This window comes from Streptococcus sp. ELY_137 (assembly GCF_058314515.1).
On the sequence record NZ_JBZFUL010000001.1, the window covers coordinates 403,403 to 448,699 of the forward strand.

A 45,297-nucleotide genomic window follows, 5' to 3' on the forward strand; every position below is an offset into this window, starting at 1 on the left:
GGTATTTAGCCCTAATAGCAGCAGCTAAAGGAGAATTGGTCTATTTGGATCAGGCAACCGAACTTTATCGCCAACATGATAGTAATGTCCTAGGGGCGCGGACATGGTCAAAGCGCTTAAAGAATTGGCTGCGGCCCCATAATCTAATTGCTAAATATTGGTGGCTGATTGATGCCAGCCAGCGGCAGGCCGAACTTTTGTTGAATTTAGACTTGGCCTTGACTGAACATCAACTGATTGAAGCCTATGTTTATTTGCTCGATCAGCCTTGGCGTCAAAGACGACGTACCCTTAAACAGTATGGTTTTGCTAAAAATAGGCCTTTTCATACATTGGTCTTTAAAACCTTAGTGACAACGAAAATTGGTTATCGCCATTATCAGAAATATGGCTATCAAGCATAGGAGAATATCATGGATTTACTTAGTAAGAAGAATCGTATCCTACTAAAAGAACTCATAAAAACAGACTTTAAGCTGCGTTATCAAGGCAGTGTCATCGGCTACCTCTGGTCAATTTTAAAGCCTTTGTTGCTCTTTATGATCATGTATCTGGTCTTCATCCGCTTCCTGCGTTTAGGGGGGGACGTGCCTCATTTCCCTGTAGCACTTTTGCTGGCTAATGTGGTCTGGTCTTTCTTTACGGAAGCAACTAGCATGGGGATGGTTTCTATCGTGACGCGTGGTGATCTGTTGCGTAAGCTGAATTTTTCAAAATCAATTATTGTCTTATCAGCAGTCTGCGGAGCATTGATTAATTTTGGCATTAACCTGATTGTTGTGCTGATTTTTGCCTTGGTCAATGGTGTTCATATTGGTTGGGATGCTGTCTTTTCCATCCCGCTCTTCCTTGAGCTCTTTATTATGGCTTGGGGGGTAGCTCTGCTTTTGGCGACGCTCTACGTTAAGTTCCGTGATATTGGCCAAATTTGGGAGGTTGTTCTCCAAGCAGGCTTGTATGCGACGCCGATTATTTATCCTCTGACCTTTATTACCAACCAAGGAGTTAAAGGAGTTTTTGCGGGTAAGGTTATCATGCTCAATCCTTTAGCGCAGATGATTCAGGACCTGCGTTATCTCCTGATTGATAAAGCCAATTTGACTATTTGGAATTTAATCAATCACTGGTGGTATTATGCTATTCCTTATGTCTTGCCATTTATCATTTTTGCTATTGGTTTGACAGTTTTTAATCGTAGTTCTAAGAGATTTGCGGAGATTCTATAATGACAGCAGAAAATAATATTGCAGTAAAGGTTGACCATGTCAGCAAATATTTTAAATTACCTGTTGAAGCTTCTAACAGTCTGCGGACGACGATGGTCAATCGTTTTAAAGGAGTTAAGGGTTACAAGGAGCAGCATGTGCTGCGTGACATCAATTTTGAAGTGGAGAAAGGTGATTTCTTTGGAATTGTCGGTCGAAATGGCTCGGGCAAGTCTACGCTTCTAAAAATTATTTCGCAGATTTATGTACCGGAAAAAGGCTCTGTAACTATTGATGGAAAGTTAGTTTCTTTTATCGAATTAGGTGTTGGCTTTAATCCCGAATTGACAGGCCGGGAGAATGTCTATATGAACGGGGCAATGCTAGGCTTTTCGACGGAAGAAGTTGATGCCATGTATGATGATATTGTGGATTTTGCCGAACTCAAAGAGTTCATGAATCAAAAACTCAAGAATTATTCAAGCGGGATGCAGGTTCGTCTGGCTTTCTCAGTTGCTATTAAAGCGCAAGGGGATATCCTTATTCTTGATGAAGTCTTGGCAGTTGGTGATGAAGCCTTCCAGCGCAAGTGTAATGATTATTTTATGGAGCGCAAGGAAAGCGGGAAGACTACAATTCTTGTTACCCATGATATGGCAGCTGTTAAGAAATATTGCAATAAGGCAGTCCTGATTGATGATGGCTTGATTAAGGCGTACGGTGAACCCTTTAATGTTGCTAATCAGTATAGCTTTGACAATACTGATAAAGTTGTTGATGATAATGGAGAAACGATTGAGGTGCAAGCTGACGAGGACCAAATTACGCATGTCGAAAACTTAGCTGTTAAACTGTTGTCTGCTAATCCCATGACTCCAAAAGATAAGATCAAGTTTGAAATTTCTTATGAAGTACTTAACGATATTCCGACCTACATTGCTCTATCTTTAACAGATATTGACCGTAATATTTGGGTTTATAATGATAACTCGATGGATTATAAGACCTCAGGCGCTGGCTCTAAATCGGTTATTTATGAATGTGATATTGAACATCTAAATGATATTAAATTAAAATTAGAGGTAACTGTTCGTGATGACAACGATCAAATGTTAGCCTTTTCCGATGCGAATCAGACACCTGTTATTGTTGTCCATCGTGATGACATTGAATCTGAGGATTTGTCGGCTTTGGATTCAGCTAGCGGTCTTTACCAACGCAATGGACAGTGGCAATTTGGATAAAGATAAGGAAGACTATATGAAGGTTTCCATTATTTGCACTAATTTTAATAAGGGAGATTGGATAGGGGAAGCTTTGGATAGTTTTTTGGCGCAACAGACGACATTTTCGTTTGAAATTATTGTTGTTGATGATGCCTCAAATGACCATTCTCCAAACATTCTGTGCCAGTACGCCAAGCGCTATCCTGATAAAGTTAAACCTTTTTTCAATAAAACTAATAAAGGTATTGCGAGAACATGGATTGATATTTGCAAGGAAGCTAAAGGACAATATATTGCTAGATGTGATGGTGATGATTACTGGATTGATCCACTTAAGCTTCAAAAACAGGTTGACTTTTTAGAGTCATCGCCAGAGTATCGCTGGTCTAATACTGATTTTGATATGGTTGATGCTCAGGGAGCGGTGATTCATAAGAGTGTTCTTAAAAATGGAATTATTCCTTTTATAGATTCATATGAAAAGATGCTTGCCTTAAAGGGTATGACGATGGCTTCTACCTGGTTGATAGAAACGGATCTCATGTTGGAAGTCAATGATTTGATTGATCCTCAGGCTGCTGATGATACCTTCAATATTCAGTTAGAACTTTTTCAGAGAACTCCTTTAGGCTTTCTAGAAGATTCAACAACAGTTTATCGAATGGATATAGAATCAGATTCTCGAACACAAGATAGGAATAAGATTGGTAGACGCTTTGATAAATTGTTAGAAACACAGTTGGAGTACCTTGCTAAATACCCTGAGATAGATTACCGCAAAGTATTAGAATTTTTATTGCCTCAGCATAATACTTTTGAGAAAGCTTTGGCTCAAAAAGGGGAAAATAGTTGGGATAATCAATATATTACCGTTTATTTAGATCGTGGGTTTGAAGAACCTTTTTCTGAAACTGACAGTTTACAATTTCCATTAGAATACTCCGGACATCTAAGGCTTGACTTGGATGCCGATGTCCAAAAGCTCCGTATTGACCTATCAGAAATTCCTAGTTATTATCAAAGTGTTTCATTAACTGATACTAAATTTGATACTAAGCTATTACCTATATGGACCAACGCTAAGGTGATAAGAGGAGCCTATTATTTTGAAGAATCCGACCCTCAAATTATTTATGACATTTCCAATAGGGATAGCAGAGAGTTTTTGCTGACTTATGAATGGTTTAATGTTAATCATCCAGAGCAACCTGATTTTGTTGCTCGTAAGCTAGTAGAAGAACTAGAATCAGCGCAATCTGAAATAGCCAATTTACAGTCCTACCGTTATCAATATCAGCAAGTGGTTTCTGAGAATGAGCGTGTTCAGAAAGAATTAACAGAAGTGACTAATCGCTATAATACAGTCGTCCATTCTCGCCGTTGGACTATTCCAACTAAAATCATCAATTTCTTTAGGAGAAAATAAAACATGAAGCGTTTGCTTTTATATGTGCATTTTAATAAATATAATCGTTTGAGTTCGCATGTGCATTATCAGTTGCGACAGTTGCGTTCTCTCTACAGTAAGGTTATTTTTATCTCTAACAGCTCTTTTAATGAGGCAGACGAAGCTAGATTGCGTCAGGAAGGTTTAATTGATGATTTTATTCAGAGGCAAAATAGTGGCTTTGATTTTGCTGCTTGGCGTGATGGTATGGCAGCTGTTGGTTGGGATAAGCTGGCTGATTACGACTCAGTTACAACGATGAACGATACCTGTTTTGGTCCTTTGTGGGATTTACAGCCCATTTATGATCGGTTTGAAACTGATGAACAGGTAGATTTCTGGGGACTAACCAATCATCGAAAGACTAAAAGCTTTCCTGAGCATATCCAGAGCTACTTTATTAGTTTCAGTCAAAAGGTAGTTACTTCATCAGCTTTTCTGGATTTCTGGCAAGGAATTCAAGATTTTACAGATGTCCAAGAAGTTATCGGCCACTATGAAACACGGGTGACAACTGCGCTAACCGATGTAGGATTCAAGTATTCTGCTGTTTTCAATACGATTGAGACCCCTACAGAAGGCATGCTGCATCCTGATTTCAGCTACTATAATCCGACGGCTATTCTTAATGCTAGGGTTCCATTTATTAAGGTTAAAACGATTGATGCTAACCAGCATATCGGCCCTTATCTCCTCAACCAGATTAGGGAGCTTTCCAATTATCCTATCGATCTGATTGTTAGTCACATGACCAATATCAGTCAGCCCGATCTGCCTTATTTATTAGCCTATAAGTATCTTGAGCAGACCGATATGAATACTCAGCTGTTTTCTCAAGGCAAGGTGGCTGTTCATCTGCATGTGTTTTATGTGGATCTTTTACAAGAATTTTTGGATACCTTTCAGGCCTTCCACTTTACCTACGATCTCTTTATCACGACGGATAAGGAAGAGAAGCAGGCTGAAATTCGGACAATATTGGAGCAGAATCGAGTTCCAGCTCAAATCTTTGTGACCGGCAATATTGGCCGTGATGTTCTACCAATGTTAAAATTGAAAAAACAACTCAAGGAATATGACTATATTGGTCATTTTCACACCAAGAAATCCAAAGAAGCAGACTACTGGGCTGGTCAATCGTGGCGGCAAGAATTAATTGAGATGTTGGTTAAGCCAGCAGATAAAATTCTGACTCAAATGGCTAGTAATGAGCGTTTAGGCTTGGTGATTGCGGACATGCCAACCTTCTTTAGGTTCAATAAAATTGTCGTGGCCTGGAATGAACACTTAATCGCTCCTGAGATGGAGGAGCTTTGGACAAAGATGGGGCTGCATAAGGCTATTGATTTCAAAATGATGGATACTTTTGTCATGAGCTATGGTACATATGCCTGGTTTAGATACGATGCGCTTAAGCCTCTCTTTGATTTGGGGTTAACGGATGAAGATATCCCGGCAGAACCCCTGCCACAAAATTCGATCCTTCATGCTATTGAGCGTTTATTGATTTACATTGCTTGGGATGGCCACTATGATTACCGTATCTCACAAAATCCGATTACTATGACGCCTTTTATTGAGAACAAGATGCTCAATACACGTGCCAACAGTAGTCCAAATACTTATGTTGATTTTACCTATATGGGAGGAATTAAGGGAGCTTTGAAGTATATTATCATCGGACCGGCTCGAGCGGTGAAGTATATTGTGAAGCGGCTTTTAAAAAAGTAAACTATGAGAAAAATTATTAAAGATATAGATTGGTACAAAATTTTACACATCGTGCTTATTTGCCTTTTTGTCTTTTGTATCAGTTTCTTCTTAGTCAATCAGCAGCTGTTGCAGGGGCATCGTGCTGATAGGCTGCTGAAGGCTTTTAGGGCATCCAGTACTCTCAATGATGCTCTGTACGGGATCTCTATACTTGGCTTAGCTGTCTATGTCAGTCGAGGGTTGAAATGGCGGTTTTGGTTGCAGTATGGCTTTGGCTACTTAGGTTATCTCTTTATCTCTTATTTTTTGTTGGTAACGAGAAATCTGAATAATGGTAAATTTAAGTGGGAACGATTCGGTCACAATGATTTCTTTCAGTCTAAAACTCTGTTGACTGTTTTAGGTATCTTAGTTTTAGCAGGAGCCATTCGGTTCTTATCGAATAAATTGCGTGAGAACCATAAGAAGAATCAATCTAAGCATTCAAAATTAGAAGATAGTCTGCTTAGTCTAGACAAACCCTTGAAACATTATAAGAGTTATCAGCTGCCTGTATTTGCTTTTCTGGGGATGGCTATTGTCAATGATCATTTAGCTATCGCTGCTATGAAACCGTCTCTTTTAAATCTCATTAAGAAAGCAGATCTTTCTGACTATGCTTGGGCTATGGGAACAAGTTTGGCTATCTGCTTAGTATTGTATTCGACCTTGTGCTTTGTAGTTGCTAGGGGGATCGCCGATGCTATGAAAAAAAGGGCGTCTATCTCATTAGCAGTAGCAACAAGTTTTTTGCTAGCGATTATCTTTAACTATATTTTTCAGGCGACTATCAAGGCAGATGGACCGATACTAGGCCGGTATATTTTCCCAGGAGCTAGTGTCTACCAAATTTTGGTTTTAGCTCTGGTCAATGTTGTCTTTTATATGGTGGTTAACCGCTACCTGATTGCGACAACAACCTTGATTGCTGTGGGTTCCTTGCTATCTGTTGCTAATAGTATTAAATTCAGTATGCGTAATGAACCAGTTTTATTCAGTGATTTAAGCTGGCTCAAAGATGTTGGACTCTTGCTCTCCTATGTCAATGCGACAGCAATTTTAATTGCTGTTCTAGCTATTGTGGCCTTAGCGGGCCTGACCTATTTTTTATGGAAACTCCTGTCATTTAAAGATATTATCCATTCGGACTGGCGTCTAAGGGTGGCAGTTTCAATCCCTATCTTAGTACTCTTTACCACAGTGGTTACGATTTTTGGCCAACAGGATAATGGGAAGATTGCAGACGATATTCCCGTTCTATCTCGCCTTAACAATACAGAAAATATTGAGTGGATGGGACAGTCTGTGGTAGCAAGGGAGCGCTCCTTAATGTTTGTTTGGACTAAGCAGCTGACTTCCTCTAAGATGGAAAGACCCTCAGGTTACAGCAAAGATACTATGGAGAAACTTGCTCAAGAATATACTCAAAAAGCTGATGTTATCAACAAAGGCCGAAAAGGTAGTATTTCGGATCAGACAGTCATCTTTGTTTTGAGCGAGAGTTTTGCGGATCCTAGTCGTTTATCAGATGTTAGCCTTAATCGTGATCCTATCCCGTATATTAAGTCAGTTAAAAAGAATTATACAAGTGGTCTAATGAAGGCAGATTCTTACGGTGGTGGTACAGCCAATATGGAGTTTCAATCATTGACCGGATTGCCGATGTATAATTTATCATCATCTATTTCGACGCTTTATACTGAAGTTGCTCCTGAAATGAAGCGAATGCCTTCAATTAGTGATTCCTTTGAGTCAAAAAATAAGATTGCCATCCATTTGGGTGATGCTAACATGTATTCACGCAAATCAATTTATCGACGTCTTGGATTTGATGAATTTATCGCAGCTGATGGTGGGACAAAAAAAGCTAAACATTTGGGAACTCTAGGAGTTTATCCAAGTGATGCTAATACCTATCAGACTGTTACAGATAATATCAATCCTTCGCAAAATCAATTCTTTTCGGTCATTACTTATCAAAACCATGCACCTTGGAATTATACAGATAAAACACCATACGGTGGTTCTGGTAAAGGATTTGATCCGGCTGAGAATAGTTATACCAATAATTATGCAAAAGAGTTAAAACAAACTGATGATGCAACGAAAAAGTTTTTAAGTGACTTGTCCAAATTAGATAAAAAAGTAACCGTTGTTTTTTATGGGGATCATTTGCCAGGTTTCTACCCAGATAGCACTTTTAAGGACAAACCAGAGACTCAATATCAGACGGATTACTTTATCTGGAGTAATTATCCAACTCATAAGCAGAACCATCCTTATGTCAACTCTAGTGACTTTCCAGCAGAGTTATTATTAACTACATCAACTAAGGTGTCTCCTTATCAGGCCTTGTTAACAGAAGTGATGGATAATGCTAGTATTGATAAAAAACATACAACCAAGAAGCAGAAGAAAATAGCACATGATCTGAAATTGATCGAATACGACTTGATTTCTGGTAAGGGCTATATAGCTTCAAATGATAAGTTCTTTAAAGTAAAGGGAGAGAAGTAGCGTGAAAAAATTTTATTTGCCAGTATACTATAGTCTTACGAGTTTACTCTTCACTCTGCAGTCCATTGTTTATATTAATAATGCGGGAGATCAGCTAAGTTTTGCCCGTTTGTCTGAGCGTTATGGTTTCTTTGAGTTTGCTTTTCATCGCTACCAAGTGTGGTCTAGCCGTCTCTTAATTGAGTCTGTCACCATGTTTATGTCATCACATTATCTGATTTTTGATATTACGATGCTGGTCGCTGTGGCGGTATTCTTCCATTGCTTTAATGGTATTTTCTTAAGTGATGATAAATATTGGGGACTTCGTTTTATTATTCCAGCACTGTTTTTATTGGTATTTCCAAGTATCTTTTTTACCAGTGCAGGCTTAATTGCGACAGTGACTAACTACCTTTTCCCAATGATTGCCTTTGTGGTGGCATGGTATTGCCTTGAGCAAAAGGAGCTAAAATGGTTGCTTATATCACTGCCCTTTATGATATTTGCCTGTATGCAAGAGCAGTTTACGATTTTTGCACTGATTATTTTTGCTTTCTTATTGTTTAAAAATTGGTTTATTAATAAACAGGTGAGTGTTTATTATCTATCAGCGATAGTAATTGCCTTTGCAGGGACAATTTCCGCTTTAGTAGCACCAGGTTCTGCTCGTCGTACAATGATTGAGTCTAAAACTTGGTATCCTGGTTTTGATAAGTTATCTTTAGTTGTTAAGGTAGCTAAGGGTTATATGGAGACTAATCGTGTTTTATTTGTTACCTCAGAGTTAACGATTATTTATTTACTGCTTATAGCTGCTCTCGTTTTGGCTTTGCTTAAGCGGCGGTATGTTTCATCAGTTATGTCAGGCGCAGTTCTTTATACAATTTTAACGAATAGGCTGGGAAGCACGAGTCTGCTAACGGCTGTACAAAAGGTCAATGATTTCCAAAATCAGCAACCCGTCACTGAATTTAGCTTTAAAGCAAATCTTTATCCACTAACTTTATATACAATTTTGTTAGCGGTGGTAGCTATTTCAGTGTTCTTGATATTTGAAGATCTCTGGCAGGCTGGAACAGCCGTAGTAGTTTTGGCAGTTGGCTACGCTGCTCGGATGACAGTGTCGTTATCACCGACAATTTATGCTTCGGAACTACGGACATATACACCATTAATTTTTGCTGGGCTTATTATTATTATGATGATATGCTGTGAATTTATTGATACAATCAGTTTAAAGGGAACTAAAAAGCTGTAGTCTTCCTTAATAAATTGATGTAGTAGAAGTAAAACATCATATAAAGGGGTGTTTTCGAGAGTCATTTTCGATCGCCTTTTTATTTAGGAGAGAATTATATGAAATTTCTATCTACATTCGGACAGAGAGCCATTCTCTTGTGGTCTGTGCTTGTCTTTACTTTCTTTAGTCTGTCGAGTTTACTGTTTAGGACAATAATGCCAATGGATGGGTCTGAAATGCCTCAAATTTGGCATACCAATATAATCTTTTTTATACTATTAAGTATGCTTTTGGGATTGTTTCTAGTCTTCATATATTTATCTCAATATCTAAAGGCTTCCCATTTATTCCTAGTAGGAAGCGCTCTATATATTGTATTTGGTGCTTATTTAATACTTCATCAAAATGATATGATTAGGCATGATGCTTTACAGGTCCTTGAAAGTGCCAAAGCTATGAACAAAGGGGATTTTTCACAATTAACCGCTGTAACAGGGTATCTGCACAGATTTCCTCACCAATTAGGTTTAGTATCATTCGAGCGCTTAATTCTCCTACTTTTTGGACATAATAATGTTAAAATCTTTTTCATTATCAATTTAGTCATGGCTATTGCTGACAACTTTTTGTTATGGCAGATAGCAGAAAATCTTTTCCATAATTCCAAGGTAACAAAGCTCACTATTATTTTGTCCTTCATTTTTTTGCCCCATCTTTTCTTTATCCTATTTGTTTACGGTTTGACCTATGGCCTTTTCTTTGCCATGTTAGGATTATATTATTTTCATCTTTATCTCCAAAGGAGAACTTGGTTAAGTTTAGGGCTAACGGCAGTATTCTTGAGTCTATCAAATCTGATTCGAAGTAACAACAGTATTCTGATTTTAACAGTTTTGATTGTTATTACTTTGGATATCTTAAGCAATCATTTAAGAAAAAGCATGATATTGGCTCTTGCTTTAATTTTATCAGTGATAATGGCTAATAAGCTTATTGGGTGGCATTATGACACATCAAAAATTGAAGGAGAACCTAAAATTGCTTGGATAGCGATGGGGCTGGATGATAAGTCTGATATCTATCATCGTATCCCAGGATGGTATAATGCTTATCTTGAAGATGTTTATGTAAAATACAAAGGGGATCCTGATGAAATTAAGAAGGATAGTCAAAGGTTGATAGCAAAGCGTTTAAAAATTATGAAAAATGATCCTCACTATGGCTTTATATTTTTCAAGAATAAGTTCGTATCAACTTGGACAGATGGTCTATTTGAATCTATTTGGTCTGGGCCAGTTACTAGGATGCCAGTAGAGAACCAAAAAATTTCAGGGCGCTTGATGGCTAGTATTTACAAAGGTGATCTTGCTTTTCGTTTAATTTATTATTTTTCTGGTTTACTACTAGCTGTAATCTATTTATCAGTTTTACCATCTTTATACAATCAGTGGCAAATAATGAAGAGGGGAGATAATGGTTTATTTTTACTGCTTCCTCTCATTTACCTGTCAGGTGGTTTTGTTTTTCACTTGTTATGGGAAACTAAGAGTCAATACGTCTATCCTTATGTTTATTTGTTGCTTCCTCTATCAGCGTATGGTCTCTATTTATTGTATAGCAAGGTAGAGATTGTTTTCAAAAGGTGTTTTTTTTCAAAAAGGTAAGGCTATCTTTGCTAATAAGATTATTGGTATGTTATACTAAACAAGAGTTAATATAATTGGTACGTAAGGAAATAAGATGGTACAAAAATTATCTGTTGTTGTACCTTGTTACAACGAAGAAGAAACGATTTTACCCTTCTTGGCAGAAAGCCAAAAGATTGAGGAAGTTCTAGCGGCGGAGCTAGAATTTGAATATATCTTTGTTAATGATGGTTCTAAAGATGATACGCTGCAGGTTCTAAGAGAAGTGGCGGCTAGTTATGCTAATGTTCATTATGTCTCATTTTCCCGTAATTTTGGAAAAGAGGCTGGTCTTTTAGCTGGTCTTGAAGAAGCGAGTGGTGATCTTATTACTGTCATGGATGCTGATTTACAAGACCCACCTGAGTTACTTGTTGAGATGTATGATAAGATAAAAGAAGGGTATGATGTTGTTGGCACGAGACGGGCAGATCGTAAGGGAGAGCCTGTCATCCGGTCCTTCTTTGCTAAAACCTTTTATCGTATTATCAATAGAATTTCGGATACGGAAATGGTTGACGGTGCCCGTGATTTTCGTTTAATGACGCGTCAGGTTGTCGATAGTATTTTAGAACTCCAAGAAGTCAATCGCTTCTCTAAAGGTCTCTTTTCATGGGTTGGCTATAATGTTGCTTATATTAGTTATGAAAATCGGGAACGTGTAGCAGGTGAAACATCCTGGAATTTTTGGAGTCTCTTAAAATATTCTATGGATGGCTTCATTAACTTTTCTGAGGCACCACTTAATTTTGCAACTTGGACAGGTATTCTGTCCTTCATTGTTTCTGTATTAGCGATTATTTTTATTGTTATTAGAAAGCTGGTTTGGGGTGATCCAGTTTCAGGTTGGGCAAGCACGGTATCTATTATTCTCTTGATTGGTGGTATTCAGTTGATGACAATTGGTATTTTAGGTAAATATATTGCCAAGATATTTGTTGAAACTAAGCGTCGGCCTGTTTACATTATTAAAGAGCGTGATCAGCATTCTTAACGATTATTTTATTGCTTTGCGGTGAAGGCTAGAAAGAGAATTTGAAAATGACTATGAAACCTAGGTTATGTATTGTTATTCCTTGTTACAATGAGGAAAAAGTCCTCCCTATTACAGAGCCGATTTTTATTAAAAAGTTACTTGAGTTAATTGGCAAAGGGAAAATCTCAGAAGATAGTAGAGTTTTATTTGTAAATGATGGCAGTAAAGATAGGACTTGGGCATTAATTGAGAATTATGCTAATGAGTCTGAGTATGTTATTGGGATTTCTCAGAGTAGAAATCGTGGGCATCAAAATGCTGTTTACGCAGGACTTATGGAGTCGAAGAATCAATTTGACGTCACTATTTCTATTGATTGTGATGGGCAAGATGATATTAATGCTATGGATAAGATGGTGGATGAATATTTAGAGGGTTCTGAAATAGTCTACGGCGTGCGAGACAATCGTGATACCGATACTTTTTTTAAAAAAGCAACTGCTCAAGGCTTTTATAAAATCTTAAATTTGATGGGAGTCGAGTCGGTATATAATCATGCTGATTACCGCTTGGTTTCTAGTAGAGTTTTAAAAGAATTTGGAAACTTTAAAGAGGTAAATCTTTTCTTAAGAGGGATGTTTCCCCTTGTTGGTTTTAAAAGTACAAGCGTTTTCTATAAACGACACGAACGTCTTGCAGGAGAGTCTAAATATCCTTTGAGTAAAATGATAAACCTAGCGATTGATGGCATTACTAGTTTGAGTGTGAAACCTATTCGTTTGATTGCTGCTCTGGGTCTAATTGTAGCAGGCTTTAGCTTTTTAGCAATTGTTTGGATCTTGATCCAGTACTTTTTGGGGCATACTGTCAGTGGTTGGGCAAGTAATTTGGCCCTAGTAATGATGGTTTCTGGTATACAGTTAGTTAGTTTAGGTGTTATTGGTGAGTATATTGGGAAAATATACTTAGAAGTAAAGGAAAGGCCTAAGTATATTATCTCAGACAGAGTAGGCGATGGCTCTAGTGAAGAAAATAGTAGCTCTAAGTAATTAGTGTTTGGGTTTATTAAAATATGTAATTAGAGTTTCTTTAGTTGAGACTCTTTTTTTGGTTCCTTGTCAGCAGTGGTAGGGATATGATAATTATTTGTAGGAATTTTTTAGTTTTTTTACAATTCAAGATAATTTTCTGACATTCTGAGATTTTTTAAGTTTTTTCAAAGGGGAAGGAGAGTATACTATACTCGTACTGCGCAGTGCTAATACAGTATTTCTAAGCTATATCATGATTAATTAACTTTGCTGGTTTACCTTTTATCAGGTTGATTTATACTTTTTTCCATTCTTTTGTTATTGGTTTACGAATAACTGATATAGAGGAGCTTTTCTTCTCTGGGTCATGGGTCAAAGGTTTTTTTAAGTCCATACATAGTCAAAATGGGTTTCTAAGGAAATTAGATTGGTTTTATGTGTCAAAAAAGCATAATACTCCCCGTGGCAACAATTAGCTTGATTAGGTTGTAAGCTATTTTATTGGCTGAAAACTTAATTTTATGAGGAGATGGTGTATGAATTATTAACCATAGGACAGTAGAGAAATTAGTTTAGAAATTTTATTTTAGTATGTAAAAGGAGATATTATGACAAGTTATCAGAAGAAACAGCGTAAGCATCAATTAAAGAAAACTGCTTATTTCAATCGCCTTAGCCCTAGCAGGTTTAACAACTGTAGCAGTTGGGGCTGTAGCTATGTCAACTGGTGCACAGGCTCAAGCTGATGAAACTAAAGAAACTATTTCACAGGTAGCGGCAACAAGGGAGGTTAATACTACTGATGCAGGGGAAACAGTTGAAGCTGTAGAAGCAGCACCAACTTCTGATCCCACAGGAGATAGTGGGCAATCAGAGGTGGTTACTTCAGAAACCTCTATTGAAAATACCCAGCCTGTCGCTAGTCAATCAGATATTAACTCGCAAGAAGCCGTGAATACCCCTACTTCTGGTGGTGTTGCCTCTTCATTACAAACACAAAATGGTAGTACTTCTCAGAATTCAGCAACAGCCAGTTCAACAGACTATGTCGTGAACGAGGCAGTGGCTGATACAAAAAATTCTGATGCTGTTAAACGGGCAACAGTTGGTAAGGTAGTCGAGCGTATAACTATTGGTACTTCTGTTGCTAGAGGGGACGATTATCCGAGTTATTTAAAAAATGCAGTACCAGATAGTATTATTGATCCATGGAGATTATATAATAGAGAGTGCACTTCCTTTACAGCTTATCGTCTTAGTTCTGTTAATGGTTTCACTTTGCCTGGAGCCTATGGCAATGGTGGTCAATGGGGATCGCGTGCACGAAGAGAAGGCTATGTTGTTGATATGAACCCAGCCTTAGGATCAGTAGCTTGGTTAGACGATGGCTCGTTTGGACATGTTGCATGGGTATCAAATGTTATTGGGAATAGCGTAGAAGTAGAAGAATATAATTATGGTTATAATTATAACTACAATAAGAGGACTGTTCCAAAGACCGCTTTTTCTGGGTACATTCATTTTAAAGATTTATCAGGGACTAATTCCGATATTAAACGTTATAATGTGGCAGAACTTGCTGCTCAAACTGATAAAACAATTTCAGATGGAGATTACCACATTGTTCTGGCTTCTAATCCAGAATTTGGAATAGATGTTTCGGGAGCTGGATCTTCAAATGGAACTAATGTCCAACTTTATAGGAATACTACTTTTGATAATCAGGTGTTTACGGTTTCTTATTTGGGTGGTGGTTATTATAAACTAATCCATAAGACTACAGGGAAAGCTTTGGACGTAGCTGGTGGATCTACTAAGAATGGAACCAATGTTCAAATGTGGGATTACAATGGATCTAGCGCACAACAATGGATTTTGAAACAAAGTGATGGTAATAATACATATGAAATTGTTTCCCGTAATGGAGGACTGGCTTTAGACGTATCTAACGGTATCTTTGCTGACCAAAATAATGTGCAAGTGTTCGAACCAAATCAAACTAAGTCGCAAAAATTTTTATTTATAGCAACTGATAAGGATGCTAAGCGAACAATTGCAGATGGTGATTATCATATTGTTTCGGCTTTAAATGAAGGTATGGGATTAGATGTGGTAGGTGCATCATCTGATAACCATGCTAATGTTCAGATTTACCCAAATACAGGGGATAAAAATCAAGTCTTTACAGTAAAATATTTAAATAACGGTTACTATTCTATTATCGCTAGAAAAACAGGTAAAAGTTTAGATGTAGATGGTAATGGAACATTTAATGGCACTAATATTAATATTTTTGAAGCTAATGATAGTGAGGCTCAACAGTGGATTATCAAATCTAGTAACATCAGTGGTTTCTTTGAAATTGTTTCTAAGCATAAAAATAAAGTTCTAGATGTCTCAGGTGGGTCTTCCAATGCGGGAACTAATGTTCAGCTCTACTTCCGTAATGGCAGTAAATCACAAGCTTGGAAGTTTGTACCTGTAAAAAAGATTAGTATAAACAATGTGAAGCAATAGATCGTACTGTGAAAGAATGCTTGATCTGCTTCGCAGAAAATCCGGCATCTCCTTAGGGAGTTGTCGGATTTTTAGCTATTGTGACTTTCGGGGTCTATTTTGGGTTCTTCGGTGCGAAACAAATAAAACCGCCTACTATGTCGGTGTGTGTCAATCGTTTTTAGGAATGCTTGTTCTCAACCTAGCAAATTTGGGATGAACGTACGCTTAGGTTTTCTGCTTGGGTTTGTGGGAAAGTAAACCAGTCACAGTAGTAATTCACTGGTGCTGAAGTACTTAATGAAAGGTGCAGAGGGCAGACTTCTTGGGGGCGCCAACAAGTCTTACTCCCAACCACTGCGCCAAGAGCTTATTCCCAAACAGGAATGGGAAGACTGGACGAGTTTTCCTCAGCATCTTTTAGGATTACGAAAGTAAGCGTTTTTCTAGTTCTTTGAAATTTCTAGCGATAGCAGTAGCATCGGCTGCCTCTAGTTCTTGTTTGCTGCCAAAGCCTAGGAGCAAACCAATAGCATCCATGTGGTTGTGTTGGGCGCCGTAAATATCGTGCTTGCGATCACCAACCATGACACATTGATTAGGATTACTAATTTGGGCTTCATTGAGAAGGTAGACGATGATATCGGCCTTTTGACTTCGACTGTCATCTAGTGTGGCTCCGGAGATATATTCAAAGTAGTGGGCTATTTCAAAATGCTGAAGAATCTTAATAACGAAAGGTTCTGGTTTTGATGAAGCGACAAGCAGTTGTTTTTTACTTTTTTTAGACTATCAAGTAGCTGCTTGGCTCTAGGCAGTAGCTGGTTTTCTGACCAACCTTTGTTTGAAAAGTATTGTCGATAGAAGGCGATGGCTTGCTGGGTTTCACTATCTGAGAAGCCGCAGAAATGTTTAAAAGAGTAGCTTAAAGGTGGCCCAATAAATTTAAGGAGTTCTTGCCTATCTGTCACGGCTCTATCAAACTAACTGAGGGCATAAATCAGACTGTTGACAATGCTTTGTTCGGGAGTACCATCGAGATCAAAGATAATAGTGTCGTAAGTGATCATATGTTACTTCAATTTCATCTTGAGAATTTTATCTGCATTAGGGGTTACTCGCAGAGTTTTTTGACCAGTGTAGGTTACAAAACCAGGTTTTCCCCCTGTTGGTTTATGGAGTTTTTTATTGTCAATCATATCAACTTGAACAAGATTAGAGAGACGAGCTTTGGAGAAGTAAGCTGCCAGTTCGGCAGCATCGGTTTTGACCTCATCTGACGGCTCGAGATTATCCTTAATAATGACATGGCTACCGGGAATGTCTTTGGCATGAAACCAAAGTTCTCCTTTTTTGGCCATTTTAAAGGTGAGTTCGTCATTTTGCAGATTATTGCGACCGACCATTATAATGGTTTGGCCATCGCTGGCTAAGTATTGCTCAGGTTTCTTACGCTTTTGCCGCTTGTCAGCTGCTCGGCGTTTCATAAAGCCCGTTTGAACTAGTTCTTCGCGGATTTCGGCAATCTCATCCAGAGAGGCTTGCGAAAGTGCCAGCTCTACACTTTCAAAATAACTAATCGTCTGTTTGGTCTCTTCAATCAACCCCTTGAGATGTTTGACAGCTTCCTTAAGCTTTTGATATTTTTTAAAATACTTTTGGGCATTCTGACTGGGGCTGAGGCTGACATCTAAGGCAATGACCACCTTTTTTCCCGTATAGTAGTTATCCAGTTCTACGTGATCCTTGTTATTAGGAATCTGATTGAGATAGGTTGTCAGCAGCTCGCCTTTTTGGCGGAAGTCCTCGGCCTTTTGAGTTGCCTGCAATTCTTTTTCTTGTTTAATGAGCTTTTTTTTATTTTTTTCCAGTTCATTTTGAACGCGGTGAATCAAATCGCTGGCCTGTTGGGCTACGCGGTCGCGTTCAGCCTTATCTTGATAGTAAAAATCCATCAGTTCAGACAGACTGTCAAAACCTTCCCGACTGTCGCTAAAATGAATAGCAGAAAAACTTTTGGAGGTCAGGCTAGGTTCTAGCGGTTGGCTGAAAAAAGCTCGGAATTGTTTAAGCTTGTTTTGATCCAATCTGTCAGCCAATTCTTGTGCTGTATCCCGTCCTAGTCCTTGGAAAAGGTGCTGCAGATTCTTAGGGGACAGATCTTGAGTCTGCAGGATTTCAAACAGCTTTTCATCGGTTAGCGTAAAAGGATTGTCGGCATTTGTCTTAGGTGGTGCTACATAGGTTGAACCCGGTAAAATCGTTCGATAGCTGTTTTGGGAAAAGCCAACGTGCTTGATAGATTCGATGATTTTATTTTCGCCTTTATCAATTAGGATAATATTGCTGTGTTTCCCCATGATTTCAATAATTAGGGCAACTTTGACATGATCACCGATCTCATTTTTATTGGAGATGGTCAGTTCTAAAATACGGTCATTTTCAACTTGCTGAATGTCTTCGATTACCGCTCCTTGTAAATATTTGCGCATCATCATAGTATAGGTATTAGGACTTTGCGGGTTCTGAAATTCAGCCTTTGTTATCTGTACTCGACCAAAGAGGGGGTGTGAAGATAGAAGAAGCCTGTAATTTTGCCTATTGTTGCGAATAGTCAAAACGAGCTCACGCTCAAAGGGCTGGTTAACTTTCTGGATCCGACCGTAAAGAAGGTGCTCTGTAAGTTCTTGAGTCAGATGGTGTAAGAAAAAGCCATCAAAAGACATGGTTTTCTCCTTTCTGTGCATAGAAACTGCTCACCTACTGGAGTTAAAATAATTGTCCGAGCAGCACTCAGTCCCTAAATCTTGTCTTGATAGTAACTTTCTCTATTATAGCATAGAATTGGCAGGTGAAGACATAAGGATGCTGAGAATTCACAGAACGGTGTTAGTTTACAAAATAACAAACGAGTGTTATAATAAGGGAAATAGGATAAGGACAAGTGGATATGAAATTATTACACACGGCAGATTGGCACATTGGTCGTCAGCTAAATCAAAATGGTATGAGTCTCTTAGATGACCAGCGATTTATCTTGGAGGAGATTATAGGGATTGCTAAGCGTGAAGCAGTTGATGGAATTATTATTGCGGGAGATCTGTACGATAGAAGTTTGCCACCGGTAGAAGCTGTTAGACTTTTTGATGAAATCTTGACAAGGCTGCTATTTGAAGAGCAGATTCCAGTTTATGCGATTACGGGGAATCATGATAGTGCCAAGCGTTTAGAGTTCGGTCAAGCTTTTTTTAAGCGTCAGCATTTTCATTTGGTTTCACGTTTGGAAGATGCTTTTGAGCCGATTGAGACGGAGGACAGTCAGATTTTTCTTCTTCCCTTTATTGATCCTATTGATGCCCGCATTTACTATCAAGATCCAGAAATTCGTGAGATCAATCAGGCTCTTGAGCAGGTTTTTGTGGATATGAGGTCTCATTTTGTAGAAGGTAAGGCGCATATTTTAGTTAGTCATTTTGCTGTGGCTAAACAGGGAAATGACCAGCAGCTGCGTGAACAAATGCTGTCCGAAACAGCTCGAACAGTAGGGGGGTTATCTACCTTGCCTAGCGATTTATTTGCGGATTTCGATTATGTGGCTCTAGGCCATATTCATACCCGCTTTGCCAGTCCAACAGAAAGAGTAGTCTACAGTGGCAGTCCCTTGATCTTTAATAAAGATGAAGCTAAGCGTAAAGACACAAAAGGCGTCTACTTGGTTGAGATTGATTTTGGGCACTTTGAAAAAACTTTTATTCCCTTGCCTCCTTACAAAGAACTTTTAGTTTTGGAAGCCCCTTATAAAAAGCTGGTCTCCAAGGATTTTTACAACCAGTATCCAAGATATGAAGCTCGGTTTGCCTTTGAGATTTTGGTGGAAGAGCGTAATGAGCTGGAGGGGATTAATCTACGCGCTCAGCTTGAGGAGATTTATGGATCAGAAATCGTTGATGTGCGCATTAGGGAGACGAGTCCGCTCGTGCGGCAGCCCCGCTCAAAAACTTTGCAGGGCAAGGAAACTCTAGCTGAGGATATCGTTATCGAGCGATTTTTTCAAGATATAACAGGCGGTCAGTCTTTGACCGACTATCAAAGGAGCCTTGTTTCAGAATTATTGACAGGTATCAAGGAGGACTAAGATGAGGCCTATTCGTATTGAGATGACAAATTTTGGCCCTTTTCGTCAAGAGACAGTTGATTTTGCTTCTTTCGATGAAAGTTCCCTCTTTTTAATCAGTGGGCGGACAGGAGCAGGTAAGTCTAGTATTTTTGATGCGATGACCTATGCCTTATTCAATGAGACTTCCAGTGACCGTACTATCAGTGAGTTGCGCTCTACTTTTGCAGGCATTAGGGAGCCAAAGACTAGGGTGGTTTTCTATTTTGAACAGCATAATCAGATCTATCGTGTTGAGCGCCTATTGGATTTGAAACCCAAATTGAAGATTGACCGAGGCAAGGGGATCGCCACAAAAGAGGCCAGCCTAGTGGTTGTTGATGGTATTGGAGGAGTCGAGTTGGAAAAGCTCGCTAGCAAACCGAACGATACAACTAGGGCGGTGGAGAAGCTTTTGCAGCTAAAAGCTAGTCAGTTCAAGCAGATTATTCTTCTACCTCAGTACCAATTCAGTGAGTTTCTCAAAGCACCGACCTCCGAAAAGATTCCCATCTTGCGACAGATCTTTGGTACTCAGATTTTTGCAGATTTTGAGCAAGCCCTAGCAGCAAAATGGTCGCAGGTCCATCAGGAACAGACGAGACTGTTGGATAGTTTGGCTTCCCACTATAAGAGTCAGCTATGGACAGAAAAAGAACGCTCAGCTTTTGCTGCCGAGTCAGATAGGGAGCGCTTGCGTTTAGCCCAAGAATTTTTACGGGCTTATCAAGCTGCTATGCTAGAAGCGAAAAAGCGTCAGGTTGAAGCTCAAGTAACAGCCAAGCGGGCAGAAACGATCTATCAAAATGCTAAGGAACTGATGACTAAATTTCGTGAGCGCGATGCCAAGCAGCAACAGTATCAGGCAGATATTGTTGCTAAAGAAGAGCAGTGGCGGTCATCCCAAAAACGACTGGAAGAGTTGAATTTTGCTTCGGATTTAGCTGGACTGATTAAGGAGGAAAATACCAAGCAAACTTCTATAAGTCAGCTGGAAGTCTCGGCTGCTCAGTTGAATCAGGCTCTGCAGGAAGAGCAAGTTCAGCTGGAGCCGCTCGAAGTGCAGTTGCATCAATTAGAAGCACAAGAGACTGAACAAGAAGATCGTTACGCTTCTATCCAGACCTTAACGCTGGCGCTTAATAACGCTAAAAGTTTTGCCAAGCAAGAGGCCTCTAGACAAGTCTGTGAAAGACAATTAACTGACCTTCTCAAACAGCTAGAAATTTTAAGGCAAACAAGACTTAATCTTAATCGAAAGCAGGCTGAAATAGAGCAGAATTTAATCTCTACTGAAAATTTGGAAGAGGCACGTGAGGAGATTGTTCAAGCGCAGCATTTAATTGAAAATAAGTTAGATCCTGCCCTTTCTTCTTTGGAAGAGTTACGAAATCAGATCCGGCAGCTTGACTATCAACTCGAAGAAAATATTCAAGAGCAAGCAAGTCAGGAGCAGGAACAGAGTCAGTTACAGGCCAAGTTAGTAGAAAAAAGGAAGGATCAACGCCAACTTATGATTGCCCAACTGCAGGCTGATTTACAAGAGGGGCTCCCCTGTCCTATATGCGGCTCTCTGGAGCATCCTGCGGTGACTAGTCAAGAAGTCGAGGCAGACAACCTGATTATTCTTATGCAAGCTGTTGAAGAGCTGGATAAGAAGCATCGCCAATTGACACAATCCCTCCAAGCCAGTCGGCTTAGACAGGAACAGCTAACTGGGGAAAAACAGGATAAATTACTCCAACAGGAAGAACTGTGTCAGCGCTTAGCAAGAGACTATCGATCTTTGCAGGTTCTTCTAGATTCATCACTTTCTGAAAAAGTCTGGGAAGATACCTATAGTACGAGTCTGGGACAGTTAGTATTGGCACAGCTCCGAGCTAGCTATCACAAGCTACAAGAAAGGCGCAGGGAAGAATTGGTTTCCTTAGGTGACTTAGCCCAAGAACTTGAGGAGATCAAACAGAAAGAACAAGAAGGAGAACGCCAGCAATCCAGCTTGGAAGGTCAAATACAGACACTTAAACAAAGTTTGGCAGAGTTGCAGCGAGCCTTTCCTAACTTACAGGCAGAAGCAGATTATAGAAAGCAAATTGCTGAGATCCAGCAAGATTATCAATCCTTCCGCTCTAAACTAGAACAGACGCAAAGATTAGTAGCCGAACATAAGGAGCATTTATCTGGTTTGGCAGGGCGCTTCACAACCCAAAAGGAGCACTTGAAAAGGGATCGTGGAGAGCTGAAAGAGGTGACAGAAGCATTAAATACAGCTCTTGATGATGAATCAGCTTTGACTCACGAACGTCAGGAATTGGAAAATTGGCTTGAAGCTGTTCGTGATGGTCAGCTCAGTCAACTTCAGACTTGGGTGACTAAGTATGAACAAACTCGTCAACTTCTAGAGACAGATTTGTCCCATCTCGATCAAACATTAAAAGGTGAAAAACGTCCGGACCTGAACTTTTTAGCCAGACAAAATGAGCAGGCTCAAGAAGCTTTTAATCATGCAGGACAGGCTTTAGCAATCAGTCAGCGCAGCTATGAACAGGTGCGAGATTTGGTCGAACAAATTCAGGATCTTATGGCTGAGGCTGATCATCAGATGGAGCAGTTTAATCAGCTCACAGCTCTTAAGAATATTATTAGCGGCGGTGAAAAAGGGCAGCAACGGCTTAAATTGGAGACCTATGTGATTCAGGGATACCTAGAGGAAATCCTAGATTATGCCAATAATCACTATATTGGTTTGCTCAGCAATCAAGAGTTTGAATTTATTCTCTCCAATCGTCAATTTGGCGGTGGTCAATCAGGTCTTGATATCAATATTTATAATCGTATTAACAACAAGGAATTACCTGCGAGTTCTCTATCTGGCGGTGAGACTTTTATTGCCTCTCTGGCTATTGCTCTTTCTATGTCTGAAGTGGTACAAAATACTAGTAACGGTGCTTTGATCGAAGCTCTCTTTATTGATGAGGGATTTGGGTCTCTAGATGAGGAAACCTTGGATAAGGCTATTTCTGTCTTGGAGCAAATTGGACAGAATCGTATGGTCGGTGTTATCAGTCATGTTAAGGAGATGAAAGATACTATTCAGCAGCAGCTTCTCATAACTAAATCTCTTGATGGCAGCAGTCATATCCAAACACGGCTATAGGAGTTGTACTAGATTAGACTGAGCACAGCTAATCTATCAGCTGTTGGCTGAAAAATTATTAAGGTAGACGAATTGTGGGATGAGCAGATCTGAGTATCATTTAAAAGCAGGCTTTACCAAGGTAACTTTGCCATTATCCATACAAGAGAGACTGGATAAAAGTTCTCAATCTCGTTGTATCAACTAATTATAACAGCTTAGTAAAGAGCCATCATGGCTGCTTGCCCTAACTCCTTCCATGTTTCAGCCTTTTTATGGCTTATTCTTTCGCCTAAAAAATTCTAATACACGCAGGCTCTAATCTTCTATTGACAGCAAAGGGATATAGTGTATAATAAAGCTAACAGAAAAGTAAGATGCAGTTACTTTCAGGGAGCTTGTGGTAACTGGGAACAAGTAGTGCTGCATTTGAACATTGGGCTGTTGATGACTAATTGACCTTGGTTGATTAGTGAGGGAGTTGAGGATAAACCATAGTCCTCGGGTTTAGCACACCGTATCATGCTTATCGTTGTTGGACGATATAAAGATGGAAAAGACGCCTGTAGCAGTCTTTCTAAGTGAGGTGGCACCGCGTGGACTTACGCCCTCACATTCCTTTTGGGATGTGGGGCGTTTTTGTTTGAGCTCAACAGGTTCATATTTTTGTTAATATACGGAATTCATTGGGAGGTTTTCGATGAAAAATAAGCATTTATGGGCAGTTCTGGCACTTTTAATACTATTTACTTTTGGCCTAGTCGTCCACGATGAATTAAAAATGGGCCAATCTAGGTCTAGTAGCCGTGTCGTTAAGGTTGGGGTTCTCCAATATGTGACTCATGAAGCATTAGATGAAATTTATGATGGGATTAAAGACCAGTTAGCCAAAGAAGGCTATACAGGCAATAAGGTTAAGATCCAGTTTCTTAATGCTGAAGGGGATCAATCTAAAATTTCAACTATGAGCAAGCAGCTGGCAGATGGTGATAATGATGTTTTGATTGGGATTGCAACACCAGCAGCGCAAGGCTTAGCCAATGCGACAAAGGATACGCCTGTTGTAATGGGGGCGATTAGCGATCCTGTTGGTGCTAAATTAGTATCCGACATGACACATCCGACAGGCAATGTCACAGGAACATCCAATCAGGTACCAATTAAGGATGCAGTAAACCTGATTCAGACTGTGACACCAGATACTAAGACCGTCGGAATTCTCTATGCCAGCAGTGAAGACAATTCACTGTCTCAGGTTGAAAGTTTCAGTAAGGCTGCCCAAGCAGCAGGTCTTAAGGTAAAGACCTATGCAGTTCCATCAACTAATGAAATTACAACAACAATGAATGTCATCGCTAAAGAGGTGGACGCGCTCTGGATCCCGCAGGATAATACGATTGCTAGCGCTTTTACAACAGTAGTATCAATTGCTAATAGTAATCAACTGCCTGTTTACCCAAGTGTTGATACTATGCTAAAGGATGGGGGTCTGGCCTCTGTCTACCAAAGCCAGTACCAGATTGGCGTTGAAACAGGAAAGATTGCTAGCCAGATTCTCAAGGGAAAGAAGGTAGCTGATATTCCGGTTAAGGTGATTGATACTGGTAGTCCATCTGTCAATCTAACAGCGGCCGATAAATTGGGAATCAACATACCTGATAAGACCTTGAAGGAGGCTAAAAAATCAGGCCTGGTCGTTGGTAAATAAGGATAGTTGGTCTATTTACGAACATAGTATCTTAGCTTGCTCAAAACTGCCTGCGTTCCTGTGAAGTTAGACAAATGTCGCTAGATTCTCAGACTTCGTTTCCTAAATTCCTTTGGAACGCTTACGGTTTTGTATCTTAGTAACTGAACACGAAGCTAATCTCTTTGGGAAAAAGACCGACTTCTTTGTGTCCAAGGACACAGAGTCTGTCGCCTATTTTTCGGTCAGAGAAACCGCTTCTTTGTATCTTAAATTAACTGAACACGGGCTAAAAGCTCGGGATTTAGACAAGCTTTCTTGTGTGCCAGCACACAGCGTCACCTTCCTAAAATCCTAGTCGCTTTTTACGCCCTTTGTATCTTGTTAATTGAGTACGGGTTGCGGATTGTGTCAAAAAACGATTCCTCCTAGAGTCTTTAATGACTCTGCATCGAATTCTTATTTTGACTCTATCCGTGGTCACCCTTTGTATATTATAAGGAGATAGAGATGATTTCAACAATTTCACAAGGGCTCTTGTGGGCCGTTCTAGGGATAGGGATTTACCTAACCTTCAGAATTTTAGACTTCCCAGATATGACGACAGAAGGGAGTTTTCCACTGGGCGGGGCTGTCGCTGTTACCTTGATTACACAGGGGGTTAATCCGCTGTTGGCTACTGTAGCCGCTGTTGGCTCAGGCTGTTTGGCTGGTTTTGTGACTGGCCTTCTCTATACGAGAGGGAAAATACCAACAATTTTGGCAGGAATTTTAGTAATGACTTCCTGCAATTCGATTATGTTGATGGTTATGGGCCGTTCAAACCTTGGCTTGCTCAATCAAAAGCTTTTACAAGATTTTCTGCCTTTTAGTGATAGCCTCAATCTTCTCCTTCTAGGGATGATTGTTGTGATTTTGGTTATTGTAGGCATTATTTTCTTTCTCAATACGCGTCTGGGACAGGCCTATATCGCTACAGGGGATAATCGTGAAATGGCCCGCAGTTTCGGAATCAATACAGATAATATGGAGCTGATGGGGTTAGTTGTATCAAATGGTCTGATTGCTTTAGCAGGGGCTTTGGTCAGTCAGCAAGATGGCTATGCGGATGTCTCAAAAGGAATCGGTGTTATTGTCATTGGTTTAGCTAGCATTATCATTGGTGAAGTTATGTTTTCCAATCTAACTATGCTAGAGCGGTTTATCGCTATCATGATTGGTTCTGTTCTCTACCAAATTTTGATCTGGGGAGTGGTAGCACTCGGCTTTAACACTAATTATTTAAAGCTCTTTAGTGCACTAATCTTAGCTATTTTCTTAATTGTTCCAAGATTAAGGGAAAAATTTTTCAAGGGGGTTAGGTTATCGCGATGATAAAAGTTGTAGAATTAAAAAATGCTACGGTTGCGGTCAATAACGGTTACGATGACGTCAAGTTAATTTTGGATCACGTTGATTTAGATATTTACGAGCATGATTTTTTGACAATTCTTGGCGGTAATGGTGCTGGTAAATCCACTCTTTTTAATGTCATTGCTGGAACCTTGATGCTGACAGAAGGCTCCGTTAAAATTATGGGAGAAGATGTAACCCACCTGCCAGCACAGAAACGTGCGAAATATGTGGCACGAGTCTTCCAAGATCCTAAAATGGGGACAGCTCCGCGGATGACAGTCGCCGAAAACCTCTTAATTGCCAAGTATCGCGGAGAAAGTCGCAGTTTAGTACCGCGTAAGATTCATGCCTTTCGCAAGGAGTTTCAAGAATTAGTGGTACAAATCGGCAATGGTCTGGATAAGCATTTGGAAACGCCGACTGGTTTCTTGTCAGGTGGGCAACGTCAGGCACTCAGTCTCCTAATGGCGACCGTCAAACGTCCCAATCTTTTACTCTTGGACGAACATACAGCAGCCTTGGATCCTAAAACCAGCCAGTCTCTGATGGAGTTGACAGATGAAGTGATAGCGCGAGATCAGTTAACTGGGCTTATGATTACTCACCACATGGAAGATGCTCTCAAGTATGGGAACCGTTTGATAGTCATGAAGGATGGTAAAATTATTCGGGACTTAGCTCAAGAAGCCAAAAGTCAAATGGTGCTCAGCGATTACTATGCCTTTTTTGAATAAATACCAAGCCAGCTCGGAATGCGAGGTGGCTTTTTTGAATGGATAAAACAATTTTTGGTTTTTAGAAGAGATTATCTTAACCAACACTCTACTTAAATAGTAGCCTTGTTAAAAATGGAGGCAGGGGCCATGCTCAGGCCTCTTTTTGTGAGCTTATTTTGTTATAATAAAGTTTAAGTCAATACTCTTTAAAAATCAGAGTCATACGTCATTGATTTTGACTTTCATTGAGTATAAATAGTGTTTGGAGGGCTGTCATGAAATTACTTTATACGGATATTCGTAGTCATTTGACGGATCAGCTGGCTCAGCTAGCCTATGAGCAAGCTCAGGCAGGCCGTCGGGTCTTTTATATTGCCCCCAATTCCCTATCTTTTGAAAAAGAACGTCGGGTTTTGGAATATTTGCCCGTTTCAGCCTCTTTTCAAATTACTGTTACGCGCTTTGCCCAAATGGCGCGTTATTTCGTTCTCAACGATATTGCAGACAAAGAAGCTCTGACTGATACAGGGCTCAGTATGCTTTTCTTCCGTGTTCTTTCTCAAATGGAGGACGATAGCCTCAAACTTTATAGCGGTCTGCGCAAGGATAGCAATTTTATTCAGCAGCTGGTCGACCTCTATCATGAACTGCAGCGGTCTAATCTAAGTATTTTTGACTTGAAAGATTTGGAGTCAGACCTCAAATATCAGGATTTAGCCATCATTTTTTCCAATCTCTATCAAATTTTAGAGGAAGAAAATTTTGAGTCCCAGACCAAGATTGCACAGTTTTTGGAACATGTGACTGGAGGAGAATTGGACCATGAGCTGAAACACCTTGTCGTTATTGTCGATGGTTTCAGCCGTTTTTCAGCCGAAGAGGAAGCCCTGGTGACAGCTCTGCATGACAAAGGAGCGGAGATTATAATTGGTACCTATGCCAGCCAGAAAGCCTATAAAGCAACTTTCCTGGATGGCAATCTCTATCAAGCTAATGTTCAATTCCTCTTAGATTTGGGACAAAAGTTTGGAGTGCCTGCCCAATACATTGGACACTCCAAAGATGATAGTTTAGCTCGTTTATCACATCTGCTTGAAGCAAGGCATGATTTTTCTAGTGAACTGCCCCAGCTATTACCAAAAGATAAGGAAGTTGTGACTGTCTGGGATGTTGTTAGTCAGAAAGAAGAAGTCGAGCAGGTGGCAAGGGAGATTCGTCGGCTTTTGCAACAGGGGGTCCGTTATAAAGATATTTTGGTCTTGTTGGGGGATGTTGAATCCTATCAGCTTCAGATTGGCAAAATTTTTGACAAGTACGCTATTCCCTATTATCTTGGTAAAGCAGAGCCCATGAGTCATCATCCGCTGATTCATTTTATTGAGAGTTTGGAACGCATTAAGCGCTATAATTTTAGGGCTGAGGATGTACTTAACCTTATTAAGTCGGGACTTTTTAAAAATTTATCGGACTATGAGATTGATAAATTTGAGCAGTATGTTAAATTTGCTGATATCAAGGGTCAGACTAAATTTAGTCGTGATTTTAGCGCCAACCTTTCCTTGGGAAATAATGGTTCGGGTGAAACCCTCTACAAGTATGATCTAGCCTCTCTAAATCGGACTCGTAAACAGGTTGTGGAGCCTCTGTTTGAACTTTTCAAGGCCCGCAAGCAGCAAGGAAAGAATCTCTTATCTAATAAGTTTATCCCCTTTTTGAAAGAGATAAACTTATCGGAAAATATGGTCACCTTGTCTCAAGGAAAATCTGAATTGGAGCAGGAAAAGGAAGTCGAGGTTTGGAAGTCCTTTAGTGACATCCTGCAGGAAGCACACCTGATCTTTGGTAGCCAAAGCCTTGCACTGGATGATTTTTTGGCGCTATTGCAGGCAGGGATGCAGGCTAGTAGTTATCGAACCGTACCAGCAACGCTGGATGTTGTAACAATCAAGGACTATGAGCTGATTGAACCTCATACCAGCCCCTATGTTTTTGCTATCGGTTTAACAGCCAGCAATTTTCCGCGTGTCCACAAAAATACCAGCCTAATTACCGATGACGAGCGCAGTCATCTCAATGAAGGCTTAGTGGATAGGCAGGGATATTTTGATCTGCCCAGTCGGGAGAACGTTCAAAAAAATCATGCCGCTATGATTTCTCTTTTAAATGCGGCAACTGAGCAGTTAGTTTTATCTGTTCCACAGCTTTTTAATGAAAATGAAGACAGGCTCTCGCCTTATCTGCAGGAATTAATGGATCTGGGGGTGGAGCCTATTCGCCAAGAGGTTTCGAGTTTTGCAGGTGGGCCTGATGATTTGGGGACCTATAAAGCCTTGCTGTCGCGTATTATTGAAGCCAATCAGCTTAGCTCAACGACTGATTTAAGTAAGGATGAGCAGACTTTCTGGTCAGTTATGATTCGTCGCCTGCGGCAAAAATTAGTCGAAAAGGATATGCATATTCCTAGCATTACAGATGAGCTAACGGTGGTTCCTATTTCGAATGAAGTGCTGAAGGTTCTCTACCCAAGCGACCAACCTTTACGCCTGTCAGCTTCTAGTTTGACAACTTTTTACGATAATCAGTATGCCTACTTTTTGCAACATGTACTAGGTCTTGAGGAAGAGGATTCTATTCACCCAGATTTTCGTCATCACGGGGTATACCTGCATAAAATTTTTGAAAAGATCATGGCAAAACCAGTTGATTCAGCTGATTTTGACAGCCGCCTAAGTCAGGCGATTACTCAGGTTAGTCAGGAGGAGGTCTACCGGGAACTTTATGATAGCGATGCTGAGGGGCGTTTGAGTCGAGATATTCTCTGGGATATTGCCCGCAGTACAGCAACTATTCTGCGAGATAATGAGACCGTTGGGGTACTGGATCGTGCAGGCGCGAGGCACTATTTGGGAGATGAACACTGGCAGGAAACACCAGCTCACCTCAAGGCGCTGGAGTTGAATTTTGATTATCTTCTCCCCCTTAACCATCAATATAAGCTGGCTATTCGTGGGCAGATCGACCGTGTGGACAAGCTGCGCTTCTCTGACAGTCTAGGCATTGTAGATTATAAGTCAGGAGATAAAAGGTTCCGTTTGGGTGATTTTTACAATGGTTTAACGCCGCAGCTGCTCACTTATATTTTAGCCATGCAAGAGCAGATGCCTGCGGATTTCCACAGCCCTGTTTTTGGTGCTATGTATTTACACATGCAAGATCCTCAGATTAAGCTGGATCAATTAACGAATCTGGCAGATGCTCCTCAGGTCTTTGATAAAAGTTTTAAATATCAGGGACTCTATGCTGCCGATGAGGCCAGTCACTTAGGCAAGTATTATAATACTAATAAGACTAATCAGTTCAGTCAGGAGGAATTAGATGTACTTCTGGACTATACCAAGCGACTTTACCAGCAGGCAGCTGAGACTATTTTGTCGGGCCGTTTTGCGATCAATCCTTATACAAGGGATGGCCGTTCAGTTCAGGGAAACCAACTGAAAGGTATTACTGGTTTTGAAGCTGATCTTCACATGAAGTATGCTCGCCGCCTCTTTAAGGGTAAGCGGGAAGATTATCTCGGTCGGATGTCTCAAAGGAGCTGATCCTGTCGATGTTTGTAGGAAAGAAAAAAATATACCTGCTAGTAGCCCAGTAGCCCATGCCGCTCTGATTACTCTGGCTTATAAGTATTTCTTAGTGGTCAGCACCGTTGTCATATTACTATGCTTTTTGAATGGGCTAAAGTTTAGTACCATATGATTTAGATCTGCTCTAAAACTTGAAAATTAAAGCAGATGTTCTTGTCTGTAGGCAGGTGATATTACCACTTTCTTAAATTGCTAGCCTCTTTTTTAGAGCTTAGTATCTTGTTTAAAAGGAGACGTTCAGTGGAGTTACAAGCATTTTTAACGGATAAACAAATAGTAGAACTGAAATCTAAGGAAGTCGCAGCCAGCCAGCGAGAGCAGCGGCTGCCGAGGACACCAGAGCAAATTGATGCGATTTACAGCAATGGAACAAATATTTTAGTTTCGGCATCGGCTGGCTCAGGTAAGACCTTTGTTATGGTTGAACGCATTATTGATATGCTTAAGCGCGGTGTCACTATCAGTCAGCTTTTTATCTCAACCTTTACAGTCAAAGCTGCTGAAGAACTTAAGGAGAGAATTGAAGCCAAGCTGATGCAGGAAATTGCTCAGACCTCTTATCGTGCACTCAAGCAACATTTGTCTGCTCAACTGGCTGATTTGCCCAATGCTGACATTGGTACTATGGATGCTTTTGCGCAAAAACTGGTGAATACCTACGGCTACAGTCTAGGGGTGTCACCGACTTTTCGTATTATGCAGGATAAAAGCGAGCAGGATATCCTGAAAAATGAAGTCTATGAGGATTTGCTGGCTGATTATATGACTGGTCCCAATGCCCAGCTTTTCAAACAGACAGTGCGCAATTTCACTGGCAACCGCAAGGATTCTTCTGGTTTCAGAGAGATTGTCTATGCTGTCTATACCTTTAGTCAGTCTACGGCTAATCCAACTGCTTGGTTAAAAGAGACTTTTCTCAAAGCCTATGAAGAAGACTTCCAAGAGCAGACGGCTACTTATTTGGCGCCTTATTTGCAGGAGCAGGACCTTGGGAGGTTGATCGAACAAGCCCAGCAATTTTTTGCAGATCACACTCAGACAGTTCGTCAGGAATTTAAAAAGACTTATAAGTATCTAGATAGTCTTGACGCACTTTTGGAGGCTTTGGCAGTACTTGATCCAGCCGCAGACCTCACTACACTATATGGGCAACTGCAGCCTATCAAGGTTTTGAGTAAAAACTTAACGATGCGCATCGGCAACAACAAGGATGAGCATCTCAAGGCTTTTGCTGCTGATTATAACAAGTTGCGTCCCCAGTATTTAAGGCCTTTTTTGGAATTGGAACAGGCACTATCGACGGTTCAGGTTCTAAGTGATTATCAGCCGCAGACCTTACCCTTGCTGCAGATTTTGCGGGCTTTTGTGGAGGATTTTTCTACCCAGTATCTGGAGCGTAAAAAACAGGAGAATGCTTTTGAATTTAGCGACATTGCCCACTTAGCTATTGCTATTTTAGAGGCAGAGCCGCAGATTCGCGCTCTCTACCAGCAGAAGTATCACGAAGTCATGGTTGATGAGTATCAGGACAATAATCACATGCAAGAACGGCTTTTGGATCTTCTGTCCAATGGCTATAATCGCTTCATGGTTGGTGACATCAAGCAGTCTATCTATCGTTTTCGGCAGGCCGATCCGAAAATTTTTCAAACTAAATTTGAGTCTTATGACAGGCGTGATACTTTTGAGGCTGGGCGCAGCGCAGGTCTTTTGATTGTCCTCAAAGAAAATTTTCGCAGCCATCTTGAGGTTTTAGAAGCTGCAAATGACGTCTTTTCCCGTCTTATGGACCAGTCGATTGGAGAAATTACTTACGATGAGACCCACAGATTGGTAGCAGGCAATGCGGATAAGCGCCAGCCCATTCCAGCTAACCGGGCGCAGGTACTTATCTATGATGAACAAGCAAACGAAGATGAAACAGAGACAGCCGATCATCCAACTGCAGATTTGCCCCAAGTATCAGTAGGTGAAGTTAAGATTGTTGTTAAGGAAATTCTGCGTCTGCACCGGGAAGAAGGCGTACCTTTCGACGACATTACGCTTCTAGTGCCGACTCGCACTAGAAATGACAGGATCCTTGCGACTTTTAACCAGTACGGGGTTCCTCTGGTAGCCGAATCTGGGAATGGTCATTATCTCCAGTCTGTTGAAGTTCTCGTGATGCTTGAGACTTTGCGCACGATTAATAATCCGTTGCGCGATGAGTCCCTTGTTGCCCTCCTAAAATCTCCTATGTTTCATTTCGATGAAGATGAGTTGACCCGTCTGGCTTTACAGGCTGAGCATGGTAATTTTTACGATAAAATCTTGCTAGCTTTGGATCGAAAAGGCCAACATCCAGAATTAATGCATTACCAACTTTTTGATAAATTGAAAACCTTTAAACAGGTGCTGGATAATTGGCGTGTTTTTGCCAAAACCAGAAGTCTGTATGATCTTGTCTGGAAGATTTATCAGGATAAATTTTATTATGATTATGTTGGTGCCTTGCCAGGTGGAGAGCAGCGTCAAGCTAATCTCTATGCCTTGGGTCTACGAGCCAATCAATTTGAAAAGACAGGGTTTAAGGGGCTGTCACGTTTTATCAATATGATTGATCAGATTATCGCAACTGATAATGATTTGGCAGACGTTGAGGTTGCCTTACCTAAAAATGCTGTTCAGTTGATGACAGCTCATAAGAGTAAGGGGCTGGAATTTCCTTATGTCTTTTTGTTAAATTTGGATAAAACCTTCAATAAGGTTGATCAGCATAGCAAATTGATTCTTAGTCAGTACAATGGCGCAGGTATCCAGTATATTGCTGATGTCGCTGAGCGTTTTCCTCAGGCTAAACGCCCGCAGCTCAAGGTTTCTATGGATACTCTGCCCTACCTTATCAATAAGCGTCAGCTCCACCGCGCCATGCTCTCTGAGCAGATGCGCCTGCTCTATGTTGCCATGACTCGGGCCGAAAATCGGCTTTATCTGGTGGGGAAGGGCAGTCAGGAGCGTTTGGCAGATAAGTACAGGGACAGCAGAAATCAGGAGCGCCTGAGTGTCAGTGCTCGCGAGGGCTGGTCAAGTTTTCAGGACTGGCTTTTGGCTATCGAACAGAACTTTCCAGAGGTTGATTTAGCCTTTGATATCCGCTATTTGGGCGATCAGGATTTGGAGGATTTAGCTCCGCTGGAGGTCAGTCTACCTGTGGATGCTGACGATGTCAGTCAAAATCGTCAGACTGACACTATTGCACGTGCCCTAGCTGCCTTAGAAGGGGTCGAGGCCTTGAACAAAACCTATGCGCCAGCGATTCATTTGCCCACCCTTCGTACCCCCAGTCAGATTAAGAAATTTTATCAGCCTCTTCTTGAAGATGAGGGCATGGATGTTATAGAAAAACAGCCTCTAGCTGCGGATTTTGCTCTGCCTGATTTCAGCAGACATCAAAACGTGACAGGAGCCGCTATTGGATCTGCTACCCATGAACTGATGCAGCGCCTGCCCATAAAGGCAGACGTGCGTCTAGCAGATTTGCAGGCTGCCCTAGCTCAGGTAGATGCTGATGAAGCCGTTAAACAGCAAATAGACCTGCAAAAATTAGAGACTTTTTTCTGTCAGCATTGGTTAGGACAGGAGATTATGAATCCTGATAATCAGCTTGTCCGCGAGGCGCCTTTTGCTATGCTTCACCGCGATGCTGAGTCGGGAGAACAGGTAGTTATTCGAGGGATTGTTGATGGCTTCATCCGTTATAATGATAGGATTTTACTCTTTGATTATAAGACAGACCGTTATCGCCATCCTGCCGAACTAGTGCAGCGCTACCAAGATCAGATGACCCTCTATGCCCAAGCACTTGAGCAGTCTTTCGAAATAGAGAGAATAGATAAGTATCTGATTTTATTAGGCGGCGATGAGGTTGTTGTGCAGGCTCTATGAACCGAAAGCTTAGCCGTGAAAACGCCGTAAATTCACCAATCATAAGCAATAGGAGCTAGGTTAAGAGCTTAGTTCTTTATTTCGTATTTGTACCCTTTGAAGCCAAGATAACGGAAGCGGTGAAAAAAAACAAAATTGAAAATTTAGGGGTATATTCTCACCCTCGCGCAGCTCAAACGGTCCCCAGACCTTTTAAACTAGTCGTATTTTAGTGGTACAAGCCACTGCCTGTCTTATCTCTATCCTTGAAGTATCCACTGGATAGTTTAAGCTGTCTACAGTCAGTTGTAGCGCGCGTTCAAACAGCCGCTTATGCTGCAAGAACAAGCTAGTAAGGATTTTAGCCTCATGGGTTTAACCAAGCCTTTGTAAAGTTTAGTGTAGAAAATTCCAAGCTTCAGCGGTTTTTCTTAAGACCTTACCGTGTCGGACTTCGATTTTCTTTGGCTATTGAGTATTTTAATCAAGCTGCATTAAAAGTCAGAAATGATGAAGGGCTGGAAATTGCTTCCATTTTCCCTTCTTTTTAAGAGAGCTGGACCTAAGAAAATAAGTCAGATCCGCTATTCTTGATGAGCACAAAGACCAGAATTGTGTTATTATGGAAGGTGCAGGAAATTAGCCAAGACTGATGGTCAATTTTACCAGTTGGCAATTTGTCTTTTAGAGCTGATTTCTTCCTGAACAAAAACAAGAAGATCTATTTAGAAAGACAGAGTTATGACAGTTTATAATATCAATCTTGGGATCGGTTGGGCTTCCAGCGGGGTTGAGTACGCCCAAGCTTACCGTTCAAAAGTCTTTAAGAATCTTGATATTGATGCCAAGTTCATCTTCACAGATTTCTTCAGTCAGGATAATATCATCGACATGGCTCGCAATGTCGGTTTTAGTGATGATCAAATTATCTGGATGTATACTTACTTTACTGATCAGACGCCTGCTCCAACGACCTTTACGGAGGCGGATTTAAAGGCGCAGTTTACCCGTGATATTACTAAAACGGACCGTGAAGACAAGCTGGTGCGGTTTTACTTCGGTGATCGCGACTTTGCGACGGCCTATTATTGCCGCCATAGCAAGGAGTATATCCATCGTATTGAATTTGTCTCCAATGGAAATTTGGTGCGCAAGGATTTCTATAATAATGGCAAAAATATTTCCTTTACTGAGTACTATGCGCCTAAGGATAATGCAGCTAAGCTCTATAAGCGCAGTTTTTACAATCTCGATGGCAGTATTGCTTACGACGAAATAACCGATGGGGACCAGCCCTTTTATCGTTTTCCTAACCATTTTTCTTACTCTAAGGAAGAGCTGGTTGAGCACTTTATGCAAGAGTTGGAATTAACAGCAGATGATCTGGTGATTCTGGATCGTTCGACTGGTATTGGTCAGGCCGTATTCCGCCACGTTAAACCCGCCAAATTGGCGGTGGTTGTGCATGCTGAACATTTTAGTGAAAATGGTACCAATGCCAACAGTATTCTCTGGAATAATTATTATGATTTCCAATTTACTAATGCTGACAGTGTTGATGCGTTTATTGTGGCTACAGATAGGCAAAAGACGCTATTGGCAGATCAATTTTTGAAATATAAAAATCTGCAGCCCAAGATTGTCACAATTCCGGTCGGCAGTTTGGATAAGATTAGACATCCCAAGAGTCCGCGGATTCCTTTTTCTGTCATGACGGCGTCCCGTCTGGCTACAGAAAAGCATGTGGATTGGCTGATAGAAGCCGTAGTGGATGCTCATGAACTTGTTCCAGATATTAACTTTGATATTTACGGCTCTGGCAGTGAAGAGGCTAAACTCCGCCAGCTGATTGAGGAGAAGGGGGCCAAGAATTATATCCAACTGCGAGGACATCAGGATCTGACAGATACTTATATGCAGCATGAGGTCTATCTTTCAGCTTCTAAGAGTGAAGGATTTGGTTTGACCCTACTGGAAGCGATTGGTTCTGGGCTGCCCCTGATTGGTTTTGATGTTCGCTACGGCAATCAAAACTTTATTAAAGATGGTGATAATGGCTATCTGCTGCCTATTTCTGAGCTGGACAGCGACCAGGAAATCGTCGAGCATTTAAGTGCTAAGATTGTTCAAATTTTCACCCTAGCCAATCTCGATGACATGCATCGGGTTTCCTATGATATGGCTCAGGACTATCTGACAGATAAGGTTGAAGACAAGTGGAATCAACTGATTAAGGAGATGACCAATGATTAACTTATTTGAAAATTATAATCAAGATAGTTGGGACTTACACTATTCGCTGATTCTGTCCGGTTATCAAAATACAACCATCGCTATCAATGATAACGGCTTCCTGCCGGATGATGTCACGTCCCCTTTCCTTTTTTTCACTGGTTTTGTTAATGCCCAAGGCAAACCCTTGCATTTCAATGAAATTCCTGTACCCACATTTTGGGAGATCAAAGGGACGAACAACAGCGGTGAGATTTTTGATCTTAACAAGAAGCGGGCTAATATCAACTTTTCCAAGCCCAGCCATAATCGTTTTGTGCAGTCGGTTGACTGGCTGGACGAGGCAGGGCATGTACGCAGTACTGACCACTACAATAAATATGGTTACCGCTTCGCACAAACGATTTACAACCGTGACAGTCAAGCTGTTCAAAAATCCTATTACAATAAAGAAGGAAAAGAGGTCCTAGTTGAAAATTATGTTACTGGTGATTTGATTCTGGAACATGAAAGCAAGATTTATATCTTCAAATCCAAGGCTGATTTTGTAACCTATTATATCCAAGCATCGGGCTATAATTTGGAGCGGATCCTCTTTAATTCTTTGGGCATGCCTTTCTTAGTTAAGTATCAATTGAACCAAGCCGGTGAAGACGTACTCTTTTGGCAGGAGCCAGTTGGTGATACGCTTCCTCATAATATGGAGCTCCTGCTGGATGAGACCGCTGTGCGTAAGACCAAGATTGTGGTTCAGAATCGTGAGACCTATGAGCAGATTTTGCGCTTGGTAACTCCTGATCAAAGGCATTTTTTCACTTATGTCGGTTTGCTCTATCCCTTCCAGCGTGATAATCAGGCTCGTAAGGAAGCCTTGATTCTCACCAATTCTGACCAGTTGGATTATATCGAAACATTCGTTGAAGACTTCCCTGATATGACTCTGCATATTGCGGCTATTACGGAGATGTCCAGTAAACTCCTAAGTTTGGGACGTCACAGCAATGTTCACCTCTATCCTAATGTCACCAATCTGACAGTTCGTCAGCTTTTTGGCCGCTGTGATATTTATCTGGATATCAATCAGGGGAATGAAATTCTATCGGCTATTCGGACAGCTTTTGAGAGCCGTCAGCTCATTTTAGGTTTCAAGGAGCGGATGCATAATCCGCGCTATTCAGCACCGGAACTTTTCTTTAGCCTTGACGATTATGCGGGATTGCGCGACAGACTCCGCAATGTTCTCGGCAATCAGGCTGCTACGACGCTGGATCTGCAAGCACAGTATAAAGCTGCTAACCTAGCTATACCAGAAGATTACAAGCGTGAGTTGGGATAGAAAATGGATCATGACAAAAGACCTAGAGATGCTAGGTCTTTTAATATGCCATCAGTAATGACAGTGTTTTATGATTTATACTCTTTGAAAATTTCATGATTTCTCCATGCACTAGAGCAGCAGATATATGCTGGCATCACACCCTGATAATCTAAAACGGTCTGAAAAGAGGCGACTCTATTCCATTTATTAAGATGTCATCATAAGATGTGGAATATCTTCAGCAGGCAAGTTAGCAAAAACCATAAGATTTGGCGTACAAAACCAACATTAGCGGATTTTTTGAGCTCCTGCCTAATCTTTTTGGCACAAGTTCATTGGATTAGATCTAATAGGTTAAAGAACTTAACGTCCGTCAATCAGAAATTTTGGAGTAGATTCCATCATCATTTTAAATTTTTTAGCAAATATTTCGGGTGGTTCTGGAAAATCCTCAGAGATCCACTCGGCAATAATGGCAAAAACATACGCCCTCATAATCTTTATCATACTTTTTTGGGGGAAGGGGCCGTGGTTGATGACTGTAGTAGCCATATGATCTAGTATAGGAGCATACTCTTTGTCCAGAAATTGCTCCCATCTTGCTTTCATCATACTGCTATAAAGAAATCGTCCCCACATCCGATTTTTGTAAATTGTAGGAATTATGATTTCAGAGACAATATCATAGAAAGATAAATATTTTTGACTTCCCATGACTTTCTCTAGCTGTGCAAAAGCTTCTTGAGTAATAGAAGTATGGATATCTTCAAAAATCTCATCAACATTGTGATAATGTTTTTTGTAAATCGCTTGCCTTGTCATACCAGCTTCCTCAGCAATCTCTGTTAAAGTGAGTTTTTCTTTATTGGGATGTTGTGAAACGATCCTAAAGACAGCGTTAATAATATTTTCATGACTACCTAAAACCATATCTGCCTCCTTGTAGTGTGATTATATAAAAAAAGTTGTCAGCTTGTAAAATAAAAATAGAGTAAATGGAAGTTTAAATTGTTTTTAGGCAATTTAAGCAGCCTATTTTTGTTAACAGACCGACAACTTTTTGGTCTTGTTTTGTCATCCTTATTTCTGCTAAGATAAACGGTGTTAAGGGGAATAAAGCTGTGAGAATGAACTAGGCACTTAAAATCTCAGCTATCCTCTAAAAGTTTTAGGATTTAGAAACGTTCTGCCTACAGTTAGAAGGGTCGCTTTTCTAAAATCTTAATCACTTTTTATCCTATTAGATGGAGGAAACGATGTCTTATATTGAAATGAAGCATTCATTTAAGCGTTATCAAACTGGAGAAACAGAAATTATTGCCAATAATGATGTTAGTTTTGAAGTTGAGCAAGGAGAACTAGCTGTTATCTTAGGCGCTTCAGGGGCAGGAAAATCAACAGTTCTGAACATTTTAGGAGGGATGGATACTAACGACGAAGGGCAGGTGATTATTGATGGAATTGATATTACCAACTACAATCAGAAAGAATTGACGGATTATCGCAGAACAGATGTTGGCTTTGTCTTTCAGTTTTATAATTTAGTTCCCAATTTGACGGCTAAAGAAAATGTTGAATTGGCTTCAGAAATCGTGACTGGAGCTAGGGATTCCAAAGAAATGTTAATAGATGTTGGCCTAGGAGATCGGCTTAATAATTTTCCCGCACAGTTATCAGGCGGTGAACAGCAGCGCGTATCGATTGCACGCGCTGTTGCCAAAAACCCAAAAATTTTACTGTGTGACGAGCCAACTGGTGCGCTTGATTATAAGACAGGGAAGCAGGTCTTAAAAATTTTGCAGGATATGTCCCGTAATAAAGGGGCAACCGTTATTATTGTAACTCATAATTCAGCCTTAGCAGCTATTGCGGATCGTGTCATTCATATGCATGATGCCAAGGTCAGTTCAATCGAACAAAATGAGTCTCCTCAAGATATTGATGTACTAGAATACTAAGGAGAGTTTATTGATGGTAAAGAAACATGTATTTTGGAAGAATATAGGTAAATCCTTTAGCACGTCAAAGGGACGCTTCTTATCTATTATGTTATTGCTGATGCTTGGTTCACTAGTCCTTACTGGTTTAAAAGCGACACCTCGGGATATGGAGAAAACAGCTAATCACTATTTAAGTAGTCAGAAGACTATGGATTTATCTGTTATTGCAAGTGCAGGGTTAAGTAGTGCTGATCGCAAGGAATTAGAAAGTATAAAAGGTGTTAGTGTTGAGTACGGCCAAATGAGTGATGCCACTATCAAGAATACCGAATATGCTGTTCGTATTTTTTCAAATAATAGGCGAATTTCCTCTTATAAATTGGTGTCGGGCAGACTTCCCAGACAAGAAAATGAGATTGCCCTATCATCTATTTCAAAAAAAGATTATAAAATAGGTGATAAGATAAGGTTTGCGAAAGACAGAGACGCGCTCCTTAAAAATAATACTTACAAAATTGTTGGTTTTGTAAATTCTTCTGAGATTTGGTCTAAAAAATTTTTGGGTTCTTCAACATCAGGAGATGGTAATCTCCATACTTATGGAGTAGTAGCTCCCAGTGCTTTTAGCAACCGTACTTCTACCATAGCTCGTCTACGTTATCAAAATTTAAGACATCTAAGTCCGTTCTCTGATGACTACAATCGTCAGTTAGTTAAAAATCAAGAGCAGCTGGATAAAATTTTAGCTGATAATGGCCAGCATCGTTTTGAATCAATAAAATCTAAGTTAAAGACTACCATTACTACAGGTCGTAAACAAATTAATGATGCTAAGGCTAAATTGAGGCAAACAGGTGGTAGTACATCGTCTGTTCCGATAGAGACACAAATCGCTTCTCAAGAGGCTCAGCAAAAAATCACCAGAAAAGAATCGGAACTTGCAAAAATCCAGACAGAGCTGAACAACTTAGAAGTTCCTACCTATAAGAGCTATACGCGTTCAACCCTGTCTGGAGGAGAAGGTTATACGACCTATCGTTCATCCAGCAAGACTCTCAACAATATCGGAAATCTATTTCCTCTTGTCTTATATCTAGTAGCCGCCTTAGTAACATTTACGACAATGACTCGATTTGTCAATGAAGAAAGAATTAACTCAGGTGTCTTGAAAGCGCTAGGTTATTCAAATCGTGATATTATCAAAAAATTTGTTAGTTATGGTTTGGTTGCCAGCTTGTTAGGAAGTAGCTTAGGGATTCTTGGGGGACATTATCTGCTTCCTGGTATTGTTGCACGCAACTCAATAACAACGACGATTATCGGCAGGCTTGACGAGAGATTTTATTGGACTTATGCGCTATTAACAATTGCACTAGCTTTCTTAAGTGCTGTATTTCCAGCTTTTTTAGTAGCTAAGAGAGAACTTGGAGAAAAGCCAGCACAGCTTTTGCTTCCTAAACCGCCAGTGAAAGGCTCTAAAATTTTTTTGGAACGACTCAGTTTTATTTGGAAACGATTGAGTTTTACCCAAAAAGTAACAGCTAGAAATATTTTTAGGTACAAGCAGCGTATGCTGATGACAATTTTTGGCGTTGCGGGATCTGTTGCCCTTCTTTTTGCAGGTCTTGGTATCCAGTCCTCCTTAAGTAAAATTGTAGATCATCAGTTCAAACAGATAACATCTTATGATTTACAGGTGATAAGCGGCCGTGAACTGGATAAGAATAAGGATTTACACCATTTTATAAAGTCTGATGCAGTTTCTAGCTACCAAAAAATTTATTCTCGCAATATTGACGAGAAGATTGCAGGACAGAGTGAGAAAAAATCTATTACCATTCTGGCATCTGATCGTGATGATTTTGGTGATTTTATTCATTTAAAGTCTGTTCAATCAGGCAAGTCTGTTTCTCTTTCTAACCAAGGAGCAGTCATATCAGAAAAATTGGCACAATATTATCATGTCAGTAGAGGAGGGACATTCGTTCTTAAAGATAATGGCAAGAAGTACCACATTAAAGTGTCTGCTGTTGTTGATATGAATGTCAATCATTATATCTTTATATCAGATAACTATTACCATAAGGTATTTGGTGAAAAAGCTATTAATAATACAGTTTTGCTCCACTTAAAAGATTCCTCATCAAAAAATGTTTCAAAACAGGCTACAAAAGCATTAGCGATAAATGGTGTGTCGGCTGTCTCTCAAAACATCTCGCTGATCGATCAAGTTAATACAGCTGTTAAAAGTTTGAGAGCTTCAGTGACGGCCCTAGCAGTTATCTCTGCTTTGTTAGCCATTGTTATCCTTTATAATTTGACCAGTATTAATGTTGCTGAGCGTATACGTGAGCTGTCAACGATTAAGGTTCTAGGATTTCACAATAGGGAAGTGACCCTTTATATTTATAGAGAGACGATTGTTCTATCAATCATCGGGATTGGACTAGGTCTTGTCGGTGGCTATTTCTTACACAAGGGTATTATCGCTATCATGAGTCAAGATAATAGATATCCCACAGCTGTAGATTATGATGTTTACCTCCTGCCCATTATAACGATTAGCATCATTTTATTATGCCTAGGCTGGGTTGTTAATCGCCGATTGAGAGATGTTGATATGTTGGAAGCGTTGAAGTCAGTGGATTGAGGTGAAAAATAACTGTCTTAGTTTAAAGGGAGGCTGGGAAAAAACTCGACCAGTATTCCTGTTTTAGAATAAGTTCTTGACGCAGGAGCGGGAATACGCCACCAAACTTTTAGGGCCTTTCCTACTCCTTTTTCTAATAGAGATCACTACACCTAGAAATCTAGAACAAAAATTATAGAAGAATTAGTGAGCTTTTATGTTAAACTGTATTCGAAATTAAAAATGGATCTAAGGAGTTTATCATGAATGACCTTCAAACATTTAATAAGGCGTTAGAATATATTGACAATCACTTGGATTCACGTATCGAGGAATCAGACATATATAATCTGACTTCCTATTCCTATGATGTTTTTGCCAGAATATTTTCGATATTAAGCGGTATCCCGCTAGGGGAGTACATCCGTTCACGAAGGCTTAGCGAGGCTGCGATAGAACTTCAAGAAACTCGAAGCAGATTGCTATGAAATATGGATACAGTTCTTCCGACGCTTTTTCATATGCATTTAGAAACTTTCACGCCTGCTCTCCGACAGATGTTAGAAGAGGGGGCGGGTTTCAAATTGCTCAGCCCCTAAGATTTTCTTTAACAGTCAGAGGTGGGGAGTTTGAAACTAAGATAGAACAAAAAGAAGCTTTTCGCATATATGGAATTTGTGAAAATATCAGACCTGAAATGATGTCTATTGATATTTGGCAAGAACTCTGTTACAAGTTGAGGTTAACCTGTAGAAGTAGTTGGTTAGATGATCAACAGCTGTATGGTCTATTTTTTCAAGATGAGAAAACAAATGGCATCCGCTATATGATTGGTTATAAGGTCACGGAAGCTGCCGATGAGGACTATGCCAAGCGATTAGGTTTAGATATTATTGATATTCCAGCGATGAAATATACTGTTGTTAAGTTAAATGGGGAAATTCCTACGAATATTCATGAAGCTTGGACATATTTAATCGGGACTTTCCTACCTCAGGAAGGTTATAAACATTCAGAAAGTTACGATTTCGAATTATACTCTGGTTATAATAGCAATGTTCCTAATTTTAATATCGAACTGTGGGTGCCTATAACCAAAAGACCATGCTAAAAAGGAGTAAATCAATGGAAGATAATATCATCGAAGTAAGACATTTATCGGTGACTTATGGAGAAAAAAAGGTCATTGATGATACTAGTTTTTCACTAGAAAAGGGTAAAATTTATGGGCTTGTTGGAGAAAATGGATCGGGGAAGTCCACACTTATCAGCTGTCTGTTAGGACTAATTTCTTGGAACGAGGGGAGTATCAGTTTATTTGGTAAGGTTATAAATTATTCAAGAGATAAATCATATATTTTTACCAAATGTAGTGCAGTATTGCAAGATGTTTCCCTTCCAAAAAGACTGACTGTAAGAGAGTGTTTTTCTCTATTTAGAACTCTAGGAAATGGTTCTACAGGAACTGATGATATTATAAACTTGTTAAATCTTGAAGAACAAGTTAATAGTTATTACAGTGACTTATCTTTTGGGCAAAAACAAAGGGTTTTAGTTGGAACTGCTATTTTGCAAGAATTTGACATCTTATTTTTAGATGAGCCAACAAACGGGCTTGATAAAAATACTGTAGACAGTCTATTTATGATGATGGATTGGTTAAAGCGTCAGGGTAAAACAATTATTTTTATATCACACAGGAAGGAAGAGATTCAGCATATCTGCGATGAAATTATGACCATTAGGGATGGTAAAGTAAATTTCAAATAGGTAGTAATGTTTAGTTATTTGTTGAAATTGTGCCTATTTTCAGAATAGATTTAGCATTATAGGAAGAGGAGGACATATGGCTATGAAGAAAATTGAAGCGATGACTATGTGTGAATTAAAAACGTTTATTCGTGAACCCATGGGGGCTGCTTTTATTGTATTATTTCCTTTAATTATGTTTATTAGTACGATTATTTTGCAGGGGAAGGGAGTTTTATCTAGCACTCTACCAGGAAATTTAGGGATGACAATCGCTGCTGCTGGTTTGCTTGGTGTTACTATTAATTTGGCGGTTAATAGAGAAAATAAGATTTTAAAGCGTTTTCAAACAACCTCTATCTCCCCTTTGACCATTATTGTGGCTGATTATATTGTTTTATGCCTGTTTTCTTTAGTGGGAATCCTATTACAGCTGCTACTAGCATTTTTAATTAAAGGACATATGAATTTTAACATCTCGCTCTTTAGTTTAGATTTATTATTATCCTCCATTTATTTTTTCTCTCTGGCATTCTTTATAAGTTCTTATATTAAAAATGTAAAATCTATTCACGCTATAACGTCAACTCTATTCACAGTTATGCTTATTTTTAGCGGAACAACATTTCCATTGGATAATATGCCAAAACTGACAAGATATTTTTCGAATATTCTGCCTTTGACACAAGTTAATTTGCTATTTAGGAATGATTTATTAGCCATTTCATTTCATCACAGGTTATTATCATATTTATACATTATCATCAGTATCATTATATTTCCCAATTTGTAAAATTAAGCTAGACAGAAAAAAGCCATTTATGTTAGGCTCAGATAAACACCACATTTGTCTGAGAGGAACTACCATAAATGACCTACACCCATCTTACCACAAACGAACTCGTAATGATAGAGGCTTACTACCAAGAAAACAAGAAAGTTGGTGATATTGCAAAATCTCTAGGGAGATCTAAGCAAACCATTTACAAGGTCATCCACTTTCTAAAAGAAGGTTACTCAGCCTATGAATACTATGACCAGTACAAAACGAATAAAAAGCGCTGTGGCCGTCGACAAACACAATTATCAAAGTCTGAGAAAAAGCTCATTGACGATCATCTGAAACGTGATTGGAGCTTAGATGTCATCAAGGGCGTTTACGCTGATGTTATTGCTTGTTCGATGCGGACTCTCTATCGTTTAGCTGATCGAGGGATCTTTGACAAACAAGAGCTCCC

26 protein-coding genes and 3 pseudogenes (1 of these 29 running past the window's edge) are annotated in these 45,297 nt (G+C 39.9%); 26 read left to right on the forward strand and 3 right to left on the reverse strand.

All coding sequences use genetic code 11. The annotated features are described in order from the left end of the window. The 11 genes and pseudogenes from AC4HAO_RS01950 to AC4HAO_RS02000 all read left to right on the forward strand — a co-directional run. A protein-coding gene (locus tag AC4HAO_RS01950) for a glycosyltransferase family 2 protein (protein WP_491134404.1) crosses the window boundary here: on the forward strand, positions 1-404 show its 3' portion. Its footprint begins 556 nt before the window's first position; 404 of the gene's 960 nt are visible here — the last part of the coding sequence; its start codon lies beyond the left edge, outside the window; its stop codon occupies positions 402-404. Positions 405-413: 9 nt separating this feature from the next. Continuing rightward, positions 414-1,226, forward strand: coding sequence for an ABC transporter permease (locus tag AC4HAO_RS01955; RefSeq protein ID WP_447452356.1), 813 nt, complete (start codon positions 414-416; stop codon positions 1,224-1,226). Further along, positions 1,226-2,449 carry an ABC transporter ATP-binding protein gene (locus AC4HAO_RS01960; protein WP_491134405.1) on the forward strand — a complete coding sequence of 408 codons (1,224 nt, stop codon included), beginning with the start codon at positions 1,226-1,228 and terminating at the stop codon, positions 2,447-2,449. Before AC4HAO_RS01955 ends, AC4HAO_RS01960 begins: the two co-directional genes overlap by 1 nt. Before the next feature lie 16 nt (positions 2,450-2,465). Further along, positions 2,466-3,857 (forward strand): glycosyltransferase family 2 protein, encoded by a 1,392-nt coding sequence (locus tag AC4HAO_RS01965; RefSeq protein WP_491134426.1) that lies wholly within the window; start codon positions 2,466-2,468, stop codon positions 3,855-3,857. Between the two features lie 3 nt (positions 3,858-3,860). Continuing rightward, the gene (locus tag AC4HAO_RS01970) at positions 3,861-5,609 is read left to right on the forward strand and encodes a rhamnan synthesis F family protein (protein WP_491134406.1); all 1,749 of its coding nucleotides are present in this window, start codon (positions 3,861-3,863) and stop codon (positions 5,607-5,609) included. A gap of 3 nt (positions 5,610-5,612) precedes the next feature. Continuing rightward, positions 5,613-8,147 (forward strand): LTA synthase family protein, encoded by a 2,535-nt coding sequence (locus tag AC4HAO_RS01975; RefSeq protein WP_491134407.1) that lies wholly within the window; start codon positions 5,613-5,615, stop codon positions 8,145-8,147. Between the two features lies 1 nt (position 8,148). After that, positions 8,149-9,387, forward strand: a complete 1,239-nt coding sequence (locus tag AC4HAO_RS01980; protein WP_491134408.1) for a hypothetical protein — start codon at positions 8,149-8,151, stop codon at positions 9,385-9,387. Positions 9,388-9,485: 98 nt separating this feature from the next. Further along, positions 9,486-11,033, forward strand: a complete 1,548-nt coding sequence (locus AC4HAO_RS01985) for a glycosyltransferase family protein (protein WP_491092412.1) — start codon at positions 9,486-9,488, stop codon at positions 11,031-11,033. A gap of 76 nt (positions 11,034-11,109) precedes the next feature. Then, positions 11,110-12,048 (forward strand): glycosyltransferase family 2 protein, encoded by a 939-nt coding sequence (locus AC4HAO_RS01990; RefSeq protein ID WP_491092411.1) that lies wholly within the window; start codon positions 11,110-11,112, stop codon positions 12,046-12,048. A 47-nt stretch (positions 12,049-12,095) separates the two neighbouring features. Next, positions 12,096-13,079 (forward strand): glycosyltransferase family 2 protein, encoded by a 984-nt coding sequence (locus AC4HAO_RS01995; RefSeq protein ID WP_491092410.1) that lies wholly within the window; start codon positions 12,096-12,098, stop codon positions 13,077-13,079. Between the two features lie 590 nt (positions 13,080-13,669). Then, positions 13,670-15,578 (forward strand): annotated as a pseudogene (locus AC4HAO_RS02000) (RICIN domain-containing protein). Positions 15,579-15,983: 405 nt separating this feature from the next. Here the strand turns inward: AC4HAO_RS02000 and AC4HAO_RS02005 are convergent. Both AC4HAO_RS02005 and AC4HAO_RS02010 read right to left on the reverse strand, forming a co-directional pair. Next, positions 15,984-16,627, reverse strand: a pseudogene (locus AC4HAO_RS02005) (HAD-IA family hydrolase). A 3-nt stretch (positions 16,628-16,630) separates the two neighbouring features. Next, positions 16,631-18,283, reverse strand: coding sequence for an Rqc2 family fibronectin-binding protein (locus AC4HAO_RS02010; protein WP_491134409.1), 1,653 nt, complete (start codon positions 18,281-18,283; stop codon positions 16,631-16,633). Between the two features lie 224 nt (positions 18,284-18,507). Here AC4HAO_RS02010 and AC4HAO_RS02015 point away from each other — a divergent pair, with 224 nt between their 5' ends. The 9 genes and pseudogenes from AC4HAO_RS02015 to gtfB all read left to right on the forward strand — a co-directional run. Then, entirely contained in the window at positions 18,508-19,692 is a 1,185-nt protein-coding gene (locus AC4HAO_RS02015; protein ID WP_491134410.1) for a metallophosphoesterase family protein, read from the forward strand. Between the two features lies 1 nt (position 19,693). Next, entirely contained in the window at positions 19,694-22,867 is a 3,174-nt protein-coding gene (locus AC4HAO_RS02020; protein ID WP_491134411.1) for an SbcC/MukB-like Walker B domain-containing protein, read from the forward strand. Positions 22,868-23,546: 679 nt separating this feature from the next. Next, entirely contained in the window at positions 23,547-24,554 is a 1,008-nt protein-coding gene (trpX, locus tag AC4HAO_RS02025) for a tryptophan ABC transporter substrate-binding protein (RefSeq protein ID WP_491092405.1), read from the forward strand. 489 nt (positions 24,555-25,043) lie between these two features. Beyond that, the gene (locus tag AC4HAO_RS02030) at positions 25,044-25,907 is read left to right on the forward strand and encodes an ABC transporter permease (RefSeq protein WP_491092404.1); all 864 of its coding nucleotides are present in this window, start codon (positions 25,044-25,046) and stop codon (positions 25,905-25,907) included. Beyond that, positions 25,904-26,662: an ABC transporter ATP-binding protein gene (locus tag AC4HAO_RS02035; protein WP_491092403.1), complete on the forward strand. Its 759-nt coding sequence runs from the start codon at positions 25,904-25,906 to the stop codon at positions 26,660-26,662. The genes AC4HAO_RS02030 and AC4HAO_RS02035 overlap by 4 nt, the downstream gene beginning before the upstream one ends. Positions 26,663-26,919: 257 nt before the next feature. Beyond that, a complete protein-coding gene (rexB, locus tag AC4HAO_RS02040) occupies positions 26,920-30,243 on the forward strand; it encodes an ATP-dependent nuclease subunit B (RefSeq protein WP_491134412.1) in 3,324 nt (1,107 codons plus the stop codon). Between the two features lie 285 nt (positions 30,244-30,528). Further along, positions 30,529-34,212 (forward strand): helicase-exonuclease AddAB subunit AddA, encoded by a 3,684-nt coding sequence (gene addA, locus AC4HAO_RS02045; protein ID WP_491134413.1) that lies wholly within the window; start codon positions 30,529-30,531, stop codon positions 34,210-34,212. A gap of 720 nt (positions 34,213-34,932) precedes the next feature. Next, positions 34,933-36,444: an accessory Sec system glycosyltransferase GtfA gene (gene gtfA / locus AC4HAO_RS02050; RefSeq protein ID WP_491092400.1), complete on the forward strand. Its 1,512-nt coding sequence runs from the start codon at positions 34,933-34,935 to the stop codon at positions 36,442-36,444. Next, positions 36,437-37,756, forward strand: a pseudogene (gene gtfB / locus AC4HAO_RS02055) (accessory Sec system glycosylation chaperone GtfB); the annotation flags it as partial. The gene gtfA and the pseudogene gtfB, both read left to right, overlap by 8 nt. A gap of 348 nt (positions 37,757-38,104) precedes the next feature. On the opposite strand, the gene AC4HAO_RS02060 reads toward gtfB, so the two are convergent. Beyond that, positions 38,105-38,671, reverse strand: a complete 567-nt coding sequence (locus tag AC4HAO_RS02060) for a TetR/AcrR family transcriptional regulator (protein ID WP_491134414.1) — start codon at positions 38,669-38,671, stop codon at positions 38,105-38,107. A 326-nt stretch (positions 38,672-38,997) separates the two neighbouring features. Here AC4HAO_RS02060 and AC4HAO_RS02065 point away from each other — a divergent pair, with 326 nt between their 5' ends. The 6 genes from AC4HAO_RS02065 to AC4HAO_RS02090 all read left to right on the forward strand — a co-directional run. After that, positions 38,998-39,699 carry an ABC transporter ATP-binding protein gene (locus AC4HAO_RS02065; RefSeq protein WP_491092398.1) on the forward strand — a complete coding sequence of 234 codons (702 nt, stop codon included), beginning with the start codon at positions 38,998-39,000 and terminating at the stop codon, positions 39,697-39,699. 13 nt (positions 39,700-39,712) lie between these two features. Then, positions 39,713-42,331, forward strand: coding sequence for an ABC transporter permease (locus tag AC4HAO_RS02070; RefSeq protein WP_491092397.1), 2,619 nt, complete (start codon positions 39,713-39,715; stop codon positions 42,329-42,331). Positions 42,332-42,794: 463 nt separating this feature from the next. Next, complete coding sequence (locus AC4HAO_RS02075) at positions 42,795-43,421, forward strand: GyrI-like domain-containing protein (protein WP_491134415.1); 627 nt, start codon at positions 42,795-42,797, stop codon at positions 43,419-43,421. Positions 43,422-43,435: 14 nt separating this feature from the next. Further along, the gene (locus AC4HAO_RS02080; protein WP_491134416.1) at positions 43,436-44,080 is read left to right on the forward strand and encodes an ABC transporter ATP-binding protein; all 645 of its coding nucleotides are present in this window, start codon (positions 43,436-43,438) and stop codon (positions 44,078-44,080) included. Between the two features lie 82 nt (positions 44,081-44,162). Further along, a complete protein-coding gene (locus tag AC4HAO_RS02085) occupies positions 44,163-44,852 on the forward strand; it encodes an ABC transporter permease (RefSeq protein WP_491134427.1) in 690 nt (229 codons plus the stop codon). 77 nt (positions 44,853-44,929) lie between these two features. Next, positions 44,930-45,297, forward strand: a 368-nt coding sequence (locus tag AC4HAO_RS02090) for a transposase (protein ID WP_491134417.1), incomplete at its 3' end; no start/stop codon positions are given.

Coding starts and splice junctions, on each gene's coding strand:
- AC4HAO_RS01955 (WP_447452356.1), top strand. CDS start 414: ATGGATTTACTTAGTAAGAAGAATCGTATCCTACTAAAAGAACTCATA.
- AC4HAO_RS01960 (WP_491134405.1), top strand. CDS start 1,226: ATGACAGCAGAAAATAATATTGCAGTAAAGGTTGACCATGTCAGCAAA.
- AC4HAO_RS01965 (WP_491134426.1), top strand. CDS start 2,466: ATGAAGGTTTCCATTATTTGCACTAATTTTAATAAGGGAGATTGGATA.
- AC4HAO_RS01970 (WP_491134406.1), top strand. CDS start 3,861: ATGAAGCGTTTGCTTTTATATGTGCATTTTAATAAATATAATCGTTTG.
- AC4HAO_RS01975 (WP_491134407.1), top strand. CDS start 5,613: ATGAGAAAAATTATTAAAGATATAGATTGGTACAAAATTTTACACATC.
- AC4HAO_RS01985 (WP_491092412.1), top strand. CDS start 9,486: ATGAAATTTCTATCTACATTCGGACAGAGAGCCATTCTCTTGTGGTCT.
- AC4HAO_RS01990 (WP_491092411.1), top strand. CDS start 11,110: ATGGTACAAAAATTATCTGTTGTTGTACCTTGTTACAACGAAGAAGAA.
- AC4HAO_RS01995 (WP_491092410.1), top strand. CDS start 12,096: ATGACTATGAAACCTAGGTTATGTATTGTTATTCCTTGTTACAATGAG.
- AC4HAO_RS02010 (WP_491134409.1), bottom strand. CDS start 18,283: ATGTCTTTTGATGGCTTTTTCTTACACCATCTGACTCAAGAACTTACA.
- AC4HAO_RS02015 (WP_491134410.1), top strand. CDS start 18,508: ATGAAATTATTACACACGGCAGATTGGCACATTGGTCGTCAGCTAAAT.
- AC4HAO_RS02020 (WP_491134411.1), top strand. CDS start 19,694: ATGAGGCCTATTCGTATTGAGATGACAAATTTTGGCCCTTTTCGTCAA.
- trpX (WP_491092405.1), top strand. CDS start 23,547: ATGAAAAATAAGCATTTATGGGCAGTTCTGGCACTTTTAATACTATTT.
- AC4HAO_RS02030 (WP_491092404.1), top strand. CDS start 25,044: ATGATTTCAACAATTTCACAAGGGCTCTTGTGGGCCGTTCTAGGGATA.
- AC4HAO_RS02035 (WP_491092403.1), top strand. CDS start 25,904: ATGATAAAAGTTGTAGAATTAAAAAATGCTACGGTTGCGGTCAATAAC.
- rexB (WP_491134412.1), top strand. CDS start 26,920: ATGAAATTACTTTATACGGATATTCGTAGTCATTTGACGGATCAGCTG.
- gtfA (WP_491092400.1), top strand. CDS start 34,933: ATGACAGTTTATAATATCAATCTTGGGATCGGTTGGGCTTCCAGCGGG.
- AC4HAO_RS02060 (WP_491134414.1), bottom strand. CDS start 38,671: ATGGTTTTAGGTAGTCATGAAAATATTATTAACGCTGTCTTTAGGATC.
- AC4HAO_RS02065 (WP_491092398.1), top strand. CDS start 38,998: ATGTCTTATATTGAAATGAAGCATTCATTTAAGCGTTATCAAACTGGA.
- AC4HAO_RS02070 (WP_491092397.1), top strand. CDS start 39,713: ATGGTAAAGAAACATGTATTTTGGAAGAATATAGGTAAATCCTTTAGC.
- AC4HAO_RS02075 (WP_491134415.1), top strand. CDS start 42,795: ATGAAATATGGATACAGTTCTTCCGACGCTTTTTCATATGCATTTAGA.
- AC4HAO_RS02080 (WP_491134416.1), top strand. CDS start 43,436: ATGGAAGATAATATCATCGAAGTAAGACATTTATCGGTGACTTATGGA.
- AC4HAO_RS02085 (WP_491134427.1), top strand. CDS start 44,163: ATGAAGAAAATTGAAGCGATGACTATGTGTGAATTAAAAACGTTTATT.